Consider the following 56437-nt stretch of genomic DNA (forward strand, 5'->3'; position numbering starts at 1 on the left):
TCGAAGTGGGCGCTGCGGGGCCTGACCCAGGTCGCCGCGGTCGAACTGGCGCCGGCCGGGATCAGGGTCAACTCGGTGTTCCCCGGCCCAGTCGAGACGCCGATGCTGGACGAGGCCACCCGAACCAGGTTGGCCGGCCACGCGCTGACCGGGCGCATCGGAAAGCCGACCGAGATCGCCGACGCGGTGGCGTTCCTGGTCTCCGACCACGCATCGTTCATCACCGGATCGGAGCTCATCGTCGACGGCGGGCAGTGCCTGCAGATTGGATGAAGACCTCAATGCCGAAGACGCTGTCCGTGGGGATCATCGGCGCCGGACCGGGCGGCCTGGCGCTCGGGATCTTCCTGCGCAAAGCCGGTTTCACCGACTTCACCATCTTTGACCGCGAAGACGGCGTCGGCGGCACGTGGCGGGTCAACACCTATCCGGGTTTGGCGTGCGACGTCAAATCGCACCTGTACTCCTATTCGTTCGACCTCAACCCGCGCTGGTCACGACTGTGGTCCGAACAGCAGGAGATCCTGGCGTACTTCGAGCAGTGCGCACAACGCCATCAACTCACCGCACACCTGAAGCTGAACACCGAGATCATCTCGGCCACGTGGCATTCGGACTCGAAGACATGGACGCTGAGGTCTGTCGCAGGTGAGGAGTACACCTTCGACATCGTGGTGTCCGCGATCGGGATCTTCACCCAACCGGTGATGCCGGACCTGGAGCAGGAGCAGCCGTTCACCGGCACCGTGATGCACACCGCGCGCTGGGATCACTCCGTGGACCTCAACGAGGCCAGGGTGGCCGTCCTGGGCACGGGTTCGACCGCTGCGCAGCTTGTTCCGGAGGTCGCGAAGGTGGCCTCGAAGGTCTACTCGGTGCAGCGGTCGCCGACGTGGGTACTGCCGAAACCGGACCGGCCGTACACCGCACGCGAGAAGTGGGTATTCGCCCATGTCCCGCTCGCCAAGAAGATCTACCGCACCCGGCTGTGGCTGCGCAGCGAGTCCAACATCTCGGTCATCGAGAACGGCAGCGACAAGACCCAGCAGTTCAGGGGCATCGCATTGCGCACCCTGGAGACGACGATCGCCGACGAGGAACTGCGCGCGAAGCTCACTCCGACCCATCCGTTCGGATGCAAGCGGCTGGTGTTCGCCACCGACTATCTGCAGACGCTCAGCCAGCCGCACGTGGAGGTGATCTCCAGCCCGGCGCGGGCGCTCCGGTCCAGATCACTGGTCACCCAGGACGGCACCGAACTCGATGTCGACGTGGTGGTGTGTGCCACCGGCTATGCCGCGGCGGACTACCTGGGCCAGATCGACGTGCTGGGCGCCGATGCAACCTCGCTGCGAGACACCTGGCGCGACGGGGCGTTCGCGTATCTGGGCATGGCCGTTCCCGGCTACCCAAACTTCTTCATGCTGTACGGACCGAACACGAACGTGGGCTCGAACAGTGTCATCTTCATGCTGGAGGCGCAGGCGAAGTACATCGTGCGGGCGTGTGAGTACATGCGCCGCAAGGACAAGTCGTACATCGAGGTGCGCTCCGAGGTGACGGCGCGATTCTTGACCCAGATCGACGCGTGGATGCAGGGCACCGTGTGGCTGACCCGGTGCTCCAACTACTTTCGCGCAGCCAACGGCCGTGTCGTGACCCAGTGGCCGCGCAGTGCCCGCGATTTCTGGCGTCGGACCCGCTGGTTCCGGTCCGGGGACTACACCTTCGACCCGCCCCGGGGCCGCCCGGTCATCCAGGTGGGCGCCCAGGCAGCGGACACCGGCTAGGGCGGCCATGGCCATCCCGGAGGTACCCCCGATGCGTGACATCACCGATCGGCTCGATCCGGCCCTGAGGCACCTCGCCGCGGCCCGCGTCGATCTGTCTCCCGCGGTGCTCGGCGCGGTGCGCGATTCGCTCGATCAACGACGTGCCGAGACCGCGAGAACCGTCGACACCGTGGGCGTCGAAATCGAACAGCGCGACGTCCGTGTCGAGTCCGGCAGGGTCGTCACGGTCCGGATCTACCGCGGTGCAGCGCCATCGTCTCCCGCGGTCATCTACTGTCACGCAGGAGCATTTGTCCTCGGTAACCTCGACACCGATCACCGGCAGTGTGTCGAACTGTCCCGCCGCGGCCGCTGCACGGTGATCTCCGTCGACTACCGACTGGCGCCTGAGAACCCTTTTCCCGCAGCATTGGACGATGCCAGGGCAGTCCTCGAGTGGGCGGCCGGCAGCGCCGCGGAACTGGGTATCGATGTCGGCGCACTCGCAGTCGCCGGGAACAGCGCCGGAGCGGCGCTGGCGTCCGGGCTGGCCCAGCAGGCCGCCGCCGGTTCGGCGCCGCGGCTGGTCTTCCAGCTGCTGCACCAGCCGGTGCTCGATGACCGGCCCTCGCCGTCGAAGGAGGAATTCACCACCACCCCCGGCTTCGACGGACCGGCGGTGACCTGGATGTGGCGTCACTACTGCGCCGGAGACCCCGCGCCTGCCGAAGCCGTTCCGGCCGCGGCCGGCGAGTTGAGCTCCCTGCCGGCCACATTGATCACCTGCTCGGAGCTGGACCCGTTGCGCGACGAGGCGGTGGACTACGCGTTGCGGCTGATGTGGGCCGGTGTCAGCACCGAGCTGCACGTGTTCGCCGGAACCTGCCACGGCTTCGACTCGATGGCCCCGGCCGAGGAGGTGAGCGGACAGCTGTGGGCGATCCAGGGTGCCGCACTACGGCGTGCGTTCAGGCGCTAGCCGAGTTCGCGGGCGATGGCGGCATGGTAGGCGTCGATGTGCGCGGGATTGACCGTGCGGAAGAATCCGTCGGGCAACGGCGACTCCTTGAACGCCTCCACGGTCATCGTCCGGTTGAACAGGGTGATGCCCCCACCGGGGCGAGTGAACTTGTACTGCACGGTGATCCGACCAGGCATCCCGCCATTGCCATCGCTGTCATGGCCGAGATCGCCCACCGAGTTGAACATCCACAGCCTGGGGCGCATCGCGATGGCCAGATGCCAGGTGAAGACCCGCCCTCCGTCCGGACCTGACTCGGTCCAGGTGTCACCGACCTCGAGGGGCAGTTTGCCCGGCACGTCGCCCACGCGGGCACTGCCCGGGTAGGTCTTCGGCCAGTTCGCCGGATCGGTCACGAAGTCGTAGATCTCCTCGGGAGATCGGACGAACGCTGTCTCGGACGTTGTCGTCACGATTCCCACGTTGGCTGCCCTTCTTTCGGCGTCGCACTACCTTTACAAAAGGTTGTTGTAATGTCACGCTGCTCGATATGGACTTCTCCGAAGTGCAGCTTTGCGAAGACGATCGGGCCTTCCAATCGGAGTTGAGGGAGCTTCTCGCCGAGCTGGTCACCGACGATGTCATCAGGCGCGACCGGCGCAGCGGCGACAACTTCGACGAGGCGGTTCATCTGGCGCTCGGTGCGGCCGGTTACCTGCGGCGTGACTGGCTGCCCGAGGCGGACGGTGGCTTCGACGCGGCGCGACGGCGAATCTGGGAGCTCGAGATCGGCCGCGCGCAGACGCCGTGGTTCCACTGGGGCACCACCTCGATGGTCGCAACGGCGGTGAACAAGTTTGGGACAGCCGAACTCAGGGACGAGGTGCTCGACAAAGTCCTGACGGGCCACTATCGGCTGTGCCTCGGCTACACCGAACCAGACGGCGGCTCCGACGTCGCCACCTGCAAGACCCGCGCCGTGCGCGATGGATCCAGCTGGGTCATAAACGGTTCCAAGATGTTCACGTCCAACGCCCACCACGCCCAGTACGTGTTCCTGATCACCAACACCGACCCGGCGGCGGCCAAGCATCAGAGCCTGACGATGTTCCTGGTCCCGCTCGACTCGCCGGGCGTCGCAATCCAGCCGATCCGCACCGTCGACGGCGACCGCACCAACATCACCTTCTACAGCGATGTCCGCGTCGACGACCGCTACCGGGTAGGTGCGGTCAACGGAGGTTGGGGGGTGCTCCGCGAGGCGCTCAACGCCGAACACGGCACCGTCGAACGTGACCGCAGCGGTCTGCACAAGATCGCGGCGATGACCGCACATGCGCTGTTGCTGGCCGCCGCGACGGACAAGGCCGCGGGTGAAGCCGACCTCACCGACGGCTCCGTCGGATATCGGCTGGGCCGCAGCATCGCCCGGCTGGAGGCTGCGCTGAGCACACCGGAGATGTTCGGCCGGGTGGCGATCGCCCAGGCGCTGCGGGAGCTCACCCCGGATCTGATGGATCTCCTCGGAGCTGCGTCGAGCCTGCCGACCGAAACCGGCGGCGCGGCCGCGGGCGGGGAGGTGGAGTACCTGTTCCGGTTGGCCGGTCCGACCGGGATCTACGGTGGCACGCTCGAGGTCTTCCGCAACATGATCGCCCAGCACGCGCTGGGGCTCGGGAGGCCCCAGTACGCGTCGCCGGCCGCCGTCAAAGGTGGACGATGACCTCGGAGGCGAGCAGCTGCAGCGTCTCATCCGAACAACGGTCGTGCGTGAACAGCACGATCTGACCGAAGCCCATCTCGACGATCTCACCGAGACGGTCGACGATCGCGGGCGCGGTGCCGATCAAACCGGCCTCGTGCAGGCCGAATGCGGCCATCCCGAACCGCTTTTCGGCGAGACTGCGGATCCCGGGCAGTGTGTTGTCGTCGGGGGCCAGCGCCATCACCGCCTCGATCGAGAGCACGATGGAGTCGGGGTCGCGACCGATGTCCTCGCAGATCGACCGCAATGCCGAGAGCTTGTGTTCCAACTCGCCCAGCGCGTAGGTGGGCACGTTCCAGACGTCGGCGTAGCGAGCCACCAACGGCAGCGTGAACCTCTCGCCCACACCTCCGACCACGATCGGCGGCCGGGGACGCTGGGCGGCCCCGGGTTTGATCGGCATGTCGGTGACGGTGAAGTGGTCTCCGGCGAAGTCGATCCGCTCCTCGGCGAACGCCTGGTGCAGGATCTGCAATGTCTCGCCCAGCCGGCTTGATCGCTGCGCGAATGTGCCCCACTCAAGGCCAGCCCGCCGGTGCTCGTCCTCGATCGAGCCGCTGCCGAGCCCCAACGTCAGGCGACCCCCCGAGATCTGGTCGAGGGTGGTCGCCATCTTCGCCAGCGTCACCGGGTGGCGGAACTGGTTGCACAGCACCATGTGTCCGATGCGGATCCGGTCGGTGCGGGCCAGCAGGGCGGTGGCCAGTGTCCAGGCCTCCATCGAAGGATATTCGGGCATCCCTGGGCCGTACAGATGGTCGTAGAGCCACAGCGAGTCGATTCCGAGCTGCTCGCAGCGCCGGGTGCGGTGCAGCATGTCATCGAACGAGAAGCCCATCTGGGGCAGGTAGACACCGATCTCGGGTCTGCTCATGACCGCGTGGTCGCCTTTCCGCGTTCGGGTGCCGCTGTACATTCCCCCGCCTGCATGGTAACGACATTCTCAGTATTGGAGAAGGCAGTTCTGAAAAGTTCCATCTACCTCGAGCCGGAAGGGCCGACATGCAGTTCTCGATCACCCACCCGATGCACAGCCACCCGTACAACCCCGAACTCGTCGCGGGCGCCGGCATCGCGCAGGTCGCGGTGGCCGCCGAGAAGGCCGGCTTCGGCGGATTCGGGTTCACCGATCATCCGGCGCCGACGCAGCGGTGGCTGGAAGCCGGTGGTCACGATGCGCTCGACCCCTTCGTGGCGATGAGTTACGCCGCCGCCCACACGACGACGTTGCGACTGATCCCGAATATTGTCGTGCTGCCGTACCGGAATCCGTTCGTGGTCGCCAAGGCGGGCGCGACCTTGGACCTGTTGTCGGACGGCCGGTTCACGCTGGCGGTAGGGGCGGGCTACCTGAAACGCGAATTCGCGGCGCTGGGAGTTGATTTCGACGATCGGGCGGCGCTGTTCGAGGAGTCGCTCGAGGTGATCCGGGCAATCTGGACGACCGACGACGTGACGTTCGAGGGCAAGCACTTCAGCGCCCGCGGTATCACGGCCCATCCCCGGCCGATGGCCAAGCCGCACCCCCCGATCTGGATCGGTGGCAACACCGCGGCGGCGCGGGCCCGGGTGGCGGCCCACGGCCAGGGGTGGTGCCCGTTCCGGGCTCCTGCGGTGCTCGCCCGGACTGCGCGCACCGCCACCCTGGACTCGGTCGAGCGCCTCACCGCCGGGATCGCAGATCTTCGGCGGCGCCTCGAGGACGCCGGTCGTGACCCTCGGGACATCGACGTGGTGTTCACCAACAGCGTCGGTGGCAGCCCTGGCGACGACGACTTCGACGCCGGCGCGTTCCTGACCGGGGTGGCCGAACTCGAGGCGGCGGGGGTGACCTGGGTTCAGGTGTCGGTGCCCGGGGACAGCCTGTCGCACGCGCTCGAAGCGATCGAGGAGTTCGGGTCCTCGGTCGTCGCCGAGGTCAGCCGTTGAGCCGCACCAGCGTCTTGCCGATGTTGGCCCCGGTGAACAGGCCGTTGAGGGCATCGACGCAGGACTCGATGCCCTCGAAGATGTGCTCGCGGTGCACCAGCAAACCGTCATGTTCCCACTGCCGCAACGCCGCGAACGCCTCGTCGAAGCGGCCCCATTCGTCCAGCGCGTTGAACCCTTGCATCGTCGCGGTTTTCGCGAGCAGGTTCACATAGTTCGCCGGCCCGGGATGATCGCCGGTGAGATAGCTGGAGATGACTCCGCAGAGCACGACGCGTGCCTTGTGTGCCAGCCGGCCGAGCACCGCGTCGAGGATCGGACCGCCGACGTTGTCGAAGTACACGTCGACACCACGCGGACAGTGCTCCCTGAGCGCGGCAGGCAGGTCCTCGCCGCGGTAGTCGATGCACGCGTCGAATCCGAAGTCCTGCACCACGGCCCGGCATTTGTGCGCCCCGCCGGCAATGCCGACCACGCGTGCGCCGGCGATCTTGGCGATCTGGCCCGCCACCGAACCGGTCGCGCCCGCGGCCGCCGACACCACGACCGTCTCACCCGGCTGCGGGCGTCCGACACCGGTCATCCCGAAGTAGGCCGTGGCCCCGGTGGGGCCGTACACCGACATCACCGCCCGGTGGTCGACTTGATCTCCGGGCCCGGGCACCGGGGTGGTGAACAGGTCGTCGCGCACGAGTGTGTACTCCTGAAATCCCGTCAGGGTCGTCACGACGTCGCCGACGGAGTAGGCCGGACACCGGGACGCCACCACCTCGCCGATGCCCGCCGCGCGGATGCACTCACCCAGTTGCACCGGCGGCAAGTAGCTCGGCTGGTCGTCGAGCCAGGTCCGCGCCGCGGCGTCGATGCCCACGTAGCTGGTGCGCACCAGCGCCTCCCCGTCGCCGGGTTCGAGTGCGTCCACTGTCACCAGTTCGGTGTCCTCCGGCGCGACCAGCCCGCGTGGCCGGCGGCGCAACAGGATCTGGCGGTTCTTCGGCGGCATCAGCCAGAAACTACCCAAGCCGCGGCTGGGCCGGACCCGATCACGTTCATTTCGGCGGCCACAGGGCGGGCTTCGGCAACTCGGCTAGCACCTGCAGCCTCGACTCGTCGAAACTCAACATGCCCTTGATCGGCCGGCTCTCGGGCAGCGGGTCCTGGTAGCTCCACGCCACGTCATCGACGACGGTGCCGCCGACGCCGGCACACCAGTAGGTGGCGTGGCCTTTGTAGTTGCAGTAGCTGGTCGTCGCGGATCGGCTCAGCAGATCCGTGCGAACGAGCGACGGATCGACATAGAGCCGCGGCTCGAGCGCGGTCTCGAACAGGATCGTCGTGTCGTCGGTGTCGACCAGGCTCGTGCCGAGCACGTCGACCCGCAGCCGCCGGCTGGTCGGGCGGCAGTCCACCCGGTGGTACGGGTTGGGCGGATAGTGCACCAACGGTCGGCCCTCCTCGATCCAGCTGTCCATCAGCGCCCAGGGCACCACCACGTAGCCGGGAGCTTCGGGTACCGGATCGCCCTGCAGGTCCCCGATCTCGTCGGCCGCGAAGGCGAAGCTGAGCGGGCGGCCGCGGCGGTGCACCATCAGGGCGTGTTCGGTGTCGATGACCGTGTGCCCGTCGCGGATCGCCTGAACCCGCCGCGGGTGCGGCTCGATGTACACGACGTCGTCGGCGACCGGGGGAGTGAGCCGCCCGGCACGGTCGCCGCTGAGCGGGCCCGTTCCAGCGACCAGGCTCATCGAAGGTTCCCGGTGACAGTCGGACTCGTGGGCGTCTGCATGCCTTCAGACCTTACAAAGTCTTGTCAAGATGTCACGCTCACCGGTCAGGCCCGCAGGTCGGCTCGTGGCAACAAATGGTGTCGGTTTGGGCGAAGGAGACATCCGGTGTGCCGAACCCCTGTCAAATGGGTACCACGACCATGATCGCCACCGACGGGGTGAGACGGTCGGCCGGAAACGAACGGGGTGAGAGTGAAACGGCTCAACGGCGTGGACGCCATGATGCTGTACAGCGAGACCCCCGAGATCCACATGCACACCCTCAAGATCGGTGTCCTCGACGTGTCGAACGTCGAGGGTTACGACTTCGAGCTGTTCCGAGCGGTGGCCGCGGCCCGACTGCACGCGTTGGCCCCGTTGCGGTATCAGCTGGTCGACATCCCGCTGAAGCTCCACCACCCGATGTGGGTGCAGAACGCCGAGATCGACCTCGACTACCACCTGCGCCGTGCCCGGGTCGCCGCCCCGGGAGGACGCCGCGAACTCGACGAACTGATCGGGCAGATCGCCGGCACGCCGCTGGACCGCGATCATCCGCTGTGGGAGATGTACGTCGCGGAAGGGTTGGCCGACAACCGCATCGCGATCATCCACAAGGTCCACCACGTGCTGGCCGACGGTGTGGCCTCCGCCAACCAGCTGGCGATGGCGATCCAGCCCCAGGAGCCCGCGGTGGGGGGACAGTTGGCGGCGGCCCCCGCCGATTCGGGAACGCCGACCAACCTGCTCAAGGCCGCCGGACAGGACCACCTCAGGCAGCTGCGGAGACTGCCCCAGCTGGTTAACCGGACCGCCGCCGGTGTGCTGCGGGTTCAGAAGAAGTCCAGGCAGCGCGGCCGCAACCCCGACTTGGCACGCAACTTCGCGCCGCCGCCCACGTTCATCAACCATGTGGTGACGCCGGGACGGCGATTCGCCACCGCGCCGCTGGCACTACCCGACGTGAAAGAGACCGCCAGGCACCTCGGCGTGACCCTCAACGACATCGTGCTGGCAACAGCGGCCGGTGCCCTGCGCCGACTGCAGCTGCGTTACGACGGCAGAGCCGACGCACCGCTGATCGCCGGAGTCCCGGTGAGTGTCGACCCGTCCCCGCAGCGGCTCGTGGGCAACGAATTCACCTACATGACACCGTCTTTGCCGGTCCACATCGACGATCCGCTGGAGCGGGTCCGGCTCACCGCGCTGTCGACGGCGATCGCCAAGGAGAACCATCAGCTGCTGGGACCCACCCTGATTCCGTCCTGGTTGACCTATCTGCCGCCGGCGCTGACGCCAGGAATCTTCCGCAGTCAGGCTCGCCGGGTCGAATCCGCGACCGTGATGAACCTGACGATCTCCAATGTGCCGGGACCGCGGCAACGGGGATTCGTCGAAGGCGCGACGGTGGACGAGATCTATTCGGTGGGGCCGATCGTCGCAGGCAGCGGAATGAACATCACCGTGTGGAGCTACGTCGACCAGCTCGCCATCTCGGTGCTGACCGACGACCGAACCCTCGCCGACCCGCACGAGGCCACCGATGCGCTGATCGATTCCTTCGTCGAGATCCGCCGGGCTGCCGGGCTGGCCGACGCGCTGACCGTCGTCGAGAACGCCATGCCGATGGCCCCGGCGACGTAGCTTCCCGGCTACGTCGGTATCCCGGACGGAAACCGTTGCTCGGTTGGTTGTTTCGCCGCGCCCGCAGGTGCCGCCGGGCGTTCCCGGAGCCCGGCGGGCTTTACAGATGTATGAAAAAGTGTCACGCTGTCTGTGCGCGAGACGGCTGGCGCACAAGGTGCGGCGATGACGCAGAAGTCCTCAGGGAGGCAGACGGTGACTGCTCGCACGTCCGAGGTCGACGGCCTTCGACCGGTCGAACGGCGGAGCTCCGGAGTGCGCAGCTCAGGTGGCGTGCTGCTCGCTTACCACCTGACGGCAGTCGCGGCCGACGTCGAGGACGTCGTCCGCCACGCGGGGGGATGGCTCTGCGACCGGGCCCGGGCAGGCTGGCAGGTCACTGTGCTGGTGCCACCGGGCAGCGATACCCGCGCACTGACGATCCTGGGTGTGGGCGTGGGAAGCTGGGAACCCGGCGCGTCCGCGCTGGGGTCCGAACCACCGGCCGCAGTCGCGGTGGGAGCCGGTGTCCTGTGCCGACACGAAGACCTGCGCCGGGAAGTGCTGGGCACCGTCGAGGTCGAAAGCAGCGAGGTCACCGTGTGGGGGGAGGCGCCCCCGTTCACCACCGACCTGAGATTCGGCCGCGTGCACCACCCTCTGAGCGTCGCCGCGCAGGCATTCAAGGCGCGAGCACTTTCGCAATGCGACTCTGCGGGCACCGCGCCGGCCGTCGAACAGTTCCTCAGTTGTGCGCTGTGGTACCCGCCAGAGGGCGGCGATCTGGTGCCGGTCTCATCAAGCCGGTGACCGAGGACCGAATACCGGAGGCCTCGCGACGCCTGGACCCCCGAGGCGAGCACGGCGCCGGCGACGACCGCCTACACCGCGTCCGTCTCCTGGTGCCCGGCGCGGGAGTCGGGGAGGTCGTGCGGTCTGTGGGCGGGTTCCTCTGCGACCGGGCGCGCGCCGGGTGGGACGTCAGGGTGCTCCTCACAGCGCCGTGCGACACGCGCGCGCTGCGGATCCTCGGCATCGCGGCACACGAACTCGACGCCGACCTGCTGTCGGTGATCGAGGGGCTCTCCCGCGGCGGCGCACTCGCGCTCGGCGCCGATGTCCTGGCCCGGGACGCCGACAGCCGCGAGCAGGTGTCGCGACTGATCAGCCGGGGTCGGGCCGAGGTCACCGTGTGGGGCCGACCGACACTGGGCAACCTCACCCAGGGCCTCGAGCCGGTGGCCCATCCGATGAGCGCGGCGGCCAGGGCGTTCAAGGCGCATGCACTTCGGGCCATCGGCGGCGCTACGGACAGCGGTGCTGCCGTCGAACCGCACGAGACGTTGTTCCGGGTCCGCGGGTCACGCCGGCGTCGCTCGCTCTGAAAGCGAAAGCTAGCGGGTCTCGGGGTTGCGGTGGACGTACCAGCTGCGCGCCACGACGCCGAAGACCAGCGCCGCGAAGCCGACCACAAACCAGTCCTCGACACGACCGGCGTGGTTGCCGTGCAGCATCAGCAGAAGGAAGATCCCCCCCAGCACCCCACCGATCTGCTGGACGCGGGGATTCTCCTTCGACCAGCCCCACTCCGCGGACGGCACATCCTCGACGTCGACGCCGCTGCGACGTTCCACCTCGGTGCTTGCCACGGCTGCTCCTCACATTCGGGGCTCGGTTGCGTCATTCTGACACAGGTCTACTACGAGCGGCCGTAGAGGCACCGAATGCGCAGCATCAGCGCAGTAGGCTCGCCGGTCATGACAGCGCAGAACGCAGCAGGCCCTTTCGGCGACAAGGTCGTCTTCGTCACAGGTGCGGCACGGGGTCAGGGACGGGCACACGCCATCCGGTTCGCCGAGGCGGGCGCCGACGTCATCGCGGTCGATCTGTGCGACCAGATCGACAGTGTCGCCTACCCGATGGCGACGCCGGAAGACCTCGACGAGACGGTGCGACTGGTCGATAAGACCGGTAGGCGGATAGTCGCCGAGCAGGGCGACGTGCGCGACCGCGAGCGGCTTGCCGAGGTCGTGGCGCGCGGGGTCGAAGAGTTCGGGCGCCTCGACTTCGTGCTCGCCAACGCCGGAATCCTGCCTGCCGCCGGCCGACAGGGCCGCGACATCACCGCCTACACCGACGCCATCGGCGTGATGCTCAACGGTGTCTACTTCACCATCGAGGCCGCGCTGCCCGCGCTGCTGGCCAACCCCGACGGTGGCGCCATCGTGATCACCAGTTCGGCAGCCGGTTTCAAATCCGTCAGCACCGATTTCGAGAGCATGAGCCACGGCGCCGCCGGATACACCGCCGCCAAACACGGCGTCGTCGGCCTGATGCGGCACTTCGCCACCTCACTGGCGAGCAAGAACATCCGGGTGAACTCGGTGCATCCGGGCGGCGTCGCGACCCCGATGGTGCTCAACGAGGCCATGGCCGGTTTCGTCGCCGAGCACCCGTCATTCGGCGAGTCCCAGCGCCCGCTGCTCACCATCCCGATGATGGAACCCGACGAGGTAAGCGAGACGATGCTGTACCTGTGCGGACCGGCCGGACGCCACATCACCGGGGTGGCGCTGCCCGTGGACGCCGGGCTGATGCTCAAGTAGCCGTACCGGCTGTACTTCAACGCGCCGTACCGGCTTTACTTCAACGCGCCGTACCGGCGCAACGCCACGGCGCGTTCCTCGGCGTGGTCGACCATCGGCTGCGGGTAGTCGTCGGGGCGGTCGTCACCGAGCTTGTGTACGTCGTCGACCCCGGACAACTCCGGCACCCAGCGGCGCACCCAGTCGCCCGAGGGGTCGAACTTAGACCCCTGGGTCGTCGGGTTGAACACGCGGAAGTACGGCGCCGCGTCCGTGCCGCAGCCGGCCGCCCACTGCCACCCGTGCTGGTTGTTGGCCATGTCGCCGTCGACGAGCTGGTCGAGAAACCACCGAGCACCCCACTGCCACGGCAAGTGCAGGTCTTTGACCAGAAACGACGCCACGATCATCCGCACCCGGTTGTGCATGAACCCGGTCTCGGCCAGCTGCCGCATTCCGGCGTCGACGATCGGAAAGCCCGTCCGCCCGGCCTTCCACACCTCGAACGCCTGCTCGGCGTCGTTGCCGTCGTCGACCTCGATGCCGTCGAACGCGGAGTTCCAGTTCCACCACCCGCTCTTCGGCCACTCGTGCAGCACACTGGCGTAGAAATCGCGAAAGGCCAACTCCCGCAGGTACGCCTGCGGACCTTTGCCCCGGCCCAGGTCCGCGGCCAGCGTGCGTGGATGGATCGTGCCGAACTTCAGATGTGCCGACATCCGGCTGGTCCCGTCGAGATCGGGCCGGTTGCGGTCACCGTCGTAGTCGGCGAGTCCGTTGCGGCAGAATCGCTTCCAGTGACTCAGCGCGGCGTGCTCACCGGCCGGCAGTTCCAACTCGACACCCGCGTCGGGGATCTCGGTGATGTCGGCACGCCCTGGCACGTCGGCCGGATCGATCCAGCGCGCCGAGTCCTTGCCGGACTCTGCCGGCGGCCGCCACCCGTGTTTGCGCCACGCCTCGAAGAACGGGGTGAACACCTTGTACGGAGTGCCGTCGCCCTTGCTGACCCGCCCCGGTGACACCAGATACGGCGATCCGGTCGCCACCAGTTCGACCTCGCCGAGCGCCTCGTGCACCTGCTCGTCACGACGGCGCCCGAAGGGCGTGTGATCGCCGGAGACGTGCACCGACGACGCGCCGATCGCCTTGGCCAGCGCCGGTATCCGCACCTTCGGGTCACCCCGGGTGACCAGCAACCGGCCGCCCAGGCCGGTACGCAGCTCGCGCAGCGCGTCGTACAGATACTGCAACCGCCGCTCGCCGGCGCCGGACTGCAGTCGCGGGTCCAGCACATAACAGGCGAGTACCTCGCCGTCGACATCGGCGGCGGCCGACAGCGCAGGCAGATCGTTGAGTCTCAGATCGCGGCGGAACCACAACACAGCGGGCATGGCATTGATGCTGCCCGCAATCTGCGGTAGAGAAACAAGGATCTACGAGAGGTGGTTGATGCAATTCTGGAGCGGCACGCCGTTCATGGAGGTCGCCGACGCGATCGCGGTCGCGCGGATGGTGGACGAGGCGGGCTACGACGGGATCATCTGCGCCGATCACCTGATCTATCCACGGCAACTGACATCGCCCTACCCTGATTCGCCCACGCAGAAGCCGCCGTGGCCACCGGAGACGAGCTGGCCGGACCCTTGGGTCCTGACCGGTGCGATGGCCGCGGTGACCACCAGGTTGCGGTTCTCCAACGCGATCTACATCGCCCCGGCACGGCCGCTGCTGGAGGTCGCCAAACAGGTCGCCACTGCGTCGGTGATCTCCGGCGGGCGGGTGTCACTGGGGGTCGGCGTGGGCTGGATGCGCGAAGAGTACGAGCTGATGGGCCAGGACTTCGGGAACCGGGGCAGGCGCCTCGACGAGATGATCCCCGCGTTGCGGGCGCTGTGGGGCGGTGGCTGGGTGTCGTGGAGCGGCGAGCACTACCGGGTGCCCGAGATGATGATCGAGCCCCATCCGCCGGGTCCGGTCCCGATCCTGTGTGGCGGCGAGTCCGAGGCCGCGCTGCGCCGTGCGGCGCGACTGTGCGACGGGTGGGTCGGTTACGCCTACGCCTGGGACGACGCGGTGCGCTACGCCCAGAAGCTGACCGAGCTGCGACGCCACTATGACCGACTCGACGATCCGTTCGACATCCTGCTGGCGCTGCTGGAGCCCCCGACTCCCGACCTCTACAAGCGTGCCGAGGACGCCGGAATCACCGCCGTGATGTGTGCGCCGTGGATGGGTGTCGAGGGCGTGCGCTCCGGGGGAGTCGAGCAATTCCGGGGTCCCATCGAGCAGTTCGCCGAGACCGTCATCGCCAAGGTCAACGGCTGACCGGCACGGCTGCCAGAATGCCTGCATGACCCCCGAGCCTGCCGATCGTTACCCGCGGGACATGGTCGGCTACGGCGCCGACCCGCCCCATCCTCGCTGGCCGGGCCAGGCCAACATCGCGGTGCAGTTCGTGCTCAACTACGAGGAGGGCGCGGAGAGCAATGTGCTGCACGGCGATGCGGCGTCTGAGACGTTCTTGTCGGAAATCGTTTCCGCCCAGCCGTTCCCTAATCGTCATATGAGCATGGAGTCGCTGTATGAATACGGTTCGCGTGCCGGGGTGTGGCGGGTGCTGCGGACCTTCGAGCGCCGCGGCCTGCCGCTGACCATCTTCGGAGTGGCGATGGCACTTGCCCGCAACCCCGCGGCGGTATCGGCGTTTCTGGAGCGCGGCGACGAGATCGCCTGTCATGGCCTGCGCTGGATCAGCTATCAACTGCTCGAACCGGAGGTGGAGCGCCGGCATCTCGCCGAAGCGGTCGAGTTGATCACCGAGGTGACTGGGCAGGCGCCGCTGGGCTGGTACACCGGCCGGGACTCACCTGCCACCCGCCGGCTCCTGGTCGAACACGGCGGCTTCGTCTACGACTCCGATTCCTACGCCGACGATCTGCCGTACTGGACCAGGGTGAACGGGACGAACCATCTGGTCGTGCCGTACACCCTGGACACCAACGACATGCGTTTCGCGATCGCAGGTGGGTTCCCCAGCGGCGACGAGTTCTTCACCCACCTTCGCGACGCGTTCGACGTGCTGTACGCCGAGGGTGTGGCCGGTGCGCCGAAGATGCTCTCCGTGGGACTGCACTGCCGGCTGGTGGGCCGGCCGGCCCGGATCGCGGCGTTGGAGCGCTTCCTGGACCACGTGCAGTCCCACGAAGGGGTGTGGATCACCCGTCGTATCGACATCGCACGGCACTGGGCGGAGCACTTTCCGCCGAGCTGATCCGCGCTGTCGGGGGCGCTGAGGGACCGCGTGACTCTGGGCCGGCGCGGCGAGCGCTCCGCCGGGACAGCGGAAATGTCTTCCCACTTTCAGGCTTTCGTCGGTGCGTCGGTGGTGACGAAGCTAGGGTGGTCGGTGGCCAACGCGACGCTGGGCCCAACTGCGCGGCGCCGCGTACGAGCCCGCGGCAGGAGGCACGGGGCACATGATCGTCACCGGAAGAGGAGTTGCTGCACCGGTCTGTCTGCTGGTGCTCTGTCTCGCCGCCGTCGGCTGTCGATCGGCCACACCGGAGTGGCGGCACGCCACAAGTGCGACCGGGAACTATGTCGCCGAATTTCCCGGGGAGCCGGTGACACGGACGGAATCGGCTCCGGACAGCCCGATATCGACGCAGTTCACCTTTTCCGAATCCGACGAACACTCCTTTGGCATCGTCGAGACGACGTTGAACGGCATCGCTGCTTACCCGCTTGACGAAGCGGTCGACAGATCCATCGAAGGCAGTCGGGCCGACCGAGAAGAACACACCGGTGGCCCCGTCACGGTGAGCGAAATCTGGCGGACCACGGGCAACTTCGACGGCGCCGAGACCCGGGAGTTCGGTTACCAACTCATCGACGGCGACGAGAAGACGACGGTCAACTCGGTGCTCTTCTATCGCGACGGCAACGTCGTGCAGGCCATGGTCGTGTACGACGGTGAGGCCGACCAGGAAGCGGTCGACCGCTTCCTGTCGTCCCTCGCGAGCGAACCGTCCTGAGTGGAACCCTGCCGCCGTTTAGCACCCTATGAGGGGTGAGTTGGTCACATGGGGGGCATCAGCACCGTGTCGATCAGGTAGACCGTGGCGTTGGCGGTCTGCACGCCGCCACAGACCACGGACGCGTCGTTGACTCGCAACTCGCCGTCGTGGCCGGTCACGGTCACCTCGGCGCCCTGCACCGTCGTGTGGGTGCCTACCACTGCGGCCGGATCCGCTTTGCCCGGAACCACGTGGTAGGTAAGGATATTGGTCAGCAGGGGGGCGTCGGTGGTGAGTGTCTCGATGGTCGCGGGATCGATCTTGGCGAACGCTTCATCGGTCGGTGCGAACACGGTGAACTCGGCGCCGTTGAGGGTGTCGACCAGGTTCACCTCTGGATTGAGTTGCCCTGAAACGGCTTTGGTGAGGGTGGTCAGTAGCGGGTTGTTCGACGCGGCCACGGTGACCGGCTCCTGGGCCATGCCCTGCACCGAGCCTGGGCCCACGGGTACCTGCTCCACGTAGGCCGCGCACCCCGGCCCCACCGGTTGGGCGGTCGCTGTCGCCGCCGATCCCAGAGAGAGTCCGACCGTCGCGGCTACAGCGAATCCCGCTCCTGCCAATGCTTTTCCGTTGACCATCATGTCCTGGAGTTTCCCTTCGTGTCATCAGCCGGTGGTCCGGCGACGTCTGTGTGCGTTGTTGCAATTGCTATTCGACGCCGATCGGGTCGTGGATGGGTTGTCGGGCAGAATTCTGGAGAGACGGCGAACAGGAAGATCCCCCGCACTGCAAGGCAGTGCGGGGGATCTCCGGGGGGTAGCTGGGCCGGTCAGTTGGCCGGAGGCATCAGCACCGTGTCGATCATGTACACCGTGGCGTTGGCGGTTTGCACACCACCGCACACCAGGCCGGCGTCGTTGACCATCATGTCGTTACCGGCGCCGGTGACGTTCAACGTCGCACCCTGAACCGTCGCGTGCTCGCCCGCGACCTGGTCGGGGCCCGCCTGCCCGGGCACCACGTGGTAGGTCAGGATGCTGGTCAGCAGATCAGCGTCCGTCTGGAGTGTCTCCAGGGTGGCGGCGTCGATCTTGGCGAACGCATCGTCAGTCGGTGCGAACACGGTGAATTCACCGCCGTTGAGGGTGTCGACGAGGTTGACGTCGGGATTGAGCTGTCCCGACAGCGCCGAGGTCAACGTGGTGAGCATCGGGTTGTTCGATGCCGCGACGGTCACCGGATCCTGTGCCATGCCTGCAACCGAGCCGGGCCCCTCGGGCACCTGTTCGGCGTAGGCGGCGCATCCGGAGCCGATGAGTGTGGCCGCGGGGTCGGCCATCGCGCTGGTCGTCGTCGGGGATTCTGAGGTGCCGGTCGCGTCCTCGACGGCCGACTCGGCCGCGCTGGTGGCCGACGTGGCGTTGGTCTCGGCCTCCTCGCTCGAACAGGCCGCTGCCCCAAAGATCGCTACTGCGGCGATACCCGCCGCCGCAGCCGACTTCCGGTGAAATGCCTTCATATTCTCCCTATCCCTTCATGAGCAGACGTCGTTGCCCGCCCTGAGCTGACACTGGTGATTCCACACTGCGGCCCCCGCGGATGGGTCTGGACAGGTTCCGTCACATTCACGTCATAATTTGCATCGGTCGCAGCCGGTACCCGGGCTGACCGCGGCGCGGTGGTCCCGAGCGGCACAATGGACCGGTGAGCGAATCGGACAGACGGCTGCGGGTGCTGATCCTGGGCAGCACGGGGTCCATCGGAACCCAGGCGCTCGACGTCATCGCCGCCAACCCCGAACGCTTCGAGATCGTCGGCCTGGCCGCCGGCGGTGGCAACCCCGACCTGCTCAGTCGGCAGCGCAGGCAGACCGGGGTGACGAACATCGCCGTCGCCGACCCGGCCGCCGCCGGCATCGTCGGTGACGTCGGCTACACGGGACCGGATGCGGTCACCCGGCTCGTCGAGGACACCGCCGCGACAACCGGGGTCGACGTGGTGCTCAACGCGTTGGTGGGCGCACTGGGTCTGAAACCGACGCTGGCGGCGTTGGCCAGCGGCGCCCGGCTGGCGCTGGCCAACAAGGAGTCGCTGGTGGCGGGCGGTCCGCTGGTGCTCAGGGCCGCCGCTCCGGGACAGATCGTGCCGGTCGACTCAGAGCATTCCGCGCTGGCACAGTGCCTGCGCGGCGGCACCGCCGACGAGGTCGCCAAGCTGGTCCTGACCGCGTCCGGCGGGCCGTTCCGAGGCTGGAGCAGAGCACGGCTGGAGAACGTCACCCCCGAACAGGCGGGCGCGCACCCCACCTGGTCGATGGGGCCGATGAACACGCTGAACTCAGCATCTCTGGTCAACAAGGGACTGGAGCTGATCGAGACCCACCTGCTGTTCGGCGTCGACTACGACCGCATCGATGTTGTTGTGCATCCGCAGTCGATCGTCCACTCGATGGTGACGTTCACCGACGGCTCGACCCTGGCCCAGGCCAGCCCTCCCGACATGAAGTTGCCGATCGCGCTGGCGCTGGGCTGGCCGGCCAGGGTGGCGGGCGCCGCGTCGGCCTGTGACTTCACCACGGCTGCGACCTGGGAATTCGAACCCCTCGACAGCGACGTCTTCCCGGCGGTCGACCTCGCCCGCGCCGCCGGCCGCGGCGGTGGATGTCTGACCGCGGTCTACAACGCCGCCAACGAAGAGGCGGCAGAGGCGTTCCTCGCGGGTCGCATCCCGTTTCCGGCGATCGTCAGAACCATCGACGACGTGCTGCGCGCTGCCGACCAGTGGTCGGCCGAACCAGCTACCGTGGAGGACGTGCTCGACGCGCAGCTGTGGGCCCGTGACCGGGCGCGGCGTGCGGTCGAGCGCGAACCCGCAGCTAGAGGATAAGGACCGACCACCACATGATGTTCACGATCGGCATCGTGCTCTTCGCACTCGCCATCTTGCTGTCGGTGGCGCTGCACGAGTGCGGCCACATGTGGGTCGCGCGCGCGACCGGGATGAAGGTGCGTCGCTACTTCGTCGGTTTCGGTCCCACGTTGTGGTCCACCCGCAGGGCCAACAGGCTCGGTGAGACCGAGTACGGCGTCAAGGCGGTCCCGCTGGGTGGGTTCTGTGACATCGCGGGCATGACATCGGTCGAGGAACTCGCACCCGACGAGCGTCCTTACGCGATGTACAAGCAGAAGACGTGGAAACGCGTGGCGGTGCTGGCGGCCGGACCCGGTATGAACTTCGCCATCGGTCTGCTGCTGATCTACGCGATCGCGGTCATCTGGGGCCTACCCAACCTGCACCCGCCGACCAACGCCATGGTGGGGGAGACGTCGTGCGTGAAATCCGAAGTCACTCAGGGAACTCTGGGTGACTGCATCGCCCCCAGTCCGGCAGCCGCGGCAGGCATCCAGGCCGGCGATGTGGTGGTGAAGGTCGGAGAGACGCCGGTGGCCTCGTTCGACGAACTGGTCACCGCGGTGCGCCAGCTCGACGGGCCGACGCCGTTCACGGTGCAGCGGGATCAGGACGGCCAGGTTCGGGAGTTCACCACCACCGTCGACGTGACGCAGAGTCAACGCTATGTCGCCGGCGGCGACGGGGCCGCCGAGCCGGTACCCGCGGACGTCGGCACCATCGGCGTCACCGGGGCCACCTTCGGGCCGACGCAGCACAACCCGCTCTCTGCAGTGCCGGCGACGTTCGCGTTCACCGGCGACCTCGCCGTGGAACTGGGCAAAGCGCTGGCCAAGATCCCGACCAAGGTCGGCGCTCTGGTGGAGTCGATCGGCGGCGGCGAACGCGATCCCGAAACGCCGATCAGTGTCGTCGGTGCCAGCATCATCGGCGGCGACACCGTCGACGCCGGGCTGTGGGTGGCGTTCTGGTTCTTCCTGGCCCAACTGAACTTCGTGCTCGGTGCGATCAACCTGGTTCCGTTGCTACCTTTCGACGGCGGACACATTGCGATCGCCGTGTTCGAGAAGCTCCGCAACCTGTTCCGGTCGGCGCGCGGCATGGTGGCCGCCGCGCCGGTGAACTACCTCAAGCTGATGCCCGCCACCTATGTGGTGCTCGTGCTGGTGGCCGGCTACATGCTGTTGACGGTCACCGCCGACCTGGTCAACCCCATCAGACTTTTCCAGTAGGAGATCTCATGACCATGTCCATCGGGTTGGGGATGCCGGCAGCGCCGGCACCCACCCTGGCCCCCCGCCGCAAAACCCGTCAACTGATGGTGCGTGACGTCGGTGTCGGCAGCGACCACCCGATCTCCGTGCAGTCGATGTGCACCACCAAGACCCACGACATCAACTCCACGCTGCAGCAGATCGCCGAGCTGACCGCGTCGGGCTGCGACATCGTGCGCGTGGCCTGTCCGCGGCAGGAGGACGCCGACGCGCTGCCGATCATCGCCAAGAAGTCGAAGATCCCGGTGATCGCCGACATTCATTTCCAGCCCAAGTACATCTTCGCCGCGATCGACGCGGGCTGTGCGGCGGTGCGCGTCAATCCGGGCAACATCAAGGAGTTCGACGGTCGGGTCAAAGAGGTCGCCAAGGCGGCCGGGGCGGCGGGCATCCCGATCCGCATCGGCGTCAACGCCGGATCGCTGGACAAGCGGTTCATGGAGAAGTACGGCAAGGCGACACCGGAGGCGCTGGTGGAGTCCGCGTTGTGGGAGGCCTCCCTGTTCGAGGAACACGGCTTCGGTGACATCAAGATCAGCGTCAAGCACAACGACCCCGTGGTCATGGTCGCCGCATACGAACTGCTGGCCTCCAAGAGCGACTACCCCCTGCATCTCGGGGTGACCGAGGCCGGGCCCGCGTTCCAGGGCACCATCAAGTCGGCGGTGGCGTTCGGCGCGCTGCTGAGCAAGGGGATCGGTGACACTATCCGGGTGTCGTTGTCCGCCCCGCCCGCCGAAGAGGTCAAGGTCGGCAACCAGATCCTCGAGTCGCTGAACCTGCGGCCGCGTGGTCTCGAGATTGTGTCGTGCCCGTCGTGCGGGCGCGCCCAGGTCGACGTGTACACCCTCGCCAACGAGGTGACCGCCGGCTTGGAGGGCATGGAGGTGCCGTTGCGGGTCGCGGTGATGGGCTGCGTCGTCAACGGACCCGGCGAAGCCCGGGAAGCCGACCTCGGCGTCGCCTCGGGCAACGGCAAGGGCCAGATCTTCGTCAAGGGTGAGGTCATCAAGACCGTGCCCGAAGCGATGATCGTCGAGACGTTGATCGAAGAGGCCCTGCGGCTGGCTTCGGAGATGCAGGACGAATCCGGGGCGACACCGGGTTCAAATGATGGCAGCGGTTCGCCCGTTGTGACCGTAAGCTGAGACTCGGCCCCCGAGGTGCGGGGTCGGCTTTAGCAAGGTAAGTCGCAGAAAGAGTCCAGATGTCGGCTCCTCCGCTTTTCCGCCTCGTTGATGAGCGAAGGGTGTCGGTGCTGCGTGACGTGCGCGACATGTCGGCGGTTCGGCAGGTACTCGACAGCGACCCGGTGGCTGCGTGCATGGTCGCTTCCCGCGTCGCCGAGTACGGCATCGAGCCCGCGGGGATCGGCGGCGAGCTGTGGACTCGGCGGCGTGCCAGCGAATCGTTGTGTTACGCCGGAGCCAACCTGATTCCGTTGCGCGGCGGGCGCACCGACCTCAATGCGTTCGCCGACAAGGCGATGAGCCAGGCCCGACGGTGCTCGTCACTGGTCGGCCGCGCCGAACTGGTGCTGCCGATGTGGCAACGCCTCGAACATGTCTGGGGCCCTGCCCGTGACGTCCGCGACCACCAACCGCTGATGGCGCTGAGCGCCGCGCCGATCTGTGCGGTCGATCCGGAGGTCCGTCCGGTCCGCATCGACGAGCTCGACGCCTACCTCGTGGCGGCCGTCGACATGTTCATCGGTGAGGTCGGCATCGATCCGCGCGCCGGGGACGGCGGCCGGGGGTATCGGCGCCGGGTGGCCGGGCTGATCGCCGCCGGACGCGCGTGGGCCCGGTTCGAACGGGGTCAGGTGGTGTTCAAGGCCGAGGTCGGCTCCCAGTCGCCTGCGGTCGGCCAGATCCAGGGCGTATGGGTGCATCCCGACTGGCGCGGGCGCGGGCTCGGCACCGCAGGCACGGCCGCCCTGGCCGCCGCGGTGGTGGGCAGTGGCCGCATCGCCAGCCTGTACGTCAACAGCTTCAACACCGTCGCACGCGCCACCTACGCCCGGATCGGATTCACCGAGGTGGGTTCGTTCGCCACGGTATTGCTGGACTGAATTCCACGGCCGCATACTCTTGCCCACATGACCGAGCAGGACCTGACGGCCGAGCGCAGGATCATCGCCGACGCGCTCGTCCACGCACTTCGACGCAGACACGAGGTGCTCGACGCCGTCGTCGCCTCCGACGACTACGACACGGCGATCGAGGCGATCGCCGACCTGCTCGACACGTCTGCGACGGCGGCGGAAGCGGTCCTGAGGTTGTCGTTCGACCGGCTGACCAAGGTCTCGCGCCGCAGGATCGCCGCCGAGCTGGACAACCTCAACAGCCAGGAGCTGTCGTTCGCCTCCGCCGAGCCGTCCGGCCGCTCGGCGCGCCGGCTGATGCTGCGGCCGTTCGCCGCCGACGCGGACCGGGACATCTTCGCCGCCCGAACCGAGGACGTGCGCTCGGCCGGTGACGGCACGGCGGCGCCCCCGGGCGACCTCGGCGACGAGATCCGCGAGGCGGTCGCGCGGGTGGCCGCCGAGGAGGCGGTCTGGTTGGTGGCGGAAGTGGGTTCGACCAAGGTCGGCATGGTGTTCGGCGAGCTCTCCGACGGTGAAGTCGACGTCAGGATCTGGATCCACCCGCATCACCGCAAACAGGGCTACGGCACCGCCGCGCTGCGCACCTCCCGCTCGGAGATGGCTGCCTACTTCCCGGCCGTGCCCCTGGTCGTGCGCGCGCCGGCCGCCGGGGCCTAGCGCATCGGCCCGGTCGTCCGGGCGTGGGTGAGAAGGTCGTCCACCGACCACTGGTCGTCGGCGTGGCGGCCATACTTGGCGGCGACGAGTTCCGCTGCGGGTTCGCCACCCTGCTCGCGGGCCTGGGACTGTGAGCGCGACGAAATCCGATTTGTGCAGACGCCTTCTCGCACAACGTCTGCAAAAGTCGGATCTCGGCGTGCCCACGGTGCGCCTACGCGGCGAAGTGGTCTCAGCTTCGTAACATCTGCACCAATGGCAACTCTGTTCTCATCTGCATCACGGGCGACCGGCTTCGCCATGGCGGTCTTGTTGGTCGTCACCCTCGGCGCCTGCACACCCAGACCCGACGGACCCGAACCCGCGGCCGAGGAGTTCTTCGCCGCGTTGGCCGTCGGCGACACCACGGCCGCCGCCGAGCTCAGCGACCGACCGGAGGCCGCCCGGGCGACGCTCAACGAGGTGTGGGCCGGCCTGCAGGCCACCGGACTGGACGCCCAGATCCTCAGCTCGAAGTACGCCATGGACACCGGAAGCATCACCTACCGCTACACCTGGCGCCTGCCCAAGGACCGCACCTGGACCTACGACGGACAGCTCAACATGGTCCGCGCCGACGGGCGCTGGGAAGTCCGCTGGAGCGCCACCGGGGTGCATCCGAGGCTGGGGGAGAACCAGACCCTCGCGCTGCGGGCGGACGCGCCGCGGCGCGCCTCGGTCAACGAACGTGGCGGCACCGATGTCCTGGTGCCCGGCTACCGGTACCACGTCGCGCTCGACGCCCGGGCGGCCGGCTCCGCGCTGATGCCGACGGCGCGGGCGGTGGTCGGCGCACTGCACCGGTTCGACAACACCCTGGAACCGCAGCGGCTCGCCGAACTGGCCAGTTCGAAGCGGGCTCCGTTGAGCCTGATCACGCTGCGTCAGGCCGACCACGACGCGGTCGCCGGTGCCATCGGCGCGCTCCCGGGGGTGGTGATCACGCCGCAGCCGGAAATGGTGCCCACCGACGAGAACTTCGCCCCGGCCCTGATCAATCAGGTCAAGAACACCGTCGTCGACGAACTCGACGGCACCGCCGGGTGGCGCATCGTCAGCGTCAACCAGAACAGCGTCGACGTCGACATCCTCCACGAAGTGCCCGGTGAGCCGGCGCCGTCGGTGACGATCAGCCTTGACCGGTCGGTGCAGAACGCCGCGCAACACGCCGTCGACACCACCGGCAAGCAGGCCATGATCGTGGTCATCAAACCGTCGACCGGCGAGATCATGGCCGTCGCGCAGAACGCCGCCGCCGACCGGGAGGGGCCGATCGCCACCATGGGCCTGTTCCCGCCCGGGTCGACGTTCAAGATCGTCACCGCGGGCGCGGCGATCGAACGCGACATGGCCACCCCCAACACGCTTCTGGGCTGCCCGGGCCGGATGGACATCGGCCATCGCAGCGTGCCCAACTACGGCGGCTTCGACCTCGGCACGGTGCCGATGTCGCGGGCGTTCGCCAGCTCGTGCAACACCACGTTCGCCGAACTCGCCAGCCGGATGCCCCCCCGCGGGCTCACCCAGGCCGCCGCGCAATACGGCATCGGGCCGGACTACACCATCGAGGGCATCGACACCGTCACCGGTTCGGTGCCGCCCACGGTGAACCTCACCGAACGCACCGAGGACGGTTTCGGGCAGGGCAAGGTTCTGGTCAGTCCTTTCGGGATGGCATTGGCTGCCGCGACCGTCGCCGCCGGCCGTACCCCGGTTCCCCATCTCATCGACGGACGCGAAACCGAGGTCACCGGTGCGAGCGATCCGATCCCGGCCGGCGTGGTCGACAGCCTGCGGCCGATGATGCGCCTGGTGGTCACCAACGGCACCGCCGAGGACTTGCAGGGGGCCGGGGACGTGCGCGGCAAGACCGGCGAGGCCGAGTTCGCGGGCGGGTCCCACTCGTGGTTCACCGGATACCGCGGTGACATGGCGTTCTCGGCGCTGATCGTCGGCGGCGGCAGCTCGGAGTACGCCGTGCGGATGCTCAAGGGCATGCTCGACGAACTGCCGCCGGGCTACCTGGCCTGATCGCCCGCTCGCGGCCGGTTCGGCTGGGAGCCGGGCAGCCGACGGCGGTACCGTGGAAACCGCCATGACCGAAATCAACCACATCCCCGGCGGCCTGCCCGCCGACGCCGTCGAGATGCGGATCTCCGACGCCGACCGCAACGGCACGCTGCGCCGGTTGCACAATGCCGTGGCCCTCGGTCTGATCGACATCGACGAATTCGAGGAGCGTTCGGCAATGGTGTCGCGGGCGCGGCTGCGTTCGGATCTCGACACGCTCGTCGGCGACCTGCCCGGTCCCGGTGCCATCGTCACCTCGGCCGCAGACCGCGTGGAACTGCGCGGCGTGCTCGGATCGCTGAAGCGTCAGGGGGAGTGGGTGGTGCCCAGCAGGCTGGCGCTGCACCGCCGGATGGGGTCTGTCGAGCTGGACCTGACGCGGGCGCGGTTCGCCGGTCCCATCGTGGTCATCGAACTCGACATGAAGTTCGGCGGCCTCGATCTGAGGCTCCCTGACGGGGCCAGCGCCTCGATCGACGACGTCGAGGTCAACGTGGGAAGTGCCCACGACCACCGCAGGGACGCCCCGGCAGAGGGCACCCCGCATGTCATCCTCACCGGCAAGGTCGTATGCGGTTCGGTGGACGTGCGCGGGCCCCGCAAATCCTTTCGGTTTCCCCGCCCGTTGCGTGGCTGACCGCTACCTGAGCTGTTCGTCGGGAACGCCGTAGCGCTGCTGGTACCCGCGGACCTGCTCGCGCATCTCGACGGCATCCAGGCCGGTGTCCGCCCAGCGGTACCGCGTGCCGCCGTGGTCTCCGGGGTGGGCGAGCAGGAAATCGCGCATCCGTTGCTCGGTCGCGGGCTCCAGCTCGCGGCCGAGCTCGGTGTACAGCGCCCGCACCACGGCCAGCGGGTCGCGGATGAACTCCGCGAACTGCACGTCGACGAACCGGTTTCCGGCCAGGGCGCCGGAGTCGCGCAGCGTCATCGCCCGCTGCAGGCCGACGACGATCTCCTCCTTCGATTGCGTCGCACACTCGGTGATCGAGGACTCGTCGGATGCCAGCCGACGCAGATGGTGGGTGAGCGCACTGATCGACGAGATGACGTTGAGCGGGTCCCGATGGGTCTGCACGATCACCGCGTCGGGGTACTCGGCTGCCAGTGTGTCCAGCTGCCACAGGTGCGCCGGTGACTTCAACAGCCACTGACACGGTTGCTCTGTCGGGCCGGGCACACCGGATTGCAGGTGCTGCAGGAACATTCGGTGATAACGGTAGGCCGGGGCATGATCGGCCTCGTGCAGCAGCCAGCGATAGTAGCCGGGCAGCCGGTACTGCACCGAGAAGATCATGCTGCAGAACTGCCCTGCGGTGATGCGAACGCATTCCTGCCCGACCCGAGCTCCCATCGGGTGATGCACCAGCAGTCCGGGCACGATCTGCTCCGACGCCTCGATGGTGGCCTGGGTCTCGGCGATCCGCGGGTCGCTGTCGTAGGTGTCGGGCCGAGGCAGCGGGAAGGGGTGGTCCACCTCCCAGGTCAGCGGCGGCCGCAGCGCGCGATCCTGGGCCAGCAGGTCGAACAGGATGGTCGTGCCGGTGCGCGGTTGCCCCACGATGAACAGGGGTCGCTGCACGGGCGACGCGGCGATCTCGGGGTGCTGCCTGCGCCAGCTCACGATCCGCAGCCGGTTGGTGAGGGCACGGACGACGTCCATGACGGCGATCTCGACGCCGAGATCGTTGAGCCGCGCATCGGCGGTCAGACCGTCGCACAGCCGGCCGAGACCGTCGCGCCAACCGGCGTCGTCGCCGAAGTCGTCGGTGCCGGCGATCTCGGCCGACTGTTCGACGAGGCGGTCCGGATCGAGCCGAGCCACGCTCATGAGGCCGAACCGCCCCGGCGGACCGTCGTGCGCACCGCCGGCGCGTCCGGGTTGTCGAGCCAGCGCAGCACCACGAAGCCGCGCCGCCGGCCGCCGGTGTCCAGCCAGTGGCCATGGCCGAGGTCGGCGGCGCCGATCGCGATTCGTACAAGGCCGTCGGAGTCCGGGGCGACCCCCTTGTTGGTGACCGAGCTGTGCCGATGGTGTGGTTCGAGACATTCGTGCCAGACGTTCTCGAGGGTGACGTTCCAATAGCGGGTGTCGGGAGGGGTGAACTCGAGCAGCAGTGATTCGTCGGTGTCGAGCGCAAAAGACCCGAGCATGTACAGGTTGTCCGGCGTGGTGTCCGCGCCGCCGAGTTCGGCAGCCGCGGCGGTGACCAGCGAGTTGGGCTGGGTGAGCAGTTCCGGCTTGATGGTGCGGTGCAGGGTGGCCAGCTTGACGATGGTCCACGCCATCGCGGTGAACGCGGCGGCCGCCTCGGTATCTGTAACCGGTCGCAGTGGCGGGGGGTCGAGACATTGGACGGTCATCGACGCCGGGGTTTCGGCGGCGGCGTCGGCGATGTACTCGCGGACCACGACCGCCGACGCGTCCTCGGGGATGGGGATCCACTGGGCGCCGCCGAGCGCATCGGCTCCCGGGTCGGTGGCGGCGAGCACCAGGGCGAAGGAGCCTTGTGTGCACTGCAGTGCGGTGTCACTGAGATAGCCGGCCATCCGCCGGGGGGTCAGCCCGGTGCCCGCGAGCACCTGGAACCCGAGATAGGTGGTGGTACCGCGCTGTCCGGTGATGCGGTAGCAGTGGTCACCGCGGATCATGGCCAGCAGATATCGGCCGTCGGGGTTGGGCCCGCCCACCATCCTGGTGTCGGTGCACATGTCGAAGAAGTGTGGGCGTTGCGGGTCGGCCTCGACGGACAACTCTGTGCACAGCGCGGTGACCTTGGCCAGCATGCGAAGGCCCTCGCGCAGTTCACGGTCGTCGGCCGCATCGTCGATGACCGTGGCGGTGAGGTCGGCCAGCATCTGCTGGACGAATCGCCACGACTCGATGACCGCCGGGGTGTCTTCGTTGCGTTCTGCTTCCACGGTGAGACATAGTCTCACTATGGACGCTGTCTCAGAGGAGAAATCGCGGGAAAGCCTGACCGTCCGCAAACAGCGAGCGACCAGGGCCCGGATAGCAGCGGCAGCAGCGCAGGCGGTGGCCGAGCACGGATTGGCCGGCGCCACCGTCGACCAGATCGCGGCCGCCGCCGACATCGGCCGCGCCACCTTCTTCCGGTACTTCAGCGCGAAGGAGGATGCGGTCGCCGACGGGATGACCGCCCACTGGCTGGACCGCATCACCGCGGCGATCGCCACGCAGCCACCGGGCTCATCGGCCGCCGCCGCGGTGGTGGCGGCGTTCGAGGACCTCGGCGACGGCTTCGACGAGATCAGCGATCAGGTTCGCGAGCTGGCGACGTTGACGCGGTCGTCGCCGGTCTTCAGCGCATGGACGCTGCAGATCTACCTGCGATACGAGGCGGCCATCGCCGAACTGGTGGCTTCCCGGTTCACTCACCTTGCGCCCGATGATCCACGGCCACGGCTGCTGGGTGCGATGGCGATGGCCGCGATCCGGATCGCCCTCGACGACTGGCTGATCAGCGGAGGTTCGTTGCCATCGCGGGTGCGCGGCGCACTCGCGTCGATCACCGTCGAATGACGCTAGCGCGGGTCCAGGACCGCGAAACTCAGCGTCGCACGCGCTGCGAGCCGGCCGCGCGCAGCGTCGGTGACGTCCACCGCGATGACCGACAACCGGCGCCCGGCGCGTACCACGGTGGCCTCCGCTCGGGCCGGACCCTCCAGGATCGGCGCCAGGAAGTGCACGGTCATGTCCGCAGTCGTGACGTCCTGCCCCGGACCGACGTGCCGATCTGCGAGCCGGCCGGCGGCGATGTCGATCAAGGTGGCGACCAGTCCGCCCTGCAGTGCACCCCGCCTGTTCACCAGGTCGGGCCGGTTCTCCAGCTCGATAACCAGGCGCTCGTCGGACTCTTCGACGTCACGGAAGTCCAGTCTGCTGAACAAGTGGCCCGGGGTGACCTGCATGGCAGGAACGCTAGCATCATTCTCCAGGAACGAGAGTGCCGTTCTCCCGATAGTCTGGCCAGATGCCAGTACGGACCGCCCTTCGCCCCGGCGTGGTGTCGCCGACGCTGCCGGTGCCCAAGTCGATCGCCCGCCCCGAGTACGTGGGACGGCCGACGGTGCGTGAGGGCACCGAACCCTGGGTGCAGACGCCCGAAGTGATCGCCAAGATGCGGATCGCCGGGCGGATCGCCGCGGGGGCACTCGCCGAAGCCGGCAAGGCCGTCGCGCCCGGGGTCACCACCGACGAACTGGACCGCATCGCCCACGACTACATGGTCGACCACGGCGCGTACCCGTCGACGCTGGGCTACAAGGGCTACCCGAAGTCGTGCTGCACGTCGCTCAACGAGGTGATCTGCCACGGGATCCCCGATTCGACGGTGGTGGCGGACGGCGACATCGTCAACATCGACGTCACCGCCTACATCGACGGTGTGCACGGCGACACCAACGCGACGTTCCTGGCCGGTGACGTCTCCGAGGAGCACCGGTTGCTCGTCGAACGCACCCACGAGGCGACCATGCGTGCCATCAAGGCCGTCAAGCCCGGACGATCGCTCTCGGTCGTCGGCCGCGTCATCGAGGCCTACGCAAACCGATTCGGCTACAACGTCGTTCGTGACTTCACCGGGCACGGCATCGGCACCACCTTCCACAACGGCCTGGTGGTCCTGCATTACGACCAACCCGCCGTCGAGACCGTGCTCGAACCGGGTATGACGTTCACGATCGAGCCGATGATCAACCTCGGAAGCCTGGACTACGAGATCTGGGACGACGAGTGGACCGTGGTCACCAAGGACCGGAAGTGGACGGCCCAGTTCGAGCACACCCTCGTCGTCACCGACACCGGAGCCGAGATCCTCACCCAGCTGTGAGCTCCGGCGCGGTGAGTAGCCTGGTGGCATGACCGGGCACCGGGTGGCGAGGGTCGCCGTGGTGACCCTGGTCGCCGCCGTGCTCGCCGGATGCTCGCAGGCGATCACCGGCACCGCGGTCTGGCCGGGCGAAAAGCTCGAGCGTGCGGTGCTCACCGAGGCCGACTTCCCCGCCGGGGTGCGCTACCAGCGCATTCTCAAGGATCGTGGGGAAGAAGACGGCGCAGGCGCGCCGCCACCGATGCTCTCCTCGCCGCAAGGGTGCACCGACGGGTTGACCCGGAACATCGCCGAGACGGCTGAGCGCGGGGCAGGCAGCGCCGCCGAATACATGGTGGCCTACGACGGGGCGCGGGTGATCATGACCGTGCTGACGTGGTCGCTCAATCTCGAGCAGTTGGCCGCCACCGCCGAGCGGTGCGCACGATACGACACGTTCTTCGAGCCGTCCGATCCCGGAATCCCGGTGACCACCACCAGGCTGCAGACCCCACGGCCGGATGCGCTGGTGTACCAACAGACGATGAGCCTCAACGGCCTCGAGAGCAGCGTGTACTTCTCGTTCGAGAACGTGGGGACAATGGCGGTGTTCGGCCTCGCGTTGCCCACCCCGGACCCCGGCATCGCGGTCAAAGGCACGCTGCCGCAGACATTTTTGGAGATCACCGACCGACAGGCCGAACGCGCGCAGGCGGTTTGACCACACGGATCAAGAGCATGAAAAGCCACCCGCGGACTTCGTTGCTACCTGTAGTTTTACGCAATGCCTTCTCCAATGATCACTGTCGACGGCTTCGGGGTGCCCGTCGAGGTCGCCGGCCCGGAGAAGGGGTCCGCCGTGGTCGTGCTCGGCGCGGCCCATCAAGCGCCTGCCGCCTATGAAGCCGTCTGCCAGCGACTGCACACCGCGTCGCTGAAAACCGTCGTCATCGGTCCCGACCCCAGGCTGACCCCCAAATCCGTGATCGGCATCCTCGACGCCCTCGACATCCGGTGGGCACTGCTGGTCGGTGACCGGCTCGGCGGAGAGCTGGCATGGGAACTGGCAGCGACACGGCTCGACCGGTTCACCGGGCTGGTGGTGATCGACCGCGGGCATCCGCGGGTGGCCGACCTCGCCGGGGTGGTGCGCGACGAGCACTGTCCGCCCGTGGAACTCAACACGACCGCGCTGGTGAGCACCCCGGCGGCCCGGGCGGTCGCCAAGGCCACCCAACGTTTTGTCTACGGCGACTATCGGGTGGTCGACCTGCTCGGACGACGCAATGCGGCGGATTCCACCGCGCAACTGGCCGCCGAGATCGTGATGCGCACCAGCACCTGGTGACCTACGGCGAATCGGACTTCGTGCGGTCGACCTCTTCAGGGGTCCAGTTCTGGGGAATTCCCGGCTGGCCGGGGAACAGGAAGTCCACGAATGCCTTCGCGGTGGGCTGCGGTTCGTGGTTGGCCAGCCCGGGCCGCTCATTGGCCTCGATGAACGCGTACTCCGGCCGGGTGACGTCGGGGACGAGCAGGTCGATGCCGGTGACCGGCACACCGATCGCGTCGGCGGCGGCGACGGCCACCGATCGCAGTTCCGGGTGCACGGTGGCGGTGACGTCGTGGATGGTGCCGCCCTGGTGCAGGTTCGCCGTCCGGCGGACCCGCAGCCGGGTGCCCTCGGGTAGGACGTCGTCGAACGACCAGCCCGCCTCCTTCACCGTGGTCTCAGTCACCGCGTCCATCGGGATGCGCGACTCCCCGCCGGTGGCGGCCGCCCGTCGGCGACTCTGTGCGTCGATCAGCTCGCGGACGGTGTGGCGGCCCGTCCCGGTCACCTCGGCGGGCCGTCGCAGCGCGGCGGCGACCACCTTGCCGTCGATCACCACCAGCCGCAGATCGTCGCCCTCGGCACGCTGTTCGATGAGGACCTCCGGATGCTGCTCCCTGGCGCGGGCCAGTGCGGCATCGAGTTCGTCCGGACCGTCCACCCCGACGGTGATGCCCTTGCCCTGCTCGCCACGGGTCGGCTTGACGACGACGTCACCCACCTCGGCCAGGAACTCGTGGTCGGCCTCGTCGAACGTGGCCAGCCGGCCCCGTGGCACGATGATGCCGGCATCGGAGACGATGCGGCGGGTCAGCCGCTTGTCGTCGCAACGGCTCATCGCCACCGCAGAGGTGTACTCCGACAAGGATTCCCGGGTGATGACGCTGCGTCCACCGTGTGAGAGCCGCATCTCGCCGGCCTCGGCATCGAGCACCTCCACCCAGATTCCGCGGCGGATGGCCTCGTCGGCGATGATCCGTGCGTACGGATTCAGGTCGTCGACCGTCTCCGGGGGATGGGTGAACAGCGGTTCGTTGATCGCGTTCTTGCGTTTGACGGCCATCACCGGCACCCGGGCGAACCCCAGTTTCTCGTACAGCGCGATCGCGGCGGTGTTGTCGTGTGCAACCGAGAGATCCATGTAGGCGCGGCCTCGCTCGCGATAGAGGGCGGCGAGGCTGCGGGTCAGCGCTGCTCCCACACCGGGAACCGTGGCCGCCGGGTCGACGGCCAGCGTCCACAGGCTCGATCCGTTCTCGGGGTCGGAGAACAGCACCTTGTGGTCGATTCCGGTCACGGTTCCCAGCACGGCTCCGTCGTCGTCGCGCACGGCGACCAGGTAGTCGATGGCATCCTGGTGACAGTGGTTGTCCCAGATGACATCGTTGGGGGCAGGCACCATCGCGCACCGGACGTAGACCCGGTTCATCTCGTCGGCGTCGACGCGGCTTTCCAGCGTGCGGACACTGAAGCCGCGCAGCGCCGGCGCGGTCTCCTGGCTGTCGGCGAACCTCAACCGGTAGGTGTGACTGGGGTCGATGAACAGTTCGGCGGGCGCCTTGGACACCAGCACGTGGGGCTCACGCGCATAGATGCAGATGTCGCGGCGGCCCTGGCCCTCCTGGCGCAGCACCTCGGCGAGCCTCTCGGGATCGGCGAATGTCTGGCCGAAGATCAGTCGGCCCCACCCGAGTTCGAGGACGACGTCATCGGCCATCGCGTCCACCATGTGTGGCGGGGACGCGTCGTGCAGAGCGAGTGTGATGGCCTCGGTGGTCTCGGCGGCCGGATCCTGGCGGGGATCGACGTCGGTCATGCCTCGGCTCCCGTTCGCTCCGGTCCTCGCTCGTACCTCGCTGCGATCCTCACTCGCGGTCGCCTTCGGTGGTCATGCCGCCGGCCCGTTGATGCCGTGGCGTTGCAGCCACAACTCCAGCAGCGCGATCTGCCACAGCTCGTTGCCGCGAAGCGGGGTGAGCTTGCCGTTGGGATCGGCCAGCAGACGCTCCACCGACTCCGGGCGAAACAGCCCACGCTCCTTGGCGGCCGGCGCGTAGAGCGCATCGCGGACCAGGTCGAGGTACGGCCCTTCGAGGTGGGTGAGCGCGGGCACCGGGAAGTACCCTTTGGGCCGGTCGATGACGTCGGCCGGGATCACCTGCCGGGCAGCCTGCTTGAGCACGCCCTTGCCCTCGTGCGCCGTCTTCAGATGCGGCGGGCAGGTGGCGGCCAACTCGACGAGTTCGTGGTCGAGGAACGGCACCCGGCCCTCCAGCCCCCACGCCATCGTCATGTTGTCGACACGCTTGACCGGGTCGTCGACCAACATCACGGTGGTATCCAGCCGCAGCGCCCGGTCCACACCGGTCTGTGCGCCGGAGCGGGCGAAGTGCTCGGTGACGAAGAGCTCGCTGGGATCTTCTGCGGTGGCGACCGCGGGGGACACCAGCGACGCGTACCCGGACTGGTCCCGGTCGAAGAAGGCGGTCCGGTAACTGGCCACCGACCCTTCCACCGAGGCCGCCTCCGGTGCTCCCATCGGTGGATACCAGTGGTAGCCGGCGAACACCTCATCGGCGCCCTGCCCCGACTGCACGACCTTGACGTGCTTGGACACTTCCTGGCTGAGCAGGTAGAACGCCACGCAGTCGTGGCTGACCATCGGCTCGCTCATCGCGCCGATCGCGCCGTCGAGGGCAGGCAGCATCCGATCGGTGTCGATGCGGATCTGGTGGTGATCGGTGGCGAACCTGTCGGCGATGATGTCGGAGTAGTGGAATTCGTCGCCTTTGACCCCGCCCACCGACTCGAAGCCGATCGAGAACGTCTTCAGGCCGTGCTGCCCGGCCTCAGCGAGCAACCCGACGATCAGGCTGGAGTCGACACCACCCGACAGCAGACAACCCACCGGCACGTCGGCGACCAGGCGGCGCTTGACGGCGAGCCGGAGGGACTCGAGAACCGCGTCCTCCCAGTCTCGTTCGGACCAGCCGGAGCGTTCCTCGGCGCGGGTGAAGTCCGGCTTCCAGTACGTGGTGGTGGTGCGGGTCCCGTCGGGCTCGATGGCCACCAGCGACGCGGGCGGGACCTTGCTGATGCCGCGCAGGATCGTGCGCGGCGGCGGAACCACCGAGTGGAACGTCAGGTAGTGGTGCAGGGCGACCTGGTCGATGCGGGTGTCGACTCCGCCGCCGGCCACCAACGCAGGCAGTGAGGACGCGAACCGAATCCGATGCGAGTCCTCGGTGAGGTAAAGCGGCTTGATGCCGAGACGGTCGCGGCCCAGTAGCACCCGGCCGCTATCCCGTTCGACGATGGCGAAGGCGAACATGCCCTTGAGGTGATCGACGAACCGGTCGCCCCAGTGGTGGTAGCCCTTGAGCAGGACCTCGGTGTCGCTGTGGGAGAAGAAGCGGTAACCGTGGCCGTGGAGTTCGTCACGCAGCTCTTCGTAGTTGTAGATGCAGCCGTTCCATGCGACCGACAAGCCGAGGTCGGAGTCGACCATCGGCTGCGCGCCAGCCTCGGACAGGTCGATGATCTTCAGGCGTCTGTGCCCGAGTGCCACCCTGCCCTGCGACCACACCCCCGCGGCGTCCGGTCCGCGGGGCGCCATGGAGGCGGCCATCGCCGCGACAGCGCTGATATCTGGGGTTCTTCCGTCGAGGCGTACCTCGCCGGTGGCTCCACACACCTGTTCGACCCTACTCCAGTGTCGGCGGTTCCTCGATCTGACTCCGCGGCCACGCTACAGGCCCCGGAGCCCACCGTTAGTACCCGGACAACGACTTCTGAAACGCCGACATCTGAAACGCTCGAAGCCGGCTGAAAGCCCTCCGAATCGGTGATCCCGGACGGGGGGTGCGCCACACTCGGGACGGCGATCTGTCGGCGGTATCCGCGGTGCCAGTGAGCCCCTTCGGGAAAATCGATCACCTATTGGTCTGGCGCCCTACCTTTGAACGTGGCATTTTGGGGGAACCGTGGGGGCACGGCGGCAGCCGATACCCGCGCCAATGGTCGGGTTCCCGTCGAGTTCGGGACGAAGAGAGCGGGAGTACTGATGAGCGCGTGGGCGAAGAAGCGACAGCACTGATGGGCGCGCCGGGGATGCTCTCGAAGGCCGATCTGGAACACCGGGTCGCGGACGGGGAGATCGACACGGTGATCGTCGCGTTCTGCGACATGCAGGGTCGCCTCACCGGGAAGCGGATCTCGTCGCGGCTGTTCGTCGAGGAGGTCGCCGAGCATGGCGCCGAGTGCTGCAACTACCTGCTCGCCGTCGACGTCGACATGAACACCGTCGACGGGTATGCGATCTCCAGCTGGGAAACCGGCTACGGCGACATGGTGATGACCCCGGACTTCAGCACGCTGCGGCTGGTGCCGTGGCTGCCGGGCACGGCGTTGGTGATGGCGGATCTGTCGTGGACCGACGGCACGCCGGTCAAGCAGGCGCCGCGAACCATCCTGCAGGGCCAACTCGACCGGCTGGCCGAGCGCGGCATGGGCGCGATCGCGGCCACCGAGCTCGAGTTCATGGTGTTCGACACGCCCTACCGGGAGGCGTTCAAGACCGACTATCGCGGGCTGGTGCCGGCCACCGACTACAACATCGATTACGCCATGCTGGCCTCGACCCGGATGGAGCCGCTGCTGCGCGACATCCGTCTCGGGATGGAAGGCGCCGGTCTGTACTGCGAAGGGGTCAAGGGGGAGTGCAACCTCGGTCAGCAGGAGATCGGATTCCGTTACGACGAGGCGCTGGTGGTGTGCGACAACCACACCATCTACAAGAACGGCGCGAAGGAGATCGCCGACCAGCACGGCAAGAGCCTGACGTTCATGGCGAAATACGATGAGCGCGAGGGCAACAGCTGCCACATCCACATCTCATTCCGCGGCATCGAGGACGGGGTCGCCAAAGTCCCGGTGTTCGCCGATCCCGACGACGAACTCGGCATGTCCAAGATGTTCCGCAGCTTCGTCGCCGGGCAGCTGGCCACCTTGCGGGAGATGACGTTGTTCTACGCGCCGAACATCAACTCCTACAAGCGCTATGTGGACGGCAGCTTCGCGCCGACCGCGGTTGCCTGGGGGATCGACAACCGCACCTGTGCGTTGCGGGTGGTCGGTCACGGCCAAGGCATGCGGATGGAATGTCGCGCTCCCGGCGGTGACGTCAACCAGTACCTCGCGGTCGCGGCGCTGATCGCCGGCGGACTGCACGGCATCGACCAGGAGCTCGAACTGCCGGATGCGGTGCAGGGCAACGCCTACACCAGTGGTGCCGAGCGGATCCCCACGACGATGGCCGAAGCGATGGAACTGCTGGACAATTCGCGGATCGCGCGGGAGGCGTTCGGTGACGACGTCGTCGACCACTACCTCAACTACGCGCGGGTGGAGCTCAAGGCGTTCAACGCCGCAGTGACGGATTGGGAGAGGGTGCGTGGCTTCGAACGGCTTTGACGTCGGCACCGATCGGCCGGTCATCGGGTTGACCACCTATCTGCAGCCCGCCCAGACCGGAGTGTGGGACGTCCGTGCCAGCTTTCTGCCCGCCATCTACTTCGAGGGGGTCGGGCTGGCCGGCGGCATCTCGGTGCTGCTGCCGCCGCAGCCGGTGGACGAGGCCATCACCGAGCGGGTGCTCGACGGTATCGACGGTCTGATCGTCACCGGCGGTAGGGATGTCGACCCGGCGGCGTACGACAGCCCCCGGCACCCCGCGACCGACGAGCCCGTCGCCGACAGCCGCACCCGGGACGCCTTCGAATTCGCACTGATCCAGGGGGCACTGCGCCGAGGTCTTCCCGTTCTCGGGATCTGCCGGGGTGCGCAGGTGCTCAACGTCGCGCTCGGCGGCACTCTGCATCAACACCTGCCCGACGTGCTGGGCCACGCCCACCATCAACAGGGCAACGCGGTGTTCAGCACATCGACGATCACGACGGTGCCCGGCACCAGGGTCGCGTCGCTGGTCGGTGGCAGCACCGACGCCCAGTGCTATCACCACCAGGCGATCGACCGCCTCGGTGACGGCCTGATCGTCAGCGCATCCGACACCGATGGCGTGATCGAGGCCGTGGAGGTCGACCCGGAGCGCCACCCGCACCACTGGGCGGTGGCGGTGCAATGGCATCCCGAGGAGCGCCTCGACGATCTTCGACTGTTCGCGGGACTGGTGGCTGCCGCGACGTCGTATGCAACCCAGAAGACAGCCCAGAAGACAGCCCAGAAGACGCGGAAAGTGAGCCTATGACCACCAGCGACGTGATCAACCCTGCGACCGAGGAGGTGCTGCGCACCGTCGAGCAGACCGACGAGTCCGGGGTCGATGACGCGGTGGCCCGCGCCACCGTCGCCCAGCGGGACTGGGCACGCCGAGCCCCCGCAGACCGCGCGGCAGCCCTGCGGGCGTTCGCGGCCGTCGTGGACGCACACGTGGAGGACCTGGCCGGTCTCGAGGTCGCCAACTCCGGCCACCCGATCGGTAACGCGCGTTGGGAGGCCGGGCACGTCCGCGATGTCCTGCAGTACTACTCCGCGACGCCGGAACGGCTGTCCGGCAAACAGATTCCCGTCGCCGGTGGGCTCAACGTCACCTTCAACGAGCCGCTCGGGGTGGTCGGGGTCATCACCCCGTGGAACTTCCCGATGACCATCGCCTCGTGGGGGTTCGCCCCGGCGCTGGCAGCCGGCAACGCGGTACTGGTCAAACCCGCCGAGTGGACCCCGCTGACCACGATCCGGCTCGGCGAACTCGCCCTCGACGCCGGGTTGCCCCCCGATCTGTTCCAGGTGCTGCCCGGCAAGGGATCGGTGGTCGGGGAGCGCTTCGTCAGCCACCCCGATGTCCGCAAGATCGTGTTCACCGGATCGACCGAGGTCGGCACGCGGGTGATGGCCGGTGCCGCCTCCCAGGTCAAACGGGTCACCCTGGAGTTGGGCGGTAAGAGCGCCAACATCGTCTTCGACGACTGCGACCTGGAGAAGGCCGCGGCGACCGCACCCTACGGGGTCTTCGACAACGCCGGCCAGGACTGTTGTGCACGCAGCCGGATCCTGGTGCAGCGCAACGTCTATGACCGGTTCATGGAGTTGTTCGAGACCGCGGTCAAGGGTGTCGTGGTCGGCGACCCACGGGACGGCGGTACCGAGATGGGCCCGCTGGTGTCCGAAGCGCACCGCAACTCGGTGGCAGGGTTCGTCGGCGAGGACGCGCCCATCGTGTTCCAGGGTTCCGCGCCGACCGGTCCCGGATTCTGGTTCCCGCCCACCGTGCTGACCCCGGCGCGCGATGATCGCACCGTCACCGAGGAGATCTTTGGTCCGGTCGTCACGGTGTTGCCGTTCGACGACGAAGCCGACGCCATCGCGCTGGCCAACGACACCGTCTACGGGTTGTCGGGGTCGATCTGGACCGACAACCTGTCGCGGGCGTTGCGGGTGTCACGGGCCGTGGAGGCCGGCAATCTGTCGGTCAACTCGCACTCGTCGGTCCGGTACAACACGCCTTTTGGTGGGTTCAAGCAGTCCGGGTTGGGCCGCGAGCTCGGACCCGACGCCCCATTGTCGTTCACCGAGACCAAGAACGTGTTCATTTCTGTCCACCCTGAGAAGGAAGTTGCACACTGATGGATCTGACCCAGCGACTCGCCGGCAAGGTCGCGGTGATCACCGGCGGCGCCAGCGGAATCGGGCTCGCCAGCGTGCGGCGGCTGCACGCCGAGGGCGCAACGATCGTCATCGGCGACCTCGATCCCGCCGCCGGCAAGGAGGTCGCCGGCGAGGTCGGCGGAACCTTTGTCCCAGTGGATGTTTCAGACGAGGTGGCCGTCGACACGCTGTTCGACACCGCGGTCAAGACGCACGGTTCGGTCGACATCGCGTTCAACAACGCGGGTATCTCGCCGCCCGAGGACGATCTGATCGAGAACACCGGTCTGGATGCGTGGCAGCGGGTGCAGGACGTCAACCTCAAATCGGTGTTCCTGTGCTGTAAGGCGGCCTTGCGGCACATGGTCCCGCAGCAGAAGGGGTCGATCATCAACACCGCGTCGTTCGTCGCGGTGATGGGGTCTGCGACGTCGCAGATCTCCTACACCGCGTCCAAGGGCGGGGTCCTGGCGATGTCGCGGGAACTCGGTGTGCAGTACGCCCGGCAGGGGATTCGGGTCAACGCGCTGTGTCCCGGGCCGGTGAACACGCCGCTGCTCAAAGAACTGTTCGCCAAGGATCCCGAACGTGCCGCCCGCAGGTTGGTCCACGTGCCGGTGGGCCGGTTCGCCGAACCCGAGGAGCTCGCCGCTGCGGTGGCCTTCCTCGCCAGCGACGATGCGTCGTTCATCACCGGGTCGTCGTTCCTCGTCGACGGCGGCATCAGCTCGGCCTACGTCACGCCGTTGTAGAGCAGCGGACTCACCGATGTCAGCAGCGCCGGACGCGAGCGACAGGGCTGGATCCGCCGAGGGCGGTGATGCCAGTGACGCGTTGCTGCGTCCGGTGCGGCCTCTCAACGCCTTCGAGGACACCGTCGAGAGGCTGTTGCAGACCATCCGGCTGGGGGTGCTGCACCCGGGCGAATCGCTGCCGCCGGAACGGGAACTGGCCGTGCGGCTCGGCGTCAGCCGCGACACCGTCCGAGAGGCGATCAAGTCGCTGGCCGACGCCGGATACCTGGTGTCGCGCCGTGGTCGCTACGGCGGCACATTCCTGGCCGACGCGCTGCCGGCGCCCAGCGCCGAGGAGGTCCGGTTCACCCGCGCCGACATCGACGACGCGCTGCGACTGCGGGAGGTCCTCGAGGTGGGCGCCGCGCGGCTGGCGGCGGGCCGGACGCTGACCGCCACCGAGCGTGACGCGCTGTGGAATCGGCTGGCCGATGTGCGCGGCTCCGAGACCGAGGCGTACCGGCGACTGGACTCCCGGCTGCATCTGGCGATAGCCGAGGCCGCCGGGGTGCCGTCCCTGGTGCCGCTGGTGGCCCAGAACCGGATGCGGCTCAACGAACTGCTCGACCGGATCCCGCTGCTGGCCCGCAACATCGAACACTCCGACGAGCAGCACGAGGCGATCGTGATGGCGATTCTGGCCGGCGACGCCGACAGCGCGGCGCAGACGATGACCGCGCACGTCTGGGCCTCGGCGGCGCTGCTGCACGGCTTCCTCGACTGAACTGCGCCAGCCGCGGGACTGAACTGTGCGAACCGCGGGACTGACTGCGCAGCGCGCGGGTTTGTCCGCCGACACGCCGCGATTGCTGGCTGTTTGCGCACCCTCGACGAGGACTACATTTGGCGGTGTGGAGGATCAGTCGGTGGTCGAGCTGGCGTCGTCGGCACTGTCCGACGTCGACACCACCGGCTGGGCCCAACGCTTCGACCTGCTGTCCGACCCGCATCGCCTGGAGATCCTGCTGAGCCTGCACCGGGCGCCGGGAATCTGCGTCAGCGATCTCGCGGCCGCGCTGGGACGGTCCGAGAATGCCGTATCGCAGGCACTGCGAGTGCTGCGCGCACAGGGTTGGGTCGTGAGCACCCGTACCGGCCGCTCCGTCAGCTACCGGTTGGACGACGACATCGTCCACGATCTGCTGCACTGGATCGGCGCCAGGCATGCCGGCGGTCATGGGCACAGCTGACCGTTCGGGCAGGTGACGGCTGTTCATCTGATCAGCTAGACAGATGATCAGATGGCGGAATAGGCTCGTCGGGTGATCGTCCACCACCACGCCATGCACATGAGTGACGGCATCGTCGACGCCCCCACGTCGGTGGCGTTCGGCGCGATCGCGGTGATCGCTCTGGCCATCTGCGTCTGGAAGGCGCGCACTGAACTCGACGAGCGCACTGTGCCGCTGGCCGGACTGGTGGCGGCCTTCATCTTCGCCGTGCAGATGGTCAACTTCCCGATCCTGCCCGGCGTCAGCGGCCATCTCCTCGGTGGCGCACTCGCCGCCATCCTCGTCGGGCCCTATACCGGCGCGCTGTGCATCGCGATCGTGTTGGTGGTGCAGTCCCTGCTGTTCGCCGACGGTGGCGTGACCGCGCTGGGGATGAACATCGTCAACATGGCCGTCATCGGGGTGGCCGCCGGCTATGGCCTGGCGGTGGCGATGTACTCGATTGCCCGACGCCGCCCTGCCGATCCGTCGGTGCGCACCATCGGGTTCATCGCGTTCGTCGCCGCACTCGTCGGAACCGTCTGCGCGGCCATGGGATTCGTGCTCGAGTACTCGATCGGCGGCGCCGCACCGGCGTCCATGGGCACCGTCACGGGCTACATGTTCCTCACCCACGTCCTGATCGGTCTCGGCGAAGGCGCCATCACCGCCGTCACGGTGATGGCGGTGGCCCGGGCGCGTCCCGATCTCGTCTACCTGATGCGGCGCGACCGAGCGGAGGTTCCGGCATGACGTCGGCTATGACACAGCGCAAATGGTTCTGGGTGGCGTTCGCCGCGGCCACCCTACTGATCGCCGGGGTGGTCTCCTATCTCGCGAGTTCCAGCCCCGACGGCCTCGACTCGACGACGCTGCAGGGTTGCGAGGTCGTCGAGACCAGTGATGGCGAACAGTTGACCGGTGAGTGCATCGCCCAGCACGCCGGCGAGCACGATCTCGCCGACTCGCCGCTGGCCGACTACGCGCTCGGTGGCCGCGAGGGCACCGGTGGCGTCGCAGGTGTCATCGGCGTGCTCGTCACTGTGGCGGTCGCCGGTGGCGGCTTCTGGCTGATCGCGCGCTCCCGGCGCGGCGCCGAAGACCCGGGTGCATCCGAGCCGAGCAGGCGATAGGCATGGGGGCCGGGGCCCATCCGCTGTACCGCCACGGCGACTCCGCGGTGCACCGGGCGCCGGCCGAGGTCAAGATCGTCTGCCTGCTGGTGTTCGTGCTGGCGGTCGTCGCCACACCGCGGGAGATGTTCTGGCCGTACGCGGTGTATGCGGTGATCGTGGTGGCCGTCTGGCAGCTGGCCCGCATCCCGCTGCGCTGGATCCTGCCGCGAATGCTGATCGAGGCGCCGTTCCTGGTGCTGGCGCTGCTGCTGCCGTTCGCCGAGGGCGGGGAACGCGTCGAGGTGGCAGGTCTGCAACTGTCGGTGGCGGGGTTGTACGCGGCCTGGGGCATCGTCGTCAAAGGCACGCTGGGTGTGGCCGCCGCGCTGACGTTGGCCGCCACCACAGCCGCGGCCGAGCTGCCCGCGGCGCTGAGCCGGCTGGGTGTGCCCGCGATGGTCACCTCGGTGCTGGTGCTGATGATCCGGTACATCGATCTGCTCGCCGCCGAGGCGGGCCGGATGCGGATGGCGCGGATCTCGCGGGGAGACTCACCGCGTGCCCTGCACCAGGCGCGCGCCATCGCCACCGGTATCGGCGCGCTGTTCCTACGGTCCTATGAGCGGGGAGAGCGGGTGTATCACTCGATGTTGTCGAGAGGTTTCGACGGCGGCGTGCCTGACCTGGCGGTCATCGGTGCACCGCCGCGGGCGGTACCGAGCCAATGGGTCTCGACGATGATCCCGGCTGCGGCCGCGGTGACCGTGTCGGTGGCGGCGTGGGTGATCCGATGACTGAGATCGCGGTACAGGTCGAGGCCCTGCGCCACGTCTACCCGGATGGTCACGTGGCCCTCGACGGCGTTGATCTCACCGTCGCGGCCGGGGAACGCGTCGCGGTGCTTGGACCCAACGGTGCAGGCAAGACCACACTGATGCTCCATCTCAACGGGGTGCTCACCGCCTCCTCGGGGTCGGTGCGCGTCGGCGGAACCCCGGTGAACCGCAAGAACCTGCACGACATCCGCCAGCGCGTCGGCCTGGTGTTCCAGGACCCCGACGATCAGCTGTTCATGCCGACCGTCGCCCAGGATGTCGCGTTCGGGCCGGCCAACTTCGGCCTGCGGGGCCAAGCGCTCGCCGATCGGGTGGCTTCCGCGCTGGCCACCGTCTCCCTGACCGATGAAGCCGGCCGCAACCCCACTCACTTGTCGGCGGGCCAGCGCCGCCGTGCCGCGTTGGCCACGGTGCTGGCGTGTGATCCGCAGATCCTGGTTCTCGATGAACCGTCGGCCAACCTCGACCCGGTGGCCAGACGTGAACTGGCCGAGACACTCTCGGAGCTGGATGCCACGATGCTGATTGTCACCCACGACCTGCCCTACGCCGCTCAGCTGTGCGACCGTGCGGTCGTGGTGGACCACGGGGTGGTGGTCGCCGACGGCGGCATCAACGAGATCCTGGCCGACGAGGCGTTGCTGGCCGCGCACCGGCTCGAGCTGCCGTGGGGCTTCGCCGTCCGCAACTGAACCGATTACCCCCCCCGCCGGAACGGTATTCCAGGCGCGGAATCGCGAGAATGGCCCTGCTGGAATACCGTTCCGGCGGCAAGGGCGCTATCGGCGATAAGCGTTCAGTGACGCCGCGGCGGGGGCCACGGGGGCTCGCCGCACAGCGCCAGCACGGCGTTCTCGACCACCTCGGGCAGCGCGGGATGAATCCAGTACTGGCCGCGCGCCATATCCTGTGCCGGCAGGTCGAACGCCATCGCCTGGATGATCGGCTGGATGATCGACGACGCCTGGTGCCCCATGATGTGTGCACCGAGCAGCAGTCCGGAGTCGTCGTCGACGATCAGCTTGGCGAACCCGGCGGAATCCTCCATCGCCCAGCCGTAGCCGACGTCGCTGTAGTCCTGCACCTTGGACAGGATGCGGTACCCCGCCGCGCGCGCCTCGTTCTCCGTCAGCCCGACGCACGCGATCTGCGGATCGGTGAACACCGCCGACGGTACGTTCTGATGGTTGGCCCGCATGAGGTTGTCGGTGTCGTCCCAGTCCTGCAACAAGTTCTGCTTGACCACCCGCGCTTCGTGGTTGGCGACGTGCTTGAGCTGATAGGGCGAGCTGACGTCCCCGAGAGCGAAGACGTTTCGTGCGGTGGTGCGCTGGAATTCGTCGACCACGACGAGCCCGCCCTCCACCTTGACGCCGGCGTGGTGCGCTTCGAGTTGATCGCCGTTGGGGACCCGGCCGGTGGCCACCAGCAGCGTGTCACCGTGCAACGTCGAACCGTCGTCGAGGGTCAGGGTGACCCCGCCGTCGTCGGATGTGCCGTGCACGATGTTGCGGCGACTGCGGATCTCCCACTTCCTGCTCGCGATGTCGGTGAATCGCTCGCAGACGGTGTCGTCGCAGTGGCTCAGCATTGTCGTGCCGCGCAACACGATCGTCACCCTGGTCCCCAGTGACGAGAAGATGTGTGCGAACTCCGCGGCGACGAAACCCCCGCCCACGATCACGAGGTGCTCGGGCAGATCCGAGATCCGCATGATGGTGTCGCTGGTGTGATAGGCGACGCCGCAGTCGGCGATGGCCGATGGCACCGTCGCCCGTGCGCCCGCGGCGATCACCACCTGATCCGCACTGAACTCGTCGCCGTCGTCGGTGCGCAACCGGTAGCCGCCCCCGGGGTCCGCCGCGGCGAACCGGGTGTGGCTGGCGAACACCTGCACGTTCGGTGAGGAACGTCGGTACTGTTCGCCCCCGCTGGCCAGTGGGTCGATGCGGCCGAACACCCTCGAGACGATGTCGGGCCAACGGACCCCATCCACATGTGCGTCCACACCGAAACGGCTTGATTCGCGCGCCTGGTGAGCCACGCCCGCGGCGTAGACGAACATTTTGGTCGGCAGGCAACCGACGTTGAGACAGGTGCCGCCGAACACGCCCTTCTCGCAGATGGCCACCCGCTTGTCGACATACCGCTCGTCGAGGATGGAGTTGCCCGAACCGGTGCCGATGATTGCGATGTCGAAGTCAGCCATGCCCGTCAGGTCTCCTCGAATGGTGTTGGCGGCGCCGGGTTCTCGGCGCGGTGATCCGTCAGGTACCAGTGCAGCCAGCGGTCCAGCTCGGCGTAGGCCAGCTGCCTGGATTCGGGCACCGACAGGAATACGTCGTGCTTGGCATCGGCGATCGGCACGATCGACGTCCGGTGGCCGATACAGCCCGCCCACCGGGCGATTTGCGCGACGTCCAGGACAGCGTCCCCGCGCTGGATCGCGGCCGGGTCCCTGACCTCACGCACACTGCGATCCGAACGCAGGATCAGGTTCGGCACACCGACGTCCAGGCCGCGATGCAGCCTGGTCTGCCCACGTCTGATCGCGTGGATCCAGCCGACGGTCACCGGGAATCCGCCGACCGGTTTCCAGGTCAGGTTGTAATCGAACTCACCGTCGTAGTCGCGGTGCAGCGTGGTGCCGTAACCGCCCTCGGACGGTCGACGCACCACCGTGCGCTTGCGGAGCCGGCCCAGGGCCAGCAGCGCCGCCGAGGTGGGTGCTGTCCGAAGGATCGCGTGCCCCTGCAGATCCAGCCACGGGCTGTTGAGGATAAGGCCCGACACGCCCTTCGCCGGCGCCGCCGCCCGACGGCGATCCAGCCACAAAGACACCACCAGCCCGCCCGCCGAGTGTCCGTAGACCAGCACCGGCGCGCCGGACTCCGTGGCGATGGTGTCCAGCGCCCGTTCCAGTTCGGTGTCGTAGCGGGCAAGGTCGGTGGTGAAGTGCGGGGTCTGGCCCTCGCGGTGGGACCGTCCACATTTGTGCAGGTCGAGCGCGTAAAAAGCGAAGCCGCGAGACGCGAAATGATCGGCCAGCTCGGTGTTGAAGAAATAGTCGGTGAAGCCGTGCACCATCAGCACTGCCCGGGCTGCCGAAGGCTCGGGCTCCCCGCGCCGCACCAGCGTCGCCTCCAGTTCGCCCTCCCCATCCGGATCGGGGCCGAGGGCGAACGTCCGCTGCCAATACCCGGCCAGCACGTCGGGCTCCCATCCAGACACGACAGCCACCTTATGTCGAAATCGACCGCTCGAGAGCGGGGCGCAGCGGTCGGCACGGTGGCAGCATCGGCGTCGGGATAACCTGAACCCTGGTAAGCCGTGAGGGACGGGCCACGACCACGAAGGACCGACAAGACAGTGTCTGAACCACAGAAGACCGACGTCCTGCTGGTAGGAGCGGGCATCATGAGCGCCACGCTCTGCGCGCTGCTGCGCCTGGTGGAGCCGAACTGGTCGATGACGTTGGTGGAACGTCTCGACGGCGCGGCCGCAGAGAGCAGCGACCCGTGGAACAACGCAGGCACGGGCCATTCGGCGCTGTGTGAGTTGAACTACACCCCGGCCCGGGCCGACGGGTCCATCGACATCACCAAAGCCGTCCACGTCAACGAGCAGTTCCAGGTGTCGCGGCAGTTCTGGTCCTACGCCGTGGAGAACGGCGTGCTGCCGGACGTGCGCAGCTTTCTCAACCCGATCCCGCACGTCAGCTTCGTCAGCGGCGCCGAGAACGTCGACTACCTCAAGCGACGCTACGAGGCGCTCGTCGGCAACCCGTTGTTCGCCTCGATGGAGTTCATCGACGACCGCGACGAGTTCACCCGGCGGCTGCCGTTGATGGCCGAGAAGCGCGACTTCTCTGAGCCGGTCGGGCTGAACTGGACCCAAGACGGAACCGACGTCGACTTCGGTTCCCTGTCCCGGCAGTTGATCGGGTTCGGCGCGCAGCAGGGCATGGACACGCTGTTCGGCCACGAGGTTCGTGATCTGAGCCAGAACTCCGACGGTTCGTGGACGGTCAAGGTGCGCAACCGGCGCACCGGTGCGACGCGGCAGTTCAATGCCAAGTTCGTCTTCGTCGGCGCGGGCGGCAACGCGCTCCCGCTTCTGCAGAAGGCCGGTATCAAGGAGGCCAAGGGCTTCGGCGGCTTCCCGGTCGGTGGGCAGTGGCTGCGCACCGGCAATCCGGAGTTGACCGCGAGGCATCAGGCCAAGGTGTACGGCCTGCCGCCCCTGGGCGCCCCGCCGATGTCGGTCCCGCACCTCGACACCCGGGTGATCAGTGACAAGTCCTGGCTGCTGTTCGGTCCGTTTGCAGGCTGGTCGCCGAAGTTCCTCAAGCAGGGCAAGGTCACCGACCTGCCGCTGTCGGTCAAGCCGGACAACCTGGTCTCGATGCTGGGTGTCGGGCTCACCGAGATGGGGCTGTTGAAGTACCTGATCGGCCAGCTGCTGCTCAGCGAATCGGCCCGGGTCGAGAACCTGCGTGACTTCGCGCCCAGCGCAAAGGATTCCGACTGGGAGCTCGACATCGCCGGACAGCGTGTCCAGGTGATCCGCAAGGCAAAGGGCAAGGGTGGCGTGCTGGAGTTCGGCACCACGGTGCTCACCGCGGCCGACGGCAGTATCGCCGGATTGCTCGGCGCGTCGCCCGGCGCGTCGACCGCGGTGCCCGCGATGTTCGACGTGATGCAGCGTTGCTTCGCCGACCGGTATCAGAGCTGGCTGCCCAAGCTCAGGGAGATGGTCCCGTCACTCGGAACCGAACTGTCCGGCGAGCCTGCGCTGTTCGAGGAGGTGTGGGCGCACGGCACCAAGGTGCTCAAGCTGGACAAGCCGGCTGGTGTCCCGGCCGTCGACGGCGACGGCCACGGACCGAGCGTGGGCACCGAGCACTCTCCGACCGCGGCGACCGCATGACGGTGTCCGCCGGATGACGGTGGCGCTGCGGCGCAGCTGGGCCAAGGATCTTGATGCCGCAACGCTGTATGAGTTGCTCAAGCTGCGCGTCGAGGTGTTCGTCGTGGAACAGGCCACCCCGTACCCCGAGTTGGACGGCCGTGATCTACTCGCAGAGACTCGGCACTTCTGGCTGGAAAACCCTGAGGGAGTAGTGATCTCGACGTTGCGGCTGATGGAGGAGCATCCCGGCGGCCAGAAGGCGTTCCGGATCGGGCGGGTCTGCACCAAACGCGCCGACCGCGGCCACGGCCACACCGCCCGGCTGTTGCAGGCCGCGCTGGCGGAGGTCGGCGACTACCCGTGTCACATCAACGCGCAGACCTACCTCGAGGAGATGTACGGCAGGCACGGGTTCGTCCGCGACGGCGAGGAGTTCCTCGACGACGGGATCCCCCACGTGGCGATGGTGAAGCCGTGACCAGATCCCAACAGGCAGAGGCGATCTACCCGTTCAGCGCGGTCGTGGGCCACGACCGGCTGCGGTTGGCGCTGGTGCTGTGCGCGGTTCGACCCGACATCGGGGGAGTGCTGATCCGCGGCGAGAAGGGCACCGCGAAGTCCACCGCCGTGCGGGGTCTGGCGCAGGTGCTCACCGAAGCGTTCAAGGCCTCCGGCGACGTCGGGGGCCAGCTCGTCGAGTTGCCGATCGGTGCCACCGAGGACCGTGTTGTGGGTTCGCTGGACCTGCAGAAGGTGTTGCGGGACGGTGAACACGCGTTCTCCCCGGGGCTGCTGGCCCGCGCGCACGGCGGCGTGTTGTACGTCGACGAGGTCAACCTGTTGCACGATCACCTGGTGGACGTACTGCTTGATGCCGCCGCGATGGGACGGGTGCACATCGAGCGCGACGGTGTCTCGCACAGTCACGAGGCGCGTTTCGTGCTGATCGGCACGATGAACCCCGAGGAGGGGGAGTTGCGTCCGCAGCTTCTCGACCGGTTCGGGCTCACCGTGGACGTGGCGGCTTCCCGTGACGTGGACGTGCGGGTCGAGGTGATCCGTTCGCGGTTGGCCTATGAAGCCGATCCTTCGGGGTTCGCCGAACGGCACGCCGCAGCCGACGCCGAACTTGCTGCCCGCATCGCAACGGCTCGGGCACTCCTACCCGATGTGGTGTTGCCCGACAACGAATTACGCCGGATCGCCGCGTTGTGTGCGGCCTTCGACGTCGACGGGATGCGCGCTGATCTGGTGGTGGCGCGCACTGCGGTGGCGCATGCCGCGTGGCGGGCCTCGGCGAGCGAAGCGCCGGGGGATGTGACCTCGGCGCGCGAAGCGCCGGGCGGGATCACCGTCGACGAGCAGGACATCAGAGTGGCCGCCGAACTCGCGCTGCCGCACCGTCGTCGCCGTGACCCGTTCGACGATCCGGGTCTGGATCCGGGTCGCCTCGACGACGCGATGGAACAGGCGGGCGAGTCCGCAGATGATGCGCCCCCGCCCGATTCCGATCCGGAGCCCGATCCGCCGGGAGGCGGAGAAGCGCTCCCGGACGGCGACGGGCAGTCAGCGCCTCAGAACTCGAGGTCGTCGAAGGACTCGAGTGCTCCGCCCTCGGCACCGAATTCGAGTGCTCCGCCCTCGGAACCGTTCCGGACCAAGGCCCTCGTCGTCCCCGGCGTCGGCGAAGGCGCGCCAGGGCGGCGGTCGCGCGCCCGCAACCGCACCGGCACCGTGGTGTCGGCGGCGCATGACCGCGACGCAGGGCACGGCCTGCACCTCTTCGCCACGCTGCTGGCGACGGCAGGCCGGCAGGCTGCACCGGGGCGACTGCGCCCGGTGGCCGGGGACGTCCGGCGCGCGGTGCGGGAAGGACGCGAAGGCAACCTGGTGATCTTCGTCGTCGACGCGTCGGGTTCGATGGCCGCCCGCGATCGCATGTCGGCGGTCAGCGGGGCCACCCTCTCGCTGCTTCGTGACGCCTATCAGCGCAGGGACAAGGTCGCGGTGATCACCTTCCGGCAACAGGACGCCCAGGTGTTGCTGCCGCCGACGTCGTCGGTGCACATCGCCAGTCGCAGGCTGGCCCGCTTCGACACCGGCGGCAGGACCCCGCTGGCGCAGGGACTGTTGGCGGCCCGCGACATGGTGGTGCGCGAGCGGGCCCGCGACCGTGCCCGCCGAAGCCTGGTGGTGGTGCTCACCGACGGCCGCGCGACCGGAGGGCCGGACCCGGTCGGCCGGACCCGCACCGCGGCGGCGCGGCTGGTCGCCGAAGGGGCCGCTGCCGTCGTCGTCGACTGCGAAACGTCTTATATCCGACTGGATCTGGCCGTTGATCTGGCCCGGCATCTGAAGGCCCCCTCGGTGCGGCTCGATCTGTTGCGGGCCGACAACCTGACGGCTTTGGTCAAGGGGCAGGCCGATAGGGGCGCGGCGTGAAGTTGCAGAAGGGATGACGGGATGCCTCAGGGTCAACCGCTGACGGTGCCCCGCGACGGTCTGACGACCCGGGCGCGGCGCAACGCGCAACTGCTGGCGGTGCACACCGGCGCGGGGAAGGGGAAGTCGACCGCCGCGTTCGGGATGGCGCTGCGGGCCTGGAATCAGGGCTTCGACATCGCGGTTTTCCAGTTCGTCAAGAGCGCGAAGTGGAAGGTCGGGGAGGAGACGGCACTGCGCGAGCTCGGCCGGGTCCACGACCAACGGGGGGTCGGGGGGCCGGTCGAATGGCACAAGATGGGCGCCGGCTGGTCCTGGTCACGCAAGGCAGGCACCGAGGACGACCACGCCGCCGCAGCCGCCGACGGATGGGCCGAGATCGCCCGCCGACTGGCCGAGCAGCAGCACGACTTCTATGTGCTCGACGAGTTCACCTACCCGCTGAAGTGGGGGTGGGTCGACGTCGACGAGGTCGTCGAGGTGCTGCGGTCCCGTCAGGGAACCCAACACGTGGTGATCACCGGCCGGGACGCGCCCCAGGCGCTGCTCGACGCTGCGGACCTGGTCACCGAGATGACCAAGGTGAAGCACCCGATGGATGCCGGCCGCAAGGGGCAGAAGGGCATCGAGTGGTGAGGGCGCGGTGAGGAATCGCACGCTCGATCCGCGCGAGCGAGCGCGAAATGCCAGTGATGACGGCGCGCCGGTGTGCAGACACGCGCGCTCGCGGGGTGACGGATGAGCTCGTGGGGTCACAGATGAGTACGCCGGCCGTGGTGATCGCGGCGCCGGCGTCGGGCAGCGGGAAGACGACCGTCGCCACCGGGCTGATGGGTGCGCTGCGGCAGGCGGGTCGGCGGGTCGCGCCGTTCAAGGTCGGCCCGGACTACATCGATCCGGGATACCACGCTCTGGCCGCCGGCCGACCCGGGCGCAATCTCGATCCGGTGCTCGTCGGTGAGCCGCTCATCGGTCCGCTGTTCCGGCACGCAAGCGACGACGCCGACGTCGCGGTCGTCGAGGGCGTCATGGGTCTGTTCGACGGACGTATCAGTGACGTCGCCGATGCGGGTGGCGTCGCCCGGGGCTCCACCGCCCATGTCGCCTCGTTGCTCGGCGCGCCGGTGATCCTCGTCGTCGACGCCCGCGGCCAGAGCCACAGTGTGGCGGCGTTGTTGCACGGCTTCGCGACCTTCGAGCGCACCGTGCGGCTGGCTGGGGTGATCCTCAACCGGGTCGGGTCGGCGCGCCATGACCAGGTGCTGCGCCAGGCGTGTGAACAGGCCGGGGTTGCGGTGCTGGGATCCATACCGCGGGCCGACGAGCTCGCGGTGCCGTCGCGCCACCTCGGTCTGGTCACCGCCGTCGAGCACGGCCGTCGCGCCGCCGACGCGGTCGACGCGATGACCGCGCTGGTCGCCCGCCACGTCGACCTGGACGCGGTGTCGGCCGTCGCGGCAAGCCGGGTCACCGACGAACCGTGGACGCCGCCGCAGGCCGATCCGGTGGGCGAACCGGTGATCGTCGCTCTGGCGGCAGGCAAGGCGTTCACGTTCGGTTACACCGAACACGGTGAACTGTTGCGGGCGGCCGGGGCCCACGTTGTGGAGTTCGACCCGCTGCACGATCCGCTGCCGGCGGGTGCGTCGGCGCTGGTGCTGCCCGGCGGCTTCCCCGAGCAGTTCGGCACCGAGCTCTCGGCCAACGACCTGGTCCGCGGGCAGATCAACAGGCTGGCCGCCGCCGGCGCCCCGGTACACGCCGAATGCGCAGGGCTGACCTACCTCGTCGACGACCTCGACGGGCACCCGATGTGCGCGGTGCTGCAGGGCTCGGCGACGTTCACCCAGACCCTGACCCTCGGCTACCGTGACGCGGTCGCGGTCGCCGATTCCTCGCTGCACGCGGTGGGGGACCGGGTGGTGGGCCACGAATTCCACCGCACCACCGTGCGTTTCGCCGGTGACCCCGAGCCGGCATGGCGCTACCGGGGCCGGGCGGGCAAAGCCGTCGAGGACGGCATCGTGCAGGGCGGCGTGCATGCCGGCTACCTGCACACCCATCCCGCCGCACACCCGCAGGCCATCGCCCGCTTCGTCGCCGCGGCCTCAACCTCTAGGCTCGCCGGGTGGTGAGCACGCGAGGAGCGATGTGACTTCTGAGAACGCCTATCTGGTCGGGCTGCGCCTGACGGGGAAGAAGGTCGTCGTCGTCGGCGGTGGAACGGTGGCTCAGCGGCGTCTGCCGCTTCTGGTTTCCAGCGGCGCCGACGTGCACGTCATCACCATCGCCGCCACCCCGGCCGTCGAGGCCCTCGACGGGATCACGTTGACCATGCGGCCGTTTCGTGACGGCGACCTGGACGGCGCCTGGTATGCCATCGCGGCCACCGACGATCCCGTCGTCAACGCCGCGGTCGTCGCAGAAGCCGAGCGCCGCCACGTGTTCTGCGTGCGTGCGGACGTCGCTCGCGAGGGCACTGCGGTCACGCCCGCGTCGTTCGAGTACGAGGGTCTGGCAGTGGGTGTGCTGGCCGGCGGTGAACACCGGCGATCGGCGGCGATCCGCTCAGCGATCCACGAGGCGTTGCAGCAGGGGCTGATCGCGGCGGACGCGCCCGGCGCCGTCGCCGGCAGCGTGGCGCTGGTGGGCGGTGGTCCGGGAGACGCGGAGCTGATCACCGTGCGCGGGCGGCGCCTGCTGGCGCACGCCGACGTCGTCGTCGCCGATCGTCTCGCGCCGCAGGAACTGCTGGCCGAGCTGGCGCCCGAGGTGGAGGTGATCGACGCCGCGAAGATCCCCTATGGCCGCGCGATGGCACAGGACGCGATCAACGCGGTGCTCATCGACCGGGCCAAGGCAGGCAAGTTCGTCGTCCGGCTCAAAGGCGGCGACCCGTTCGTGTTCGCCCGGGGCTACGAAGAGGTGATCGCGTGCTCGGAGGCGGGCATCCCGGTCACCGTGGTGCCCGGTGTGACCAGCGCCATTGCGGTTCCCGCGCTCGCCGGCGTTCCTGTCACCCACAGGGGTATCACCCATGAGTTCGTCGTGGTCAGCGGGCATCTCGCACCCGACCATCCCGAATCGTTAGTGAATTGGGATGCGCTGGCCGCGATGAGCGGCACGATCGTGCTGCTGATGGCGGTCGAGCGCATCGAACTCTTCGCCAGTGTGCTGCTGGCAGGGGGCCGACCAGCGGAGACGCCGGTTCTGGTGGTTCAGCACGGCACCACCTCGGCACAACGGACGCTGCGGTCCACCCTCGCCGCCGCGCCGGAGCGGATCCGATCGGACGGCATCCGGCCTCCCGCGATCATCGTGATCGGGGCCGTCGCGGGCTTCGGTGACTAAAGGATTCTTAAGAGTACTGTAAGGTAACTCGTTATGACGGCTCTCAATGACGCAGAGCGTGCCGCCATGCGACGTGATGCCGAAGGCAAGGGGCGACGGGTTTCCAAGCGCGATCAGAACCGAGCGGCGCCTGCCGCTCTCCCGGGATCGGGCACCGGTGACGGTGCCCCGCCGCGGGACGGCAAGACTCCCGCATGGCTGCCCTCGCGCCGGTTCTTCGCTGCCGTCATCGCCATCGGCGGTATGCAGCTGCTGGCGACGATGGACAGCACGATCGCGATCGTCGCGCTGCCGAAGATCCAGGACGAACTCAGCCTTTCCGACGCCGGCCGCAGCTGGGTCATCACCGCCTATGTGCTGACCTTCGGCGGCTTGATGCTGTTGGGGGGCCGCCTCGGTGACACCATCGGCCGCAAGCGCACCTTCATCGTCGGTGTCGCACTGTTCACCATCGCCTCGATCCTGTGCGGCATCGCCTGGGACGAGGCCACCCTGGTGATCGCCCGGCTGCTGCAGGGCGTGGGTGCTGCCATCGCGTCCCCGACAGGTCTGGCGCTGATCGCGACGACGTTCCCGAAGGGGCCTGCGCGTAACGCGGCCACCGCGGTGTTCGCGGCGATGACGGGTGTCGGCTCGGTGATGGGCCTGGTGATCGGCGGGGCGTTGACCGAGGTGTCCTGGCGATTGGCCTTCCTGGTGAACGTGCCCATCGGCCTTCTGGTGATCTACCTGGCCCGCAAGACACTGCGCGAGACCAACAAAGAGCGGCTCAAGCTCGACGCCGCGGGTGCGCTGCTGGCCACTCTGGGTTGTACGGCCGCCGTGTTCGCGTTCTCGATGGGACCCGAACAGGGTTGGGTGTCGTCGGTGACGATCGGTTCCGGTATCGCCGCGCTGGCCTGTCTGGGCTTGTTCTTCTACGTCGAACGCACGGCGGAGAACCCGGTTGTGCCGTTCGAGCTGTTCCACGATCGCAACCGCGTCGCCACGTTCGCCGCGATCTTCCTCGCCGGCGGCGTGATGTTCACGCTGACCGTGCTGATCGGCCTGTACGTGCAGGACATCATGGGCTACAGCGCGCTACGCGCGGGCATCGGCTTCATCCCGTTCGTCATCGCGCTCGGCATCGGCCTCGGCCTGTCCTCGGCGCTGGTGTCGAAGTTCCCACCGCGGTTGCTGGTGATCGGTGGCGGTGTCCTGGTGCTGGCGGCAATGCTCTACGGCTCCACGCTCGACGCGGGCATTCCGTACTTCCCGAACCTCGTGCTCCCGATCACGGTCGGTGGCTTCGGCATCGGCATGATCGTGGTGCCGCTGACTGTGTCGGCCATCGCCGGTGTCGGGTTCGACCAGATCGGGCCGGTGTCGGCCATCGCGCTGATGCTGCAGAGCCTCGGCGGGCCGGTCGTGCTGGCGATCATCCAGGCCGTCATCACGTCGCGCACGCTGTATCTGGGCGGCACCAACGGTCCGGTGAAGGACATGACCGCCGCTCAGTTGCACGCACTGGACCAGGGCTACTCCTACGGCCTGTTGTGGGTGGCTGCGGTCGCGGTGATCGTCGGCGGTGCGGCGCTGTTCATCGGCTACACCGCCGAACAGGTGGCACATGCGCAGGAAGTCAAGGACGCGATCGACGCAGGCGAGCTCTAAGCTGCCGATTCGGCGCGCTTGGCGACCGTGAGGGTGCGCCAGCGCGCCCGATTCACTCTCGGAAGTAAGGTTGTCCGCTGTGATCACCCGCATGTCCGAGCTGTTCCTGCGCACGCTGCGGGACGACCCCGCCGACGCCGAAGTACCGAGCCACAAGTTGCTGATCAGGGCCGGCTACGTGCGCCCGGTCGCTCCCGGCCTCTACAGCTGGCTGCCGCTGGGGCTGCGGGTGCTGCGCAAGATCGAATCCGTCGTCCGTAGCGAGATGAACGCCATAGGCGGCCAGGAGATCCTGTTCCCGGCGCTGTTGCCGCGTGGCCCGTACGAGACGTCGAATCGGTGGACGGAGTACGGCGACGGGGTCTTCCGGCTCAAGGACCGCCGCGGCAACGACTACATGCTGGGGCCCACGCACGAGGAGTTCTTCACGCTGACGGTGAAGGGTGAGTACTCGTCGTACAAGGACTTCCCGCTGCGGCTCTACCAGATCCAGACGAAGTACCGCGACGAGGCGCGGCCGCGGGCGGGCATCCTGCGGGGTCGCGAATTCATCATGAAGGACTCGTACTCGTTCGACGTCGACGACGACGGGCTGGTGAAGGCCTACGACGCCCACCGCGGCGCCTATCAGCGGATCTTCGAGCGCCTCGGGGTGCGCTACGTCATCGTGTCGGCGGTGTCGGGCGCCATGGGGGGCAGCGCGTCCGAGGAGTTCCTGGCAGAAAGCGACGTGGGCGAGGACACCTACGTCCGTTGTCCCGAATCCGGCTATGCCGCCAACGTCGAAGCCGTGGTCACCGCCAGGCCGGAGCCCATC

56 protein-coding genes (2 of these 56 cut by a window edge) are annotated in these 56437 nt (G+C 68.0%); 41 read left to right on the forward strand and 15 right to left on the reverse strand.

What is annotated here, in order from left to right; translation table 11 throughout:
* The 3 genes in view from BEMPMBAN_RS03170 to BEMPMBAN_RS03180 are tightly spaced (at most 31 nt apart) and all read left to right on the forward strand, a layout consistent with a single transcriptional unit that may run on beyond the window.
* Positions 1–273, forward strand: partial view of an SDR family NAD(P)-dependent oxidoreductase gene (locus BEMPMBAN_RS03170; RefSeq protein WP_159228931.1) — the 3' portion only. The gene continues 462 nt to the left of window position 1, outside the view; 273 of the gene's 735 nt are visible here — the last part of the coding sequence; its start codon lies off the left edge, out of view; the stop codon is at positions 271–273.
* A gap of 8 nt (positions 274–281) precedes the next feature.
* A complete protein-coding gene (locus tag BEMPMBAN_RS03175; protein ID WP_159228995.1) occupies positions 282–1790 on the forward strand; it encodes a flavin-containing monooxygenase in 1509 nt (502 codons plus the stop codon).
* Positions 1791–1821: 31 nt separating this feature from the next.
* Positions 1822–2751: an alpha/beta hydrolase gene (locus BEMPMBAN_RS03180; RefSeq protein ID WP_159228932.1), complete on the forward strand. Its 930-nt coding sequence runs from the start codon at positions 1822–1824 to the stop codon at positions 2749–2751.
* Here the strand turns inward: BEMPMBAN_RS03180 and BEMPMBAN_RS03185 are convergent.
* The gene (locus BEMPMBAN_RS03185) at positions 2748–3215 is read right to left on the reverse strand and encodes an SRPBCC family protein (RefSeq protein WP_159228933.1); all 468 of its coding nucleotides are present in this window, start codon (positions 3213–3215) and stop codon (positions 2748–2750) included. The genes BEMPMBAN_RS03180 and BEMPMBAN_RS03185 overlap by 4 nt on opposite strands.
* A gap of 68 nt (positions 3216–3283) precedes the next feature.
* Here BEMPMBAN_RS03185 and BEMPMBAN_RS03190 point away from each other — a divergent pair, with 68 nt between their 5' ends.
* Positions 3284–4456, forward strand: a complete 1173-nt coding sequence (locus BEMPMBAN_RS03190; RefSeq protein ID WP_159228934.1) for an acyl-CoA dehydrogenase family protein — start codon at positions 3284–3286, stop codon at positions 4454–4456.
* Here the strand turns inward: BEMPMBAN_RS03190 and BEMPMBAN_RS03195 are convergent.
* The gene (locus tag BEMPMBAN_RS03195; protein WP_159228935.1) at positions 4440–5372 is read right to left on the reverse strand and encodes an LLM class flavin-dependent oxidoreductase; all 933 of its coding nucleotides are present in this window, start codon (positions 5370–5372) and stop codon (positions 4440–4442) included. The genes BEMPMBAN_RS03190 and BEMPMBAN_RS03195 overlap by 17 nt on opposite strands.
* A 128-nt stretch (positions 5373–5500) precedes the next feature.
* Between BEMPMBAN_RS03195 and BEMPMBAN_RS03200 the strand changes: the two genes are divergently transcribed.
* On the forward strand, positions 5501–6427 hold the full coding sequence (locus BEMPMBAN_RS03200) for an LLM class F420-dependent oxidoreductase (protein ID WP_159228936.1): 927 nt from the start codon (positions 5501–5503) through the stop codon (positions 6425–6427).
* On the opposite strand, the gene BEMPMBAN_RS03205 is transcribed toward BEMPMBAN_RS03200, so the two are convergent.
* A complete protein-coding gene (locus tag BEMPMBAN_RS03205) occupies positions 6417–7430 on the reverse strand; it encodes an NADP-dependent oxidoreductase (protein ID WP_159228937.1) in 1014 nt (337 codons plus the stop codon). The two genes, BEMPMBAN_RS03200 and BEMPMBAN_RS03205, sit on opposite strands and share 11 nt — an antisense overlap.
* A 46-nt stretch (positions 7431–7476) precedes the next feature.
* Positions 7477–8172 carry a DUF427 domain-containing protein gene (locus BEMPMBAN_RS03210; RefSeq protein ID WP_159228938.1) on the reverse strand — a complete coding sequence of 232 codons (696 nt, stop codon included), beginning with the start codon at positions 8170–8172 and terminating at the stop codon, positions 7477–7479.
* A 234-nt stretch (positions 8173–8406) separates the two neighbouring features.
* Here BEMPMBAN_RS03210 and BEMPMBAN_RS03215 point away from each other — a divergent pair, with 234 nt between their 5' ends.
* The 3 genes from BEMPMBAN_RS03215 to BEMPMBAN_RS03225 all read left to right on the forward strand — a co-directional run bounded on the left by BEMPMBAN_RS03215 (position 8407) and on the right by BEMPMBAN_RS03225 (position 11201).
* A complete protein-coding gene (locus BEMPMBAN_RS03215) occupies positions 8407–9837 on the forward strand; it encodes a WS/DGAT/MGAT family O-acyltransferase (RefSeq protein WP_159228939.1) in 1431 nt (476 codons plus the stop codon).
* 195 nt (positions 9838–10032) lie between these two features.
* The gene (locus BEMPMBAN_RS03220) at positions 10033–10626 is read left to right on the forward strand and encodes a hypothetical protein (protein ID WP_159228940.1); all 594 of its coding nucleotides are present in this window, start codon (positions 10033–10035) and stop codon (positions 10624–10626) included.
* Entirely contained in the window at positions 10623–11201 is a 579-nt protein-coding gene (locus BEMPMBAN_RS03225; RefSeq protein ID WP_159228941.1) for a hypothetical protein, read from the forward strand. The genes BEMPMBAN_RS03220 and BEMPMBAN_RS03225 overlap by 4 nt, the downstream gene beginning before the upstream one ends.
* A 9-nt stretch (positions 11202–11210) precedes the next feature.
* Here BEMPMBAN_RS03225 and BEMPMBAN_RS03230 read toward each other — a convergent pair whose 3' ends face one another.
* Positions 11211–11465, reverse strand: coding sequence for a DUF2631 domain-containing protein (locus tag BEMPMBAN_RS03230; RefSeq protein ID WP_159228942.1), 255 nt, complete (start codon positions 11463–11465; stop codon positions 11211–11213).
* A gap of 108 nt (positions 11466–11573) precedes the next feature.
* On the opposite strand from BEMPMBAN_RS03230, the gene BEMPMBAN_RS03235 reads away from it, so the two are divergent.
* Positions 11574–12422 (forward strand): mycofactocin-coupled SDR family oxidoreductase, encoded by an 849-nt coding sequence (locus tag BEMPMBAN_RS03235; protein ID WP_159228943.1) that lies wholly within the window; start codon positions 11574–11576, stop codon positions 12420–12422.
* A 35-nt stretch (positions 12423–12457) separates the two neighbouring features.
* Here the strand turns inward: BEMPMBAN_RS03235 and BEMPMBAN_RS03240 are convergent, their stop codons facing one another.
* Entirely contained in the window at positions 12458–13795 is a 1338-nt protein-coding gene (locus BEMPMBAN_RS03240; protein WP_159228944.1) for a cryptochrome/photolyase family protein, read from the reverse strand.
* Between the two features lie 58 nt (positions 13796–13853).
* On the opposite strand from BEMPMBAN_RS03240, the gene BEMPMBAN_RS03245 reads away from it, so the two are divergent.
* The 3 genes from BEMPMBAN_RS03245 (at position 13854) to BEMPMBAN_RS03255 (ending at position 16438) form a co-directional block, all read left to right on the forward strand.
* The gene (locus BEMPMBAN_RS03245) at positions 13854–14729 is read left to right on the forward strand and encodes a TIGR03619 family F420-dependent LLM class oxidoreductase (protein WP_159228945.1); all 876 of its coding nucleotides are present in this window, start codon (positions 13854–13856) and stop codon (positions 14727–14729) included.
* Between the two features lie 25 nt (positions 14730–14754).
* A complete protein-coding gene (gene puuE / locus BEMPMBAN_RS03250) occupies positions 14755–15675 on the forward strand; it encodes an allantoinase PuuE (protein WP_159228946.1) in 921 nt (306 codons plus the stop codon).
* A gap of 352 nt (positions 15676–16027) precedes the next feature.
* Complete coding sequence (locus tag BEMPMBAN_RS03255) at positions 16028–16438, forward strand: hypothetical protein (protein WP_159228947.1); 411 nt, start codon at positions 16028–16030, stop codon at positions 16436–16438.
* 44 nt (positions 16439–16482) lie between these two features.
* Here BEMPMBAN_RS03255 and BEMPMBAN_RS03260 read toward each other — a convergent pair whose 3' ends face one another.
* On the reverse strand, positions 16483–17064 hold the full coding sequence (locus BEMPMBAN_RS03260) for a fasciclin domain-containing protein (protein ID WP_159228948.1): 582 nt from the start codon (positions 17062–17064) through the stop codon (positions 16483–16485).
* A gap of 188 nt (positions 17065–17252) precedes the next feature.
* Entirely contained in the window at positions 17253–17942 is a 690-nt protein-coding gene (locus BEMPMBAN_RS03265; protein WP_159228949.1) for a fasciclin domain-containing protein, read from the reverse strand.
* Positions 17943–18127: 185 nt separating this feature from the next.
* Here BEMPMBAN_RS03265 and dxr point away from each other — a divergent pair, with 185 nt between their 5' ends.
* The 7 genes from dxr to BEMPMBAN_RS03300 all read left to right on the forward strand — a co-directional run bounded on the left by dxr (position 18128) and on the right by BEMPMBAN_RS03300 (position 26117).
* Complete coding sequence (gene dxr / locus BEMPMBAN_RS03270) at positions 18128–19309, forward strand: 1-deoxy-D-xylulose-5-phosphate reductoisomerase (RefSeq protein ID WP_159228950.1); 1182 nt, start codon at positions 18128–18130, stop codon at positions 19307–19309.
* 14 nt (positions 19310–19323) lie between these two features.
* Positions 19324–20565, forward strand: a complete 1242-nt coding sequence (locus tag BEMPMBAN_RS03275; RefSeq protein WP_159228951.1) for a M50 family metallopeptidase — start codon at positions 19324–19326, stop codon at positions 20563–20565.
* 14 nt (positions 20566–20579) lie between these two features.
* The gene (ispG, locus tag BEMPMBAN_RS03280) at positions 20580–21755 is read left to right on the forward strand and encodes a flavodoxin-dependent (E)-4-hydroxy-3-methylbut-2-enyl-diphosphate synthase (RefSeq protein WP_425294923.1); all 1176 of its coding nucleotides are present in this window, start codon (positions 20580–20582) and stop codon (positions 21753–21755) included.
* Between the two features lie 59 nt (positions 21756–21814).
* The gene (locus BEMPMBAN_RS03285; RefSeq protein WP_159228953.1) at positions 21815–22678 is read left to right on the forward strand and encodes a GNAT family N-acetyltransferase; all 864 of its coding nucleotides are present in this window, start codon (positions 21815–21817) and stop codon (positions 22676–22678) included.
* 27 nt (positions 22679–22705) lie between these two features.
* A complete protein-coding gene (locus BEMPMBAN_RS03290; RefSeq protein WP_159228954.1) occupies positions 22706–23371 on the forward strand; it encodes a GNAT family N-acetyltransferase in 666 nt (221 codons plus the stop codon).
* Positions 23372–23626: 255 nt separating this feature from the next.
* Complete coding sequence (locus tag BEMPMBAN_RS03295) at positions 23627–25441, forward strand: penicillin-binding transpeptidase domain-containing protein (protein WP_159228955.1); 1815 nt, start codon at positions 23627–23629, stop codon at positions 25439–25441.
* A 64-nt stretch (positions 25442–25505) separates the two neighbouring features.
* Complete coding sequence (locus BEMPMBAN_RS03300; RefSeq protein ID WP_159228956.1) at positions 25506–26117, forward strand: DUF1707 SHOCT-like domain-containing protein; 612 nt, start codon at positions 25506–25508, stop codon at positions 26115–26117.
* A 3-nt stretch (positions 26118–26120) separates the two neighbouring features.
* On the opposite strand, the gene BEMPMBAN_RS03305 is transcribed toward BEMPMBAN_RS03300, so the two are convergent.
* Both BEMPMBAN_RS03305 and BEMPMBAN_RS03310 read right to left on the reverse strand, forming a co-directional pair.
* Positions 26121–27311, reverse strand: coding sequence for a sulfotransferase family protein (locus BEMPMBAN_RS03305; protein ID WP_159228957.1), 1191 nt, complete (start codon positions 27309–27311; stop codon positions 26121–26123).
* Positions 27308–28339 carry a DUF1214 domain-containing protein gene (locus BEMPMBAN_RS03310; protein ID WP_159228996.1) on the reverse strand — a complete coding sequence of 344 codons (1032 nt, stop codon included), beginning with the start codon at positions 28337–28339 and terminating at the stop codon, positions 27308–27310. Before BEMPMBAN_RS03310 ends, BEMPMBAN_RS03305 begins: the two co-directional genes overlap by 4 nt.
* Positions 28340–28421: 82 nt before the next feature.
* On the opposite strand from BEMPMBAN_RS03310, the gene BEMPMBAN_RS03315 reads away from it, so the two are divergent.
* Positions 28422–29024 carry a TetR family transcriptional regulator gene (locus BEMPMBAN_RS03315; protein WP_159228958.1) on the forward strand — a complete coding sequence of 201 codons (603 nt, stop codon included), beginning with the start codon at positions 28422–28424 and terminating at the stop codon, positions 29022–29024.
* 2 nt (positions 29025–29026) lie between these two features.
* Here BEMPMBAN_RS03315 and BEMPMBAN_RS03320 read toward each other — a convergent pair whose 3' ends face one another.
* Positions 29027–29413, reverse strand: coding sequence for a PaaI family thioesterase (locus tag BEMPMBAN_RS03320; protein WP_159228959.1), 387 nt, complete (start codon positions 29411–29413; stop codon positions 29027–29029).
* Between the two features lie 62 nt (positions 29414–29475).
* On the opposite strand from BEMPMBAN_RS03320, the gene map reads away from it, so the two are divergent.
* The 3 genes from map to BEMPMBAN_RS03335 all read left to right on the forward strand — a co-directional run bounded on the left by map (position 29476) and on the right by BEMPMBAN_RS03335 (position 31660).
* Positions 29476–30333, forward strand: coding sequence for a type I methionyl aminopeptidase (map, locus tag BEMPMBAN_RS03325; RefSeq protein ID WP_159228960.1), 858 nt, complete (start codon positions 29476–29478; stop codon positions 30331–30333).
* 28 nt (positions 30334–30361) lie between these two features.
* Positions 30362–31033 carry a hypothetical protein gene (locus BEMPMBAN_RS03330; RefSeq protein WP_159228961.1) on the forward strand — a complete coding sequence of 224 codons (672 nt, stop codon included), beginning with the start codon at positions 30362–30364 and terminating at the stop codon, positions 31031–31033.
* Positions 31034–31096: 63 nt separating this feature from the next.
* On the forward strand, positions 31097–31660 hold the full coding sequence (locus BEMPMBAN_RS03335; RefSeq protein WP_159228962.1) for an alpha/beta fold hydrolase: 564 nt from the start codon (positions 31097–31099) through the stop codon (positions 31658–31660).
* Position 31661: 1 nt separating this feature from the next.
* Here the strand turns inward: BEMPMBAN_RS03335 and ngg are convergent, their stop codons facing one another.
* Together ngg and BEMPMBAN_RS03345 are read right to left on the reverse strand one after the other, a co-directional pair.
* On the reverse strand, positions 31662–33461 hold the full coding sequence (gene ngg, locus BEMPMBAN_RS03340; RefSeq protein ID WP_159228963.1) for an N-acetylglutaminylglutamine synthetase: 1800 nt from the start codon (positions 33459–33461) through the stop codon (positions 31662–31664).
* Positions 33462–33533: 72 nt separating this feature from the next.
* Positions 33534–35339 carry an N-acetylglutaminylglutamine amidotransferase gene (locus tag BEMPMBAN_RS03345; protein WP_159228964.1) on the reverse strand — a complete coding sequence of 602 codons (1806 nt, stop codon included), beginning with the start codon at positions 35337–35339 and terminating at the stop codon, positions 33534–33536.
* Between the two features lie 401 nt (positions 35340–35740).
* Between BEMPMBAN_RS03345 and BEMPMBAN_RS03350 the strand changes: the two genes are divergently transcribed.
* The 10 genes from BEMPMBAN_RS03350 to BEMPMBAN_RS03395 all read left to right on the forward strand — a co-directional run bounded on the left by BEMPMBAN_RS03350 (position 35741) and on the right by BEMPMBAN_RS03395 (position 43955).
* Entirely contained in the window at positions 35741–37117 is a 1377-nt protein-coding gene (locus BEMPMBAN_RS03350) for a glutamine synthetase family protein (protein ID WP_159228997.1), read from the forward strand.
* Positions 37098–37910 carry a gamma-glutamyl-gamma-aminobutyrate hydrolase family protein gene (locus BEMPMBAN_RS03355; RefSeq protein WP_200845846.1) on the forward strand — a complete coding sequence of 271 codons (813 nt, stop codon included), beginning with the start codon at positions 37098–37100 and terminating at the stop codon, positions 37908–37910. The genes BEMPMBAN_RS03350 and BEMPMBAN_RS03355 overlap by 20 nt, the downstream gene beginning before the upstream one ends.
* On the forward strand, positions 37907–39286 hold the full coding sequence (locus tag BEMPMBAN_RS03360; RefSeq protein ID WP_159228965.1) for an aldehyde dehydrogenase family protein: 1380 nt from the start codon (positions 37907–37909) through the stop codon (positions 39284–39286). The genes BEMPMBAN_RS03355 and BEMPMBAN_RS03360 overlap by 4 nt, the downstream gene beginning before the upstream one ends.
* Positions 39283–40059 (forward strand): 3-oxoacyl-ACP reductase, encoded by a 777-nt coding sequence (locus BEMPMBAN_RS03365; RefSeq protein WP_200845855.1) that lies wholly within the window; start codon positions 39283–39285, stop codon positions 40057–40059. Before BEMPMBAN_RS03360 ends, BEMPMBAN_RS03365 begins: the two co-directional genes overlap by 4 nt.
* Before the next feature lie 16 nt (positions 40060–40075).
* On the forward strand, positions 40076–40825 hold the full coding sequence (locus tag BEMPMBAN_RS03370) for a FadR/GntR family transcriptional regulator (protein ID WP_159228967.1): 750 nt from the start codon (positions 40076–40078) through the stop codon (positions 40823–40825).
* 127 nt (positions 40826–40952) lie between these two features.
* On the forward strand, positions 40953–41291 hold the full coding sequence (locus tag BEMPMBAN_RS03375; RefSeq protein ID WP_159228968.1) for an ArsR/SmtB family transcription factor: 339 nt from the start codon (positions 40953–40955) through the stop codon (positions 41289–41291).
* A 93-nt stretch (positions 41292–41384) separates the two neighbouring features.
* Entirely contained in the window at positions 41385–42065 is a 681-nt protein-coding gene (locus BEMPMBAN_RS03380; protein ID WP_159228999.1) for an energy-coupling factor ABC transporter permease, read from the forward strand.
* A complete protein-coding gene (locus tag BEMPMBAN_RS03385) occupies positions 42062–42445 on the forward strand; it encodes a PDGLE domain-containing protein (protein ID WP_425294921.1) in 384 nt (127 codons plus the stop codon). Before BEMPMBAN_RS03380 ends, BEMPMBAN_RS03385 begins: the two co-directional genes overlap by 4 nt.
* A 2-nt stretch (positions 42446–42447) precedes the next feature.
* On the forward strand, positions 42448–43221 hold the full coding sequence (gene cbiQ / locus BEMPMBAN_RS03390) for a cobalt ECF transporter T component CbiQ (RefSeq protein ID WP_159228969.1): 774 nt from the start codon (positions 42448–42450) through the stop codon (positions 43219–43221).
* Positions 43218–43955 (forward strand): energy-coupling factor ABC transporter ATP-binding protein, encoded by a 738-nt coding sequence (locus BEMPMBAN_RS03395; RefSeq protein WP_159228970.1) that lies wholly within the window; start codon positions 43218–43220, stop codon positions 43953–43955. Before cbiQ ends, BEMPMBAN_RS03395 begins: the two co-directional genes overlap by 4 nt.
* 104 nt (positions 43956–44059) lie before the next feature.
* Here BEMPMBAN_RS03395 and mtr read toward each other — a convergent pair whose 3' ends face one another.
* Entirely contained in the window at positions 44060–45472 is a 1413-nt protein-coding gene (gene mtr / locus BEMPMBAN_RS03400) for a mycothione reductase (protein ID WP_159228971.1), read from the reverse strand.
* Positions 45473–45477: 5 nt separating this feature from the next.
* Entirely contained in the window at positions 45478–46494 is a 1017-nt protein-coding gene (locus tag BEMPMBAN_RS03405) for an alpha/beta hydrolase (protein WP_159228972.1), read from the reverse strand.
* A 138-nt stretch (positions 46495–46632) separates the two neighbouring features.
* Here BEMPMBAN_RS03405 and mqo point away from each other — a divergent pair, with 138 nt between their 5' ends.
* The 8 genes from mqo to BEMPMBAN_RS03445 form a co-directional block, all read left to right on the forward strand.
* Positions 46633–48192, forward strand: coding sequence for a malate dehydrogenase (quinone) (mqo, locus tag BEMPMBAN_RS03410; protein ID WP_159228973.1), 1560 nt, complete (start codon positions 46633–46635; stop codon positions 48190–48192).
* A gap of 13 nt (positions 48193–48205) precedes the next feature.
* Complete coding sequence (locus BEMPMBAN_RS03415; protein ID WP_159228974.1) at positions 48206–48652, forward strand: GNAT family N-acetyltransferase; 447 nt, start codon at positions 48206–48208, stop codon at positions 48650–48652.
* The gene (locus tag BEMPMBAN_RS03420) at positions 48649–50616 is read left to right on the forward strand and encodes a magnesium chelatase subunit D family protein (protein WP_159228975.1); all 1968 of its coding nucleotides are present in this window, start codon (positions 48649–48651) and stop codon (positions 50614–50616) included. The genes BEMPMBAN_RS03415 and BEMPMBAN_RS03420 overlap by 4 nt, the downstream gene beginning before the upstream one ends.
* Positions 50617–50637: 21 nt before the next feature.
* Positions 50638–51252 (forward strand): cob(I)yrinic acid a,c-diamide adenosyltransferase, encoded by a 615-nt coding sequence (gene cobO, locus BEMPMBAN_RS03425; protein WP_159228976.1) that lies wholly within the window; start codon positions 50638–50640, stop codon positions 51250–51252.
* Between the two features lie 122 nt (positions 51253–51374).
* Complete coding sequence (locus tag BEMPMBAN_RS03430) at positions 51375–52751, forward strand: cobyrinic acid a,c-diamide synthase CobB (protein WP_159228977.1); 1377 nt, start codon at positions 51375–51377, stop codon at positions 52749–52751.
* A gap of 16 nt (positions 52752–52767) precedes the next feature.
* Positions 52768–53967 carry a uroporphyrinogen-III C-methyltransferase gene (gene cobA, locus BEMPMBAN_RS03435; protein WP_234897272.1) on the forward strand — a complete coding sequence of 400 codons (1200 nt, stop codon included), beginning with the start codon at positions 52768–52770 and terminating at the stop codon, positions 53965–53967.
* A 33-nt stretch (positions 53968–54000) separates the two neighbouring features.
* Positions 54001–55620: an MFS transporter gene (locus tag BEMPMBAN_RS03440; RefSeq protein ID WP_159228979.1), complete on the forward strand. Its 1620-nt coding sequence runs from the start codon at positions 54001–54003 to the stop codon at positions 55618–55620.
* A gap of 79 nt (positions 55621–55699) precedes the next feature.
* Positions 55700–56437, forward strand: the beginning of a protein-coding gene (locus BEMPMBAN_RS03445; RefSeq protein ID WP_159228980.1) for a proline--tRNA ligase. The gene runs 1017 nt beyond the window's last position; the window shows 738 of its 1755 coding nt (coding positions 1–738); its start codon is at positions 55700–55702; the stop codon falls past the right edge of the window.

Origin of the sequence: Mycolicibacterium austroafricanum, from assembly GCF_902705885.1 — a bacterium.
Classification (GTDB): Bacteria; Actinomycetota; Actinomycetes; order Mycobacteriales; family Mycobacteriaceae; genus Mycobacterium; species Mycobacterium vanbaalenii_A.

Coding starts and splice junctions, on each gene's coding strand:
- BEMPMBAN_RS03380 (WP_159228999.1), top strand. CDS start 41,385: ATGCACATGAGTGACGGCATCGTCGACGCCCCCACGTCGGTGGCGTTC.
- BEMPMBAN_RS03275 (WP_159228951.1), top strand. CDS start 19,324: ATGATGTTCACGATCGGCATCGTGCTCTTCGCACTCGCCATCTTGCTG.
- BEMPMBAN_RS03320 (WP_159228959.1), bottom strand. CDS start 29,413: ATGCAGGTCACCCCGGGCCACTTGTTCAGCAGACTGGACTTCCGTGAC.
- cbiQ (WP_159228969.1), top strand. CDS start 42,448: ATGGGGGCCGGGGCCCATCCGCTGTACCGCCACGGCGACTCCGCGGTG.
- puuE (WP_159228946.1), top strand. CDS start 14,755: ATGACCCCCGAGCCTGCCGATCGTTACCCGCGGGACATGGTCGGCTAC.
- mtr (WP_159228971.1), bottom strand. CDS start 45,472: ATGGCTGACTTCGACATCGCAATCATCGGCACCGGTTCGGGCAACTCC.
- BEMPMBAN_RS03335 (WP_159228962.1), top strand. CDS start 31,097: ATGCCTTCTCCAATGATCACTGTCGACGGCTTCGGGGTGCCCGTCGAG.
- map (WP_159228960.1), top strand. CDS start 29,476: ATGCCAGTACGGACCGCCCTTCGCCCCGGCGTGGTGTCGCCGACGCTG.
- BEMPMBAN_RS03395 (WP_159228970.1), top strand. CDS start 43,218: ATGACTGAGATCGCGGTACAGGTCGAGGCCCTGCGCCACGTCTACCCG.
- BEMPMBAN_RS03265 (WP_159228949.1), bottom strand. CDS start 17,942: ATGAAGGCATTTCACCGGAAGTCGGCTGCGGCGGCGGGTATCGCCGCA.
- BEMPMBAN_RS03370 (WP_159228967.1), top strand. CDS start 40,076: ATGTCAGCAGCGCCGGACGCGAGCGACAGGGCTGGATCCGCCGAGGGC.
- ngg (WP_159228963.1), bottom strand. CDS start 33,461: ATGACCGACGTCGATCCCCGCCAGGATCCGGCCGCCGAGACCACCGAG.
- BEMPMBAN_RS03175 (WP_159228995.1), top strand. CDS start 282: ATGCCGAAGACGCTGTCCGTGGGGATCATCGGCGCCGGACCGGGCGGC.
- BEMPMBAN_RS03300 (WP_159228956.1), top strand. CDS start 25,506: ATGACCGAAATCAACCACATCCCCGGCGGCCTGCCCGCCGACGCCGTC.
- BEMPMBAN_RS03310 (WP_159228996.1), bottom strand. CDS start 28,339: ATGCTGGCCGACCTCACCGCCACGGTCATCGACGATGCGGCCGACGAC.
- BEMPMBAN_RS03430 (WP_159228977.1), top strand. CDS start 51,375: ATGAGTACGCCGGCCGTGGTGATCGCGGCGCCGGCGTCGGGCAGCGGG.
- BEMPMBAN_RS03195 (WP_159228935.1), bottom strand. CDS start 5,372: ATGAGCAGACCCGAGATCGGTGTCTACCTGCCCCAGATGGGCTTCTCG.
- BEMPMBAN_RS03240 (WP_159228944.1), bottom strand. CDS start 13,795: ATGCCCGCTGTGTTGTGGTTCCGCCGCGATCTGAGACTCAACGATCTG.
- BEMPMBAN_RS03330 (WP_159228961.1), top strand. CDS start 30,362: ATGACCGGGCACCGGGTGGCGAGGGTCGCCGTGGTGACCCTGGTCGCC.
- BEMPMBAN_RS03305 (WP_159228957.1), bottom strand. CDS start 27,311: ATGAGCGTGGCTCGGCTCGATCCGGACCGCCTCGTCGAACAGTCGGCC.
- BEMPMBAN_RS03415 (WP_159228974.1), top strand. CDS start 48,206: ATGACGGTGGCGCTGCGGCGCAGCTGGGCCAAGGATCTTGATGCCGCA.
- BEMPMBAN_RS03210 (WP_159228938.1), bottom strand. CDS start 8,172: ATGAGCCTGGTCGCTGGAACGGGCCCGCTCAGCGGCGACCGTGCCGGG.
- BEMPMBAN_RS03205 (WP_159228937.1), bottom strand. CDS start 7,430: ATGCCGCCGAAGAACCGCCAGATCCTGTTGCGCCGCCGGCCACGCGGG.
- BEMPMBAN_RS03245 (WP_159228945.1), top strand. CDS start 13,854: ATGCAATTCTGGAGCGGCACGCCGTTCATGGAGGTCGCCGACGCGATC.
- BEMPMBAN_RS03385 (WP_425294921.1), top strand. CDS start 42,062: ATGACGTCGGCTATGACACAGCGCAAATGGTTCTGGGTGGCGTTCGCC.
- BEMPMBAN_RS03200 (WP_159228936.1), top strand. CDS start 5,501: ATGCAGTTCTCGATCACCCACCCGATGCACAGCCACCCGTACAACCCC.
- BEMPMBAN_RS03350 (WP_159228997.1), top strand. CDS start 35,741: ATGGGCGCGCCGGGGATGCTCTCGAAGGCCGATCTGGAACACCGGGTC.
- BEMPMBAN_RS03295 (WP_159228955.1), top strand. CDS start 23,627: ATGGCAACTCTGTTCTCATCTGCATCACGGGCGACCGGCTTCGCCATG.
- BEMPMBAN_RS03180 (WP_159228932.1), top strand. CDS start 1,822: ATGCGTGACATCACCGATCGGCTCGATCCGGCCCTGAGGCACCTCGCC.
- BEMPMBAN_RS03315 (WP_159228958.1), top strand. CDS start 28,422: ATGGACGCTGTCTCAGAGGAGAAATCGCGGGAAAGCCTGACCGTCCGC.
- BEMPMBAN_RS03360 (WP_159228965.1), top strand. CDS start 37,907: ATGACCACCAGCGACGTGATCAACCCTGCGACCGAGGAGGTGCTGCGC.
- BEMPMBAN_RS03290 (WP_159228954.1), top strand. CDS start 22,706: ATGACCGAGCAGGACCTGACGGCCGAGCGCAGGATCATCGCCGACGCG.
- BEMPMBAN_RS03190 (WP_159228934.1), top strand. CDS start 3,284: ATGGACTTCTCCGAAGTGCAGCTTTGCGAAGACGATCGGGCCTTCCAA.
- BEMPMBAN_RS03235 (WP_159228943.1), top strand. CDS start 11,574: ATGACAGCGCAGAACGCAGCAGGCCCTTTCGGCGACAAGGTCGTCTTC.
- BEMPMBAN_RS03440 (WP_159228979.1), top strand. CDS start 54,001: ATGACGGCTCTCAATGACGCAGAGCGTGCCGCCATGCGACGTGATGCC.
- cobO (WP_159228976.1), top strand. CDS start 50,638: ATGCCTCAGGGTCAACCGCTGACGGTGCCCCGCGACGGTCTGACGACC.
- ispG (WP_425294923.1), top strand. CDS start 20,580: ATGTCCATCGGGTTGGGGATGCCGGCAGCGCCGGCACCCACCCTGGCC.
- BEMPMBAN_RS03285 (WP_159228953.1), top strand. CDS start 21,815: ATGTCGGCTCCTCCGCTTTTCCGCCTCGTTGATGAGCGAAGGGTGTCG.
- BEMPMBAN_RS03260 (WP_159228948.1), bottom strand. CDS start 17,064: ATGATGGTCAACGGAAAAGCATTGGCAGGAGCGGGATTCGCTGTAGCC.